Annotated in this window: 53 protein-coding genes (1 of these 53 cut by a window edge); 33 read left to right on the top strand and 20 right to left on the bottom strand. The window is 66.9% G+C overall.

Going from position 1 to position 57671, the window contains the following annotated elements:
• Nucleotides 1–138 precede the first annotated feature (138 nt).
• Nucleotides 139–1554: a cytochrome P450 gene (locus tag SBI67_RS01960; RefSeq protein ID WP_318978946.1), complete on the top strand. Its 1416-nt coding sequence runs from the start codon at nt 139–141 to the stop codon at nt 1552–1554.
• A 5-nt stretch (nt 1555–1559) separates the two neighbouring features.
• Here the strand turns inward: SBI67_RS01960 and SBI67_RS01955 are convergent, their stop codons facing one another.
• A complete protein-coding gene (locus tag SBI67_RS01955) occupies nt 1560–2675 on the bottom strand; it encodes a citrate synthase 2 (RefSeq protein ID WP_318978945.1) in 1116 nt (371 codons plus the stop codon).
• A 70-nt stretch (nt 2676–2745) separates the two neighbouring features.
• Between SBI67_RS01955 and pdxH the strand changes: the two genes are divergently transcribed.
• The 6 genes from pdxH to SBI67_RS01925 all read left to right on the top strand — a co-directional run bounded on the left by pdxH (nt 2746) and on the right by SBI67_RS01925 (nt 8817).
• The gene (pdxH, locus tag SBI67_RS01950) at nt 2746–3429 is read left to right on the top strand and encodes a pyridoxamine 5'-phosphate oxidase (RefSeq protein ID WP_318978944.1); all 684 of its coding nucleotides are present in this window, start codon (nt 2746–2748) and stop codon (nt 3427–3429) included.
• A 16-nt stretch (nt 3430–3445) separates the two neighbouring features.
• Nucleotides 3446–4729 carry an MFS transporter gene (locus SBI67_RS01945; protein ID WP_318978943.1) on the top strand — a complete coding sequence of 428 codons (1284 nt, stop codon included), beginning with the start codon at nt 3446–3448 and terminating at the stop codon, nt 4727–4729.
• 20 nt (nt 4730–4749) lie between these two features.
• Nucleotides 4750–5403, top strand: a complete 654-nt coding sequence (locus SBI67_RS01940; RefSeq protein WP_318978942.1) for a TetR/AcrR family transcriptional regulator — start codon at nt 4750–4752, stop codon at nt 5401–5403.
• Between the two features lie 139 nt (nt 5404–5542).
• The gene (locus SBI67_RS01935) at nt 5543–6847 is read left to right on the top strand and encodes a citrate synthase (protein WP_266048263.1); all 1305 of its coding nucleotides are present in this window, start codon (nt 5543–5545) and stop codon (nt 6845–6847) included.
• Nucleotides 6848–6983: 136 nt separating this feature from the next.
• On the top strand, nt 6984–8411 hold the full coding sequence (locus tag SBI67_RS01930) for a DHA2 family efflux MFS transporter permease subunit (RefSeq protein ID WP_413232400.1): 1428 nt from the start codon (nt 6984–6986) through the stop codon (nt 8409–8411).
• Nucleotides 8401–8817, top strand: a complete 417-nt coding sequence (locus tag SBI67_RS01925) for a MarR family winged helix-turn-helix transcriptional regulator (RefSeq protein WP_318978940.1) — start codon at nt 8401–8403, stop codon at nt 8815–8817. The genes SBI67_RS01930 and SBI67_RS01925 overlap by 11 nt, the downstream gene beginning before the upstream one ends.
• Here the strand turns inward: SBI67_RS01925 and SBI67_RS01920 are convergent.
• Nucleotides 8806–10362, bottom strand: a complete 1557-nt coding sequence (locus SBI67_RS01920) for a phytoene desaturase family protein (RefSeq protein ID WP_318978939.1) — start codon at nt 10360–10362, stop codon at nt 8806–8808. The two genes, SBI67_RS01925 and SBI67_RS01920, sit on opposite strands and share 12 nt — an antisense overlap.
• 8 nt (nt 10363–10370) lie before the next feature.
• Nucleotides 10371–10619 (bottom strand): DUF2630 family protein, encoded by a 249-nt coding sequence (locus tag SBI67_RS01915; protein ID WP_266048266.1) that lies wholly within the window; start codon nt 10617–10619, stop codon nt 10371–10373.
• 32 nt (nt 10620–10651) lie between these two features.
• Here SBI67_RS01915 and SBI67_RS01910 point away from each other — a divergent pair, with 32 nt between their 5' ends.
• A complete protein-coding gene (locus tag SBI67_RS01910) occupies nt 10652–11014 on the top strand; it encodes an FKBP-type peptidyl-prolyl cis-trans isomerase (protein WP_318978938.1) in 363 nt (120 codons plus the stop codon).
• A gap of 168 nt (nt 11015–11182) precedes the next feature.
• The gene (locus SBI67_RS01905) at nt 11183–11749 is read left to right on the top strand and encodes an LppU/SCO3897 family protein (RefSeq protein WP_318978937.1); all 567 of its coding nucleotides are present in this window, start codon (nt 11183–11185) and stop codon (nt 11747–11749) included.
• A gap of 3 nt (nt 11750–11752) precedes the next feature.
• On the opposite strand, the gene SBI67_RS01900 is transcribed toward SBI67_RS01905, so the two are convergent.
• Together SBI67_RS01900 and prrA are read right to left on the bottom strand one after the other, a co-directional pair.
• Complete coding sequence (locus SBI67_RS01900; RefSeq protein ID WP_318978936.1) at nt 11753–13123, bottom strand: sensor histidine kinase; 1371 nt, start codon at nt 13121–13123, stop codon at nt 11753–11755.
• Nucleotides 13124–13155: 32 nt separating this feature from the next.
• Nucleotides 13156–13866, bottom strand: coding sequence for a two-component system response regulator PrrA (gene prrA, locus SBI67_RS01895; protein ID WP_024452022.1), 711 nt, complete (start codon nt 13864–13866; stop codon nt 13156–13158).
• Nucleotides 13867–13945: 79 nt separating this feature from the next.
• Here prrA and SBI67_RS01890 point away from each other — a divergent pair, with 79 nt between their 5' ends.
• The 5 genes from SBI67_RS01890 to SBI67_RS01870 all read left to right on the top strand — a co-directional run bounded on the left by SBI67_RS01890 (nt 13946) and on the right by SBI67_RS01870 (nt 20037).
• On the top strand, nt 13946–14938 hold the full coding sequence (locus SBI67_RS01890) for a phospholipase D-like domain-containing protein (RefSeq protein ID WP_318978935.1): 993 nt from the start codon (nt 13946–13948) through the stop codon (nt 14936–14938).
• Nucleotides 14931–15473 (top strand): chromate transporter, encoded by a 543-nt coding sequence (locus SBI67_RS01885; protein ID WP_318978934.1) that lies wholly within the window; start codon nt 14931–14933, stop codon nt 15471–15473. The genes SBI67_RS01890 and SBI67_RS01885 overlap by 8 nt, the downstream gene beginning before the upstream one ends.
• Nucleotides 15474–15569: 96 nt before the next feature.
• On the top strand, nt 15570–16115 hold the full coding sequence (locus SBI67_RS01880; protein ID WP_318978933.1) for a chromate transporter: 546 nt from the start codon (nt 15570–15572) through the stop codon (nt 16113–16115).
• 209 nt (nt 16116–16324) lie between these two features.
• Complete coding sequence (locus SBI67_RS01875; RefSeq protein WP_318978932.1) at nt 16325–18217, top strand: ABC transporter ATP-binding protein; 1893 nt, start codon at nt 16325–16327, stop codon at nt 18215–18217.
• A complete protein-coding gene (locus tag SBI67_RS01870; RefSeq protein WP_318978931.1) occupies nt 18214–20037 on the top strand; it encodes an ABC transporter ATP-binding protein in 1824 nt (607 codons plus the stop codon). The genes SBI67_RS01875 and SBI67_RS01870 overlap by 4 nt, the downstream gene beginning before the upstream one ends.
• 78 nt (nt 20038–20115) lie before the next feature.
• Here the strand turns inward: SBI67_RS01870 and SBI67_RS01865 are convergent, their stop codons facing one another.
• Nucleotides 20116–20967 carry a CDP-diacylglycerol diphosphatase gene (locus SBI67_RS01865; protein WP_318978930.1) on the bottom strand — a complete coding sequence of 284 codons (852 nt, stop codon included), beginning with the start codon at nt 20965–20967 and terminating at the stop codon, nt 20116–20118.
• Between the two features lie 372 nt (nt 20968–21339).
• Entirely contained in the window at nt 21340–21813 is a 474-nt protein-coding gene (locus SBI67_RS01860) for an LpqN/LpqT family lipoprotein (RefSeq protein WP_318979545.1), read from the bottom strand.
• 1265 nt (nt 21814–23078) lie between these two features.
• Here SBI67_RS01860 and SBI67_RS01855 point away from each other — a divergent pair.
• On the top strand, nt 23079–23354 hold the full coding sequence (locus SBI67_RS01855; protein WP_318978929.1) for a hypothetical protein: 276 nt from the start codon (nt 23079–23081) through the stop codon (nt 23352–23354).
• A 426-nt stretch (nt 23355–23780) separates the two neighbouring features.
• Here the strand turns inward: SBI67_RS01855 and SBI67_RS01850 are convergent, their stop codons facing one another.
• The 5 genes from SBI67_RS01850 to SBI67_RS01830 all read right to left on the bottom strand — a co-directional run bounded on the left by SBI67_RS01850 (nt 23781) and on the right by SBI67_RS01830 (nt 29862).
• Nucleotides 23781–25880 carry a hypothetical protein gene (locus tag SBI67_RS01850; protein WP_318978928.1) on the bottom strand — a complete coding sequence of 700 codons (2100 nt, stop codon included), beginning with the start codon at nt 25878–25880 and terminating at the stop codon, nt 23781–23783.
• A gap of 62 nt (nt 25881–25942) precedes the next feature.
• Entirely contained in the window at nt 25943–27022 is a 1080-nt protein-coding gene (locus SBI67_RS01845; RefSeq protein ID WP_318978927.1) for a hypothetical protein, read from the bottom strand.
• A gap of 155 nt (nt 27023–27177) precedes the next feature.
• Nucleotides 27178–27804: an MspA family porin gene (locus SBI67_RS01840; RefSeq protein ID WP_266049976.1), complete on the bottom strand. Its 627-nt coding sequence runs from the start codon at nt 27802–27804 to the stop codon at nt 27178–27180.
• Nucleotides 27805–28527: 723 nt separating this feature from the next.
• Complete coding sequence (locus tag SBI67_RS01835) at nt 28528–28941, bottom strand: SdpI family protein (RefSeq protein WP_318978926.1); 414 nt, start codon at nt 28939–28941, stop codon at nt 28528–28530.
• Between the two features lie 84 nt (nt 28942–29025).
• Nucleotides 29026–29862, bottom strand: coding sequence for a helix-turn-helix transcriptional regulator (locus SBI67_RS01830; RefSeq protein WP_318978925.1), 837 nt, complete (start codon nt 29860–29862; stop codon nt 29026–29028).
• Between the two features lie 56 nt (nt 29863–29918).
• On the opposite strand from SBI67_RS01830, the gene SBI67_RS01825 reads away from it, so the two are divergent.
• The gene (locus SBI67_RS01825; protein WP_318978924.1) at nt 29919–31589 is read left to right on the top strand and encodes an AMP-binding protein; all 1671 of its coding nucleotides are present in this window, start codon (nt 29919–29921) and stop codon (nt 31587–31589) included.
• Nucleotides 31589–33196: an AMP-binding protein gene (locus SBI67_RS01820; RefSeq protein ID WP_318978923.1), complete on the top strand. Its 1608-nt coding sequence runs from the start codon at nt 31589–31591 to the stop codon at nt 33194–33196. The genes SBI67_RS01825 and SBI67_RS01820 overlap by 1 nt, the downstream gene beginning before the upstream one ends.
• A gap of 45 nt (nt 33197–33241) precedes the next feature.
• On the opposite strand, the gene SBI67_RS01815 is transcribed toward SBI67_RS01820, so the two are convergent.
• The gene (locus SBI67_RS01815) at nt 33242–34438 is read right to left on the bottom strand and encodes an L-talarate/galactarate dehydratase (RefSeq protein ID WP_266049951.1); all 1197 of its coding nucleotides are present in this window, start codon (nt 34436–34438) and stop codon (nt 33242–33244) included.
• A 193-nt stretch (nt 34439–34631) separates the two neighbouring features.
• On the opposite strand from SBI67_RS01815, the gene SBI67_RS01810 reads away from it, so the two are divergent.
• The 6 genes from SBI67_RS01810 (at nt 34632) to SBI67_RS01785 (ending at nt 41113) form a co-directional block, all read left to right on the top strand.
• Entirely contained in the window at nt 34632–36002 is a 1371-nt protein-coding gene (locus tag SBI67_RS01810; protein WP_318978922.1) for an MFS transporter, read from the top strand.
• 133 nt (nt 36003–36135) lie between these two features.
• A complete protein-coding gene (locus SBI67_RS01805; RefSeq protein WP_266049953.1) occupies nt 36136–36540 on the top strand; it encodes a hypothetical protein in 405 nt (134 codons plus the stop codon).
• A gap of 2 nt (nt 36541–36542) precedes the next feature.
• Nucleotides 36543–37421 carry a rhomboid family intramembrane serine protease gene (locus tag SBI67_RS01800; RefSeq protein ID WP_266049954.1) on the top strand — a complete coding sequence of 293 codons (879 nt, stop codon included), beginning with the start codon at nt 36543–36545 and terminating at the stop codon, nt 37419–37421.
• 96 nt (nt 37422–37517) lie between these two features.
• Complete coding sequence (locus SBI67_RS01795) at nt 37518–38378, top strand: type IV toxin-antitoxin system AbiEi family antitoxin (RefSeq protein ID WP_318978921.1); 861 nt, start codon at nt 37518–37520, stop codon at nt 38376–38378.
• A gap of 110 nt (nt 38379–38488) precedes the next feature.
• Nucleotides 38489–39103, top strand: coding sequence for an ATP-binding cassette domain-containing protein (locus SBI67_RS01790; protein WP_318979544.1), 615 nt, complete (start codon nt 38489–38491; stop codon nt 39101–39103).
• Between the two features lie 15 nt (nt 39104–39118).
• The gene (locus SBI67_RS01785; protein WP_318978920.1) at nt 39119–41113 is read left to right on the top strand and encodes a YhgE/Pip family protein; all 1995 of its coding nucleotides are present in this window, start codon (nt 39119–39121) and stop codon (nt 41111–41113) included.
• Here SBI67_RS01785 and SBI67_RS01780 read toward each other — a convergent pair.
• Nucleotides 41100–42569: a carboxyl transferase domain-containing protein gene (locus SBI67_RS01780; protein WP_318978919.1), complete on the bottom strand. Its 1470-nt coding sequence runs from the start codon at nt 42567–42569 to the stop codon at nt 41100–41102. The genes SBI67_RS01785 and SBI67_RS01780 overlap by 14 nt on opposite strands.
• A gap of 121 nt (nt 42570–42690) precedes the next feature.
• Here SBI67_RS01780 and SBI67_RS01775 point away from each other — a divergent pair, with 121 nt between their 5' ends.
• The 8 genes from SBI67_RS01775 (at nt 42691) to SBI67_RS01740 (ending at nt 51001) form a co-directional block, all read left to right on the top strand.
• Nucleotides 42691–43425 carry an enoyl-CoA hydratase gene (locus SBI67_RS01775; protein ID WP_318978918.1) on the top strand — a complete coding sequence of 245 codons (735 nt, stop codon included), beginning with the start codon at nt 42691–42693 and terminating at the stop codon, nt 43423–43425.
• A complete protein-coding gene (locus SBI67_RS01770) occupies nt 43425–44540 on the top strand; it encodes an MBL fold metallo-hydrolase (protein ID WP_318979543.1) in 1116 nt (371 codons plus the stop codon). Before SBI67_RS01775 ends, SBI67_RS01770 begins: the two co-directional genes overlap by 1 nt.
• A gap of 11 nt (nt 44541–44551) precedes the next feature.
• The gene (locus tag SBI67_RS01765; RefSeq protein ID WP_318978917.1) at nt 44552–46117 is read left to right on the top strand and encodes a serine hydrolase; all 1566 of its coding nucleotides are present in this window, start codon (nt 44552–44554) and stop codon (nt 46115–46117) included.
• Nucleotides 46114–48522 (top strand): cation-translocating P-type ATPase, encoded by a 2409-nt coding sequence (locus tag SBI67_RS01760; RefSeq protein ID WP_318978916.1) that lies wholly within the window; start codon nt 46114–46116, stop codon nt 48520–48522. Before SBI67_RS01765 ends, SBI67_RS01760 begins: the two co-directional genes overlap by 4 nt.
• A gap of 9 nt (nt 48523–48531) precedes the next feature.
• The gene (locus tag SBI67_RS01755; RefSeq protein WP_318978915.1) at nt 48532–48717 is read left to right on the top strand and encodes an antitoxin; all 186 of its coding nucleotides are present in this window, start codon (nt 48532–48534) and stop codon (nt 48715–48717) included.
• Nucleotides 48718–49149 (top strand): type II toxin-antitoxin system Rv0910 family toxin, encoded by a 432-nt coding sequence (locus SBI67_RS01750; protein ID WP_318978914.1) that lies wholly within the window; start codon nt 48718–48720, stop codon nt 49147–49149.
• Between the two features lie 138 nt (nt 49150–49287).
• Nucleotides 49288–50187, top strand: a complete 900-nt coding sequence (locus tag SBI67_RS01745) for an endonuclease domain-containing protein (protein ID WP_318978913.1) — start codon at nt 49288–49290, stop codon at nt 50185–50187.
• 55 nt (nt 50188–50242) lie between these two features.
• Nucleotides 50243–51001 carry a VOC family protein gene (locus SBI67_RS01740; protein ID WP_318978912.1) on the top strand — a complete coding sequence of 253 codons (759 nt, stop codon included), beginning with the start codon at nt 50243–50245 and terminating at the stop codon, nt 50999–51001.
• On the opposite strand, the gene SBI67_RS01735 is transcribed toward SBI67_RS01740, so the two are convergent.
• Together SBI67_RS01735 and SBI67_RS01730 are read right to left on the bottom strand one after the other, a co-directional pair.
• A complete protein-coding gene (locus SBI67_RS01735; RefSeq protein WP_318978911.1) occupies nt 50979–52628 on the bottom strand; it encodes an NAD-binding protein in 1650 nt (549 codons plus the stop codon). The two genes, SBI67_RS01740 and SBI67_RS01735, sit on opposite strands and share 23 nt — an antisense overlap.
• Nucleotides 52629–52682: 54 nt before the next feature.
• Nucleotides 52683–53129, bottom strand: coding sequence for a cupin domain-containing protein (locus tag SBI67_RS01730; protein WP_318978910.1), 447 nt, complete (start codon nt 53127–53129; stop codon nt 52683–52685).
• A gap of 42 nt (nt 53130–53171) precedes the next feature.
• On the opposite strand from SBI67_RS01730, the gene SBI67_RS01725 reads away from it, so the two are divergent.
• Nucleotides 53172–53588 (top strand): hypothetical protein, encoded by a 417-nt coding sequence (locus SBI67_RS01725; protein ID WP_318978909.1) that lies wholly within the window; start codon nt 53172–53174, stop codon nt 53586–53588.
• Nucleotides 53585–54166 (top strand): GNAT family N-acetyltransferase, encoded by a 582-nt coding sequence (locus SBI67_RS01720; RefSeq protein WP_318978908.1) that lies wholly within the window; start codon nt 53585–53587, stop codon nt 54164–54166. Before SBI67_RS01725 ends, SBI67_RS01720 begins: the two co-directional genes overlap by 4 nt.
• A gap of 40 nt (nt 54167–54206) precedes the next feature.
• Here the strand turns inward: SBI67_RS01720 and SBI67_RS01715 are convergent, their stop codons facing one another.
• The 4 genes from SBI67_RS01715 to SBI67_RS01700 all read right to left on the bottom strand — a co-directional run.
• Nucleotides 54207–54656, bottom strand: a complete 450-nt coding sequence (locus SBI67_RS01715) for an Hsp20/alpha crystallin family protein (protein ID WP_318978907.1) — start codon at nt 54654–54656, stop codon at nt 54207–54209.
• A gap of 93 nt (nt 54657–54749) precedes the next feature.
• Nucleotides 54750–55634 carry a winged helix-turn-helix transcriptional regulator gene (locus tag SBI67_RS01710; RefSeq protein ID WP_318978906.1) on the bottom strand — a complete coding sequence of 295 codons (885 nt, stop codon included), beginning with the start codon at nt 55632–55634 and terminating at the stop codon, nt 54750–54752.
• The gene (locus tag SBI67_RS01705) at nt 55631–57124 is read right to left on the bottom strand and encodes a carotenoid oxygenase family protein (RefSeq protein ID WP_318978905.1); all 1494 of its coding nucleotides are present in this window, start codon (nt 57122–57124) and stop codon (nt 55631–55633) included. Before SBI67_RS01705 ends, SBI67_RS01710 begins: the two co-directional genes overlap by 4 nt.
• Nucleotides 57124–57671 carry the 3' portion of an acetyl-CoA acetyltransferase gene (locus tag SBI67_RS01700; RefSeq protein ID WP_318978904.1) on the bottom strand. Its footprint extends 646 nt past the window's final position, so the window shows 548 of its 1194 coding nt (coding positions 647–1194); its start codon lies off the right edge, out of view; its stop codon occupies nt 57124–57126. Before SBI67_RS01700 ends, SBI67_RS01705 begins: the two co-directional genes overlap by 1 nt.

The raw sequence follows: 57671 nt of genomic DNA, 5'->3' as shown, positions 1-57671 counted from the left end.
TTTCTCCTCCATGGGACGGCGGGCGGACGACGATACTGACCGGCCGCGGCGGCGAATCTCATCGCGGACGGACACCCGGGCAAAGACAAGTAGTCCACTACGCTAGGGCAGCCCGGCAGCCGGCAACAGGCTGTTTTCATGAGCAACGACACTGTCGAGCAGCTGCCGTTGGCGCCGGTCAATCCGCTGCCCTATCGCGAGCAGCTGCGGGCCCTGCGCAGTTTCCACACCGGCTTCGAGCTGCTCCGCGACGCCGGCGGTCCGGTGACACGACTCAAGCTCGGCCCGCGATGGCTGACCCCCGAGGTCGTGGTCGTCACCTCGCCGCGAGGCGGCCGCGACATGCTCGGCCGCAGTGACCAGTACCTGGAGAAGACGTTCATGCATCGCGAGATGCAGCATGTGCTGGGCGCCAACCTGTTCGACCTGATGCACGACGAGTGGTTGCCGCGCCGGCGCGCGGTGCAGCCGCTGTTCACCAAGAAGCACGTGCAACAGTTCGCCGGCGATATGGCTCAGGCCGCGCAGGACGTGGTGGACGGCTGGGCCGAGGGGGCGCGCGTCGACCTGGACACCGAATGCCGCCGGCTGACCATGCGGGCACTCGGCCGCTCCGTCCTCGGCGTCGACCTAGACCGCCGGGCGGATGCCATCGACGAACCGGTACGCACCGTGCTGACCTACCTCGCCGACCGGGCGACCTCGCCGGTTCGGCTGCCGCGCTGGGTGCCGACCCCGGGACGCAACCGGGCCCGGGCGGCGGCCGCGACGTTGCGTACCCTTGCCGACGACGTGTTGCGCGCCTGCCGCGCGGATCCCGATCTGGACGCACCCCTGGTGCGGGCCCTGATGGCCGCCGAGGACCCCGAGACCGGGGAAGGGCTTACCGACGCCCAGATCCGCGACGAGCTCATCGTCTTCATCGCCGCGGGGCACGACACGACGGCCACCGCACTGACTTACACGTTGTGGCAGCTGGGCCGGTACCCGGAGATGCAGGAGAATGTCCGGGCCGAGGCCGCCGAACTCGGCGACCGGCCGCTCGGGCCCGAGGATCTCGCCCGGCTCGAGTACACCGGTCAGGTGCTGCGCGAGGCGATGCGGTTGTGCCCGCCCGCCCCCGGTATCGGACGGGTGGCGGTGCAGGATCTGGAGGTCGACGGTCACCGGATCAGGAAGGGCACCCTGTTGCTGTTCGGAACCTATGCCGTGCAACGGGATCCGACACTGTGGGAATGGCCGCAGGTCTTCGATCCGCAACGGTTCCGGACGGAGGCGCTCAAGACGATGGACCGGTGGCAGTACCTGCCGTTCGGTGCCGGGCCGCGGTCCTGCGTCGGTGACCACTTCGCCATGCTGGAAGCCACCCTGGCTCTGGCCACCATCGTGCGAAGCGCCGAAATACGTTCCGCCGACGACCATTTCCCCATGACGACACCGTTCACCATGGTGGCCGGTGCGCCGATCTGGGCCCGGGTGTCCTGGCAGCGCAGCCTCGCCACCGGTGGTGGCGGTGTCGGATTGCGCCTGGGGAACCGGGAAATCTGCGGGTAGCGCGGTCAGGCGGGGTGGATACGGTCCCAGCCCGGCACCGATTCCGGTGACCGCGGCTGTGGACCCACATAGATCGCGGCGGGCCGCACCAACTTGCCGAGTCGTTTCTGTTCCAGGATGTGTGCGCACCACCCGGCGGTACGCCCACAGGTGAACATGGCCGGCATCATCCGGCTGGGCACCTGGGCGAAGTCGAGGATGACCGCCGCCCAGAATTCGACGTTGGTCTCGATGGCGCGATCGGGCCGACGCTCACGCAGTTCGGCCAGCGCGGCCTGTTCCAGCGCCGCGGCCACCTCGAACCGCGGTGCCTCCAGTCGTTGTGCGGTGGCCCGCAGCACCCGGGCGCGTGGATCTTCGGCGCGGTACACCCGGTGCCCGAAACCCATCAGCTTCTCGTGCCGATCCAGGATGCCGCGAACCACCGCGCGCGGGTCACCGGTCCGTTCGGCCTCCTCGATCATCGGCAGGACGCGGGCGGGTGCGCCGCCGTGCAGCGGGCCGCTCATCGCGCCGACGGCACCGGACAGCGACGCGGCCACGTCGGCTCCGGTGGAGGCGATGACCCGCGCGGTGAACGTCGAGGCGTTCATGCCGTGTTCGGCGGCGGTCACCCAGTACGCGTCGATGGCCTCGATGTGCCGCGGATCCGGATCACCTTGCCAGCGTGTCATGAATCTGGCTGTGACGGTGGGGCATTCGTCGATATTGCGCTGCGATACCGCGGGCTTGCCGAGACCGCGGGCGGACTGCGCGACGTACGACAGTGCCATCACCGAGGCGCGGGCGAGTTGGTCGCGGGCGGTCTGGTCGTCGATGTCCAACAGCGGGGCATACCCCCAGATCGGGGCGAGCATGGCCAGCCCGGCCTGTACGTCCACCCGCACGTCGCCGGAGTGGATGGGCAGCGGGAACGGTTCGGCCGGGGCGAGGCCGCGCCCGAACTCGCCGTCGACCAGCAGGCCCCACACGTCACCGAAGGTGACCCGCTTGGCCACCAGATCCTCGATGTCGACACCGCGGTAGCGCAGCGCCCCACCGTCCTTGTCCGGTTCGGCGATCTCGGTGGTGAAGGCGACGACACCCTCCAGCCCGGCAACGAAGTTTTCCGGAACGGTCATGCGCGAATTGTCGCACTCGGGCCGGCACCGGCTGCATGCCGGTGAGCGCCGGCTGGCGTAGCGTTACCGCGTGAGCAGCACCGGTGATCAGGACCTGGCCAAGATGCGGGTCGAGTACGGATCCGTCGAGAAGGACGGCAGCCCCGACCTGGACGCCGACTGGCTGGGCCCCGACCCCTCGACCGGCTGGCTGACCCTGCTGCGCAGCTGGATCGCCGACGCCCAGGCGGCCGGGGTGCCCGAGGCCAACGCCATGGTGGTGGCCACCGTCGACGAGCGGGGAAGGCCCGTGACGCGGACGGTGTTGTGCAAGAGCGTGGACGAATCCGGGATCAGTTTCTACACGAATTACGACTCGGCCAAAGGGGAGCAGCTGGCCGCCACGCCGTACGCGTCGGCCACCTTCCCGTGGTACGGGTTGGGCCGGCAGGTGCATGTCCGAGGTCCGGTGACGAAGGTGTCCGCCGAGGCCACGGCCGACTACTGGACCAAGCGGCCGCGCGGTTCGCAGCTGGGGGCCTGGGCGTCGCACCAGTCCCAGCCCATCGCGAGCCGGCGCGCGCTGCTCGATCAGCTCGACGAGGTGACGGCCCGGTTCGCCGCTCAGGAGGCGGTGCCGGTGCCGCCGCACTGGGGCGGTTATCTCATCGCCCCCGAGGTCATCGAGTTCTGGCAGGGCCGGGAGAACCGGGTGCACAACAGGATTCGCGTGTCGCACGCGGCAGCAGTCAGTGTCGAGCGGTTGCAGCCGTGACGCACACGTTTGTGCTGTGAGAAAGCTGTTCGCCGACACCACCCCGCTGAAGACCCCGGACTTTCGGCGGTTGTGGCTGGCCGGCATCGTCACCGTCATCGGCGGGAACCTGACCATCTTCGCGGTCCCCGTCCAGCTCTACGCCCTGACCGAGAGCTCCGCGTACGTGGGGCTGGCCGGCCTGTTCGCCCTCGTCCCGCTGATCGTGTTCGGCCTGTGGGGCGGTGCCTTGGCCGACGCCATGGACCGCCGGCTGCTGCTGATCATCAGTGCGGTCGGGCTGGCGGTGTCCTCGGTGCTGTTGTGGCTGCAGGCCGCGCTCGCCATCAACAACGTCTGGGTGGTGCTGTGCCTGCTGTCGGTGCAGCAGGTGTTCTACGCCATCAACTCGCCCACCCGGGCCGCAGCCATCCCGCGCATGCTGCCGCCCGAGCAGCTGCCCGCCGCCAACTCGCTGAACATGACGGTCATGCAGTTCGGCGCCATCGTCGGCCCGCTGCTGGCCGGAGTGCTGCTGCATTTCGTCGATCTGTCGACGCTGTACCTGATCGACGCCATCACCTGCATCACCCCGATCTGGGCCACGGTGCGGCTGGCGAAGATGCCGCCGACCGGTGCCGACGATGGCTCGTCAAAGTTCGGCTTCCGCGCCGTGCTGGAGGGTTTCCGGTATCTGGCCGGCAACCAGGTGGTGTTGCTGTCGTTCGTCGTCGACCTCATCGCGATGATCTTCGGCATGCCGCGGGCGCTGTTCCCGCAGATGGCCCACGAGAGCTTCGGCGGGCCGGTCGAGGGTGGCACCACCATGGCGCTGCTGTCGGCGGCCATGTCGGTCGGCGCGGTCGCCGGTGGCGTGTTCTCCGGCTGGCTACCCAGGATCCGCCGCCAAGGCCTCACGGTGGTGGTGGCCATCGTGGTGTGGGGTGTGGCGATGCTCGGGTTCGGGCTGGCCGCCGGCGCCGCACACGGTTCGGCCGGGCCGATGCTGTGGCTGGCGCTGGCCTTCCTGGCGCTCGGCGGCGCGGCGGACATGGTGTCGGCGGCGTTCCGGTCGACCATCTTGCAAGAGGCGGCCTCCGACGACCTGCGCGGCCGGTTGCAGGGGGTGTTCACGGTGGTGGTGGCCGGCGGTCCGCGGATCGCTGATGTGGCCCACGGCGCGGCGGCCGCCGCCGTCGGGACGACGGTCGCTGCGGCAGGCGGCGGCCTGTTGGTGGTGATCGGCGTGGTGCTGGCCGCGTTGGCGGGGCCGGCATTCGTGCGTTATCGGGTCCGGGCGTATAGCCAAGATCCGCGGTGACCGAGAGTTACCATCCAGTAATGGCTGATGCCGCGGGGGCTGCCGATCTCGGCCTGCGTGAACGCAAGAAACAACGAACCCGTGCGACGCTGGTCGACGCCGCGCTCGAGCTGTGCCTGCGGCAGGGCTACGAGCACACCACGGTCGAGCAGATCGCCGCGCAGGCCGAGGTGTCGGCGCGCACGTTCAGTCGGTACTTCGCGACGAAGGAGGCCGTCTTCCTCACCCTCATCGAGGATCTTGCCGACGAGGTCGCCCACGAGATCACCCGGTTGCCAGCGCATCTGGGCCCGGTGGAAGCGCTGCGGGCCGCGCATGTGGAGGTGCTCACCCGGGTGGACGGTGAGGCCGTCGGCCGGCTCACCAAAGAGCGCATCGTGTTGATGTTGCGCATCATCAACGGCTCGGACGCCTTGCGGCACGGCGCCTTCGAGTTCCGGCACCCCAGAGTGCTTGCCCTGCTTGCCGATCGCATGGGCGTACCGATCGACGATCGTCGGCTGCGGTTGGGGGTGTCGTTGTTCTCGTCGATCATGGTGGCCGCGTGCGGCGACCTGGTCGCCGACACCGCGGATGCCCGGCTCGGTCCGCTGCTCATGGTGCAGCGGCTCGAGCAGGCCTGTGTCCACGCGGCCCAGTTCGCGGCCGGTCTCGACGTGGTGGCCCACGCCTGATCGTCGTCGCCGGACCGGGTGCGGTGGGTCCGGGCGGTTTGGGTGATCCGGGCAGCCGGTACCCCCCGCAAGCGCGCCGCAACGTTAACGACTACCGTCCAGTAGTGACGCGTAGCCTACGACCACAGAAGGGGTTCCAGTGGCCGAAAACTCCAGCCCTGAACACGTAGCGACCCTTACCTATCCGGGTGGCTCTTTGGACCTGGATATCGTGCCCGCCACCGAGGGGTCCGACGGCATCGCACTCGGGTCGTTGCTGGCCAAGACCGGTTACACCACCTTCGACGGCGGGTTCGTCAACACCGCGTCCACCAAGTCCGCAATCACCTACATCGACGGCGACGCCGGCATCCTGCGCTACCGCGGCTACCCGATCGAGCAGCTGGCCGAAAAGTCGACCTTCATCGAGGTGAGCTACCTGCTCATCTACGGCGAGCTGCCTACCGCCGAACAGCTGGAGAAGTTCACCAATCAGATCCAGCGGCACACGCTGCTGCACGAGGATCTCAAGCGGTTCTTCGACGGCTTCCCCCGCGATGCGCATCCGATGCCAGTGCTGTCGAGCACGGTCAACGCTTTGAGTGCGTACTACCCCGATTCGCTGGATCCGCTGAACAAGAAGCAGGTGGAGTTGTCCACCATCAGGCTGCTGGCCAAGCTGCCGACGATCGCGGCGTACGCGTACAAGAAGTCCGAAGGCCAGCCGTTCCTGTACCCGGACAACTCACTGACGCTGGTGGAGAACTTCCTGCGGATGACGTTCGGTTTCCCGGCCGAACCGTATGAGGTCGATCCCGAGATCGTCCGTGCGCTGGACATGCTGTTGATCCTGCACGCCGACCACGAGCAGAACTGCTCGACCTCGACCGTGCGGCTGGTCGGCTCCTCGCAGGCCAACCTGTTCACCTCCATCTCCGGCGGCATCAACGCGCTGTGGGGCCCGCTGCACGGTGGCGCCAACCAGGCCGTGCTGGAGATGCTGGAGAAGATCCGCACCGGCGACGACGATGTGCAGACCTTCGTCAAGAAGGTCAAGAACAAAGAAGACGGTGTGAAGCTGATGGGCTTCGGGCACCGGGTCTACAAGAACTACGACCCCCGGGCGCGCATTGTCAAGGAGCAGGCCGACAAGATCCTGGGCAAACTCGGCGGCGACGACGAGCTGCTGGATATCGCCAAGCAGCTCGAGGAGATCGCCCTGACCGACGACTTCTTCATCGAGCGCAAGCTCTACCCGAACGTCGACTACTACACCGGCGTCATCTACCGGGCGATGGGCTTCCCGACCCGCATGTTCACCGTGCTCTTCGCCCTCGGCCGGCTGCCCGGCTGGATCGCGCACTGGCGGGAGATGCACTCCGAGCCGGGCAAGATCGGCCGTCCGCGCCAGATCTATACCGGCTACACCGAACGGGACTACGTCGGTATCGACACCCGCGCCTAGCGCATCCCGCGAGCAAACAGAGAACTCCCGCTCTTGCACCGGCAAGGGCGGGAGTTTCTGGCTGTGTGACTGACAGCGTTTGCATAGCTAAAGGTTGTAGTTCCACAATGGTTGTGTGAATGACACCATCAACACGCTGACGCCCCGGCGCAAGGCCGTCGTGCTGGTGTCTTGCTGCCTGAGCCTGCTGATCGTCTCGATGGACGCCACCATCGTCAACGTCGCCATTCCGTCCATCCGTGCCGACCTCGGCGCCAGCCCCGCGCAATTGCAGTGGGTGGTGGACATCTACACCCTGGTGCTGGCCTCGCTGCTGATGCTCTCGGGTGCCATGGGCGACCGGTTCGGCCGCCGTCGGGTGTTCCAGATCGGGCTGACGGTGTTCGCCATCGGCTCCCTGCTGTGCAGCCTGGCCCCCGGTATCGACACCCTGATCGCGGCGCGGCTGTTACAGGGCATAGGCGGCTCCATGCTCAATCCCGTTGCGCTGTCGATCATCTCGCAGGTATTCACCGGCCGGGTGGAACGCGCCAGGGCGCTGGGCTTCTGGGGCGCGGTGGTCGGCATCTCGATGGCGCTCGGGCCGACGGTGGGCGGACTGCTCATCGAATACGTGAGCTGGCGCGCGGTGTTCTGGATCAACCTGCCCATCTGCGCGGCCGCCATCGTGCTCACCGCGATCTTCGTCCCGGAGACGAAATCGGCCACCATGCGCAATGTCGACCCGATCGGTCAGGGTTTGGCCGTGCTGTTCCTGTTCGGGGTGGTCTACACCCTGATCGAGGGCCCGGCGCTGGGCTGGACGCATCCCCGCGTCCTCACCACGGCCGGTATCGCGGTGGTCGCGTTCGCGGCGTTCCTGCGGTTCGAGTCGCGCCGTCACGACCCGTTCATCGACCTGCGTTTCTTCCGCAGCGTCCCGTTCGCCTCGGCGACCGTGATCGCCATCAGCGCCTTCGCCACCTGGGGTGCGTTCCTGTTCATGATGTCGCTGTACCTGCAGGCCGAACGCGGCTACTCGGCCATGCACACCGGGCTGATCTACCTGCCCATCGCCATCGGTGCGTTGTTGTTGTCACCCCTGTCGGGTCGGTTGGTGGGCCGCTACGGCGCGCGGCCGTCGCTGTTGACGGCCGGGGTGCTGATCACCACCGCGTCGTTCATGCTGACCTTCCTGACGGCGACGACGCCGGTGTGGGCGCTGCTGGTGGTGTTCGCGGTGTTCGGTATGGGCTTCTCCATGGTCAACGCCCCGGTCACCAACGCGGCGGTCAGCGGCATGCCGGTGGATCGCGCCGGGGCGGCGTCCTCGGTGACCAGTACCAGCCGGCAGATTGGGGTGAGCATCGGTGTGGCGCTGTGCGGTTCGGTCATCGGAACGTCGCTGCCGTCGCGCGGCCTGGACTTCATGAGCGCGGCCCGGCCGCTGTGGTTCATGTGCGTCGGTCTCGGGGTGGTGATCATCGTCCTGGGTTTCCTGTCCACCGCGCCGCGGGCGCTGGCCTCGGCACAGCGACTGGCGCCGCTGATCGAGGGGCAGAAGGCGCCCGCCCATGTCGGATAACCCGCTTGCCGACGAGGTATGGCAGCGGATGGCCGCCCTCGTGCACGAGAACCGCGGGGACTGGAAGCGCGCGGTGATCGAACGGTCCGGTCTGCCGTTCAGCCGGATCCGGGTGCTGCGCCGGCTCGCTCGTACCCCGATGACGGTCAAGGAACTGGCCGAGGCGGCCACCCTCGACGCGCCCGCGGCGACGGTGGCGGTCAACGACCTGGAGGAGCGCGGGCTGGTGCTGCGCCAGACCAACCCGGCCAACCGGCGCTGCAAGGTCGTGTCGCTCACCGACGAGGGGCAGGCGCTGGCGGCCGCCGTCGAGGCGGTCCAGGACCCCGCCCCCGCCGCGCTTGCCGGCCTCGACGAAGCCGATCTGCTTGCGCTGCAGACGGTTCTGCGCAAACTAGCTCTCTAGGACCGCCATGGCGGCATTGTGCCCGCCGATGCCCGACACCGCGCCGCCGCGTCGTGCCCCCGACCCGCACAACAGAATCCGCGGATGGGCGGTGGCCACCCCCCAGCGCCGGGCGGCAGTGTCCAGTGGCTCGTCGTCCTCGGCGAACGGCCAGCTCAACCCGCCGTGGAAGATATTGCCCGCGGTCATGCCCAGGGTGTGGTCCAGGTCGACGGTGGTCTTGGCCTCGATGCACAGCCGGCCCGCGGCATCCTCCATGACGACATCCTGAATCGGTTCGGCCAGAACAGAATTCAGGGAATCCAAGGCGGCCGAGGTGAGGCGGTCGCGGGCCCGGTCCGGATCGGTTCCGATCGACAGGCTGTGCGGGGTGTGCAGCCCGAACACCGTCAAGGTGTGCGCCCCACTCTCACGCAGGGCCGGGGACAGGATGCTGGGATCGGACAGGGAATGGCAGTAGATCTCACACGGCAACGGATCAGGCACCTGGCCGTCGGCGGCCTTCGCGTGGGCGGTTTCCAGCTGGCTGAGCGTCTCGTTGATATGGAAGGTGCCGCCGAACGCCTGCTCGGGGGTCACCGAGCTGTCCCGCAGGCGCGGCAGGCGGCGCAGCATCAGGTTGACCTTGATCTGTGCCCCCGGCGCTGCGGCCGGGGCCGGCTCGCCCAACAACCCCGCCAGTACGGTCGGGGTCACGCCGGCCAGCACCACGTCGCCGGACACGACGCGCTCGGTGCCGCCTTCCCGATAATGCACCTCGCCATCCGGGGTGACGGCGAAAACCTCTGTCCCGGTGCTGATCTCGGCCCCGAACCCGCTCGCGGCGGCACTCAGGGCGCCGGTGACCGCGCCCATTCCACCGATCGGCACGTCCCAGTCCCCGGTGCCGCCGCCGATCAGGTGGTACAGGAAGCAGACGTTCTGCAATAGGGCCGGGTCGTCGGTGGAGGCGAAGGTGCCGATCAGTGCATCGGTGGCGACGACCCCGCGGACCAGGTCGTTGCGCACGGCCGCGGTGATGGCCCGTCCGATCGGCTCGTCCACGATCTCTCGCCACGCCGTGGCGGCCTCGGTTCCGCCCGTCAGCACCCGTTGCCGGGCCGCCGAGCGGGTTTCCAGCGGGTGCAGCAGCGTCGGCCACAGGGCCCGGGTCAGCATACCGGTGCGGTGGTAGAACTGCGCGAACCCATCGGCGTCCGACGCCGCCCCGATGGCGTCGAAGGTGCTCTGCGGGCCCAGCAGCAGCCCGGTGGATCCACCGGTGCCCGGGTCCGGGGTGTAGGACGAATACCGGCGGCGGGCCAGCCGGATCCGGGCGCCCAGGTCCTCGATGATCCGCCGCGGCAGCAGGCTGACCAGATACGAGTAGCGCGACAGCCGGGCGTCGACGCCGTCGAAGGCGTGCGCGGACACCGCGGCGCCGCCCACGTGGTCGAGCCGCTCCAGCAGCCGCACCCGCCGTCCCGCGCGGGCCAGGTAGGCGGCCGCCACCAGCCCGTTGTGTCCGCCGCCGACGATGACGGCGTCGTAATGGATATGGGCCACGCCCGTGGTCAGCCCAGGTAGCCCTCGACCTCGTCGGCCGGGCGGGCCGCCGCGTCGTCGGGGTTGCCGCCGGTTTCACGCAGGGCGCGGCGTTGCCGCAGCAGGTCCCAGCACTGGTCGAGCTGTACCTCCAGGGCGCGCAGCCGCTGGTGCTCGGTCGATTCGTCGACCTCATGGTGCTGAAGGCGGTCGCGTAGCTCCCGCTCTTCGGCGACGAGGTTGTTGACTTGGGCGAGGATGTCCGCATCGGTGGCCATGAAGCCAGTGTGCCCGACTACGGTGGGCAAGCGTGGCTACAAAACCTGAGATCGAATTTCCGGACGGTCCCGCACCCACGGAACTGGTCATCGAAGACGTGGTCGTCGGTGACGGGGACGAAGCGGTGCCCGGCGGCACCGTCGAGGTGCATTACGTCGGGGTCGAGTACGACACCGGCGAGGAGTTCGACAGCTCGTGGAATCGCGGCGAGTCGATCACCTTCCCACTGCGCGGTCTGATCCAGGGCTGGCAGGACGGCATCCCCGGCATGAAGGTCGGCGGCCGGCGCAAGCTCACCATCCCGCCGGAGCAGGCCTACGGCCCGGCCGGCGGTGGGCACCGGTTGTCCGGTAAGACGTTGATATTTGTCATCGACCTGCTGGGCGCTCGCTGACCTGATCTTCGCCGGCATACATCGTCGTGATCAACGCGACGATGCATGCCGGCCGCCGTGGCGTAGATCACCGCCTGACGACGTTCGGATCGGCAGACCTTCCGCGACTACACCTTGCACACGCCCGGAGCTCGGGCGCGGTGTTCACGCGAGCGAAGGACGAACGTCATGACCGATCTGCAACCCCCTGCCGCACCTGCTGTGCCCAAAACGCGTTGGTGGCGAACCAAGAAGGCCCGGCTGGCCTTGACCATCATCGGTGTGTCGCTGATCCTGCTGGCCAAATTCAGCCTGGCCGAGAAGCGCGAAGTGCAGCAGGCCACCGCCGCCGCGAAGCAGGAGATCACCAGTTTCCTTGTCGGAGACTGTGTTGCGCTCGGTGCCGACGGAAAAGACGTGCACCGCACCGATTGTGGTGTCGACCCCAGCTTCACCGTCGGCGCCGTACTGGACAGTGACCGCGCATGCGCCAACGCCAACTACATCAGCTATGACTGGACGCTGGACCACCGCGCCGTCGGCCGGCTATGCCTCGTCGAGAACCTCACCGCCGGACACTGCTATCACCCCACCGCCGACGGCAAGAATCTCGAGCAAATCGATTGCACCACCACCGATGACAAGGCCTACAAGGTGGTCGACCGATTCGACGCGGCCGCCGCCCAGTGCCCGGCCGACGCCACCACCTACAGCTACCCCCAGCCGGTGCGGACCTACTGCCTGACGGCTCCCTGAGCGTCAGCTCGGCTGCGGCACCGGCCCGGGCAGGCGCAGCAGTAGCCGCGTGCCGCCCAGCGGACTGGCCTCCAGAGACGCCGTGCCGCCGTGCAATTCGGCCTGCTGGGCAACCAGCGCCAAACCCAGCCCCGACCCGGAATGCGATGCCGTCGAGCCGCGCGAGAACCGCTCGAACACCCGGGTGCGCTCCTCCTCGGGAACGCCGACCCCGTCGTCGTCCACGGCGATCTCCACCCCGGCGCGTGAGCTGACCGCCGAGAGCTGCACCCGGGTGGCGTTGCCGTGCTTGACGGCGTTGGCGATCGCGTTGTCCACCGCCAGCCGCAACCCGGCGGGCAGCCCGAGAATCAGCACCGTCGGCGCGGGCACCAGCGACACGTCCAGATCGGGATACACCCGCATGGCGTCGTGCGCGGCCCGATCCAGCAGCTCGGTGATGTCCACGGGTACGTGATCGTCGGAGGTGGTCAGTTCCCCCTGCGCCAGCCGCTCCAGGGCGGTCAGCGTGGCCTCGATCCGGGACTGGGTGCGGATGACGTCGCCGAGCACCTCCTTGCGCTGCTCGTCGGGCATGTCCAGGGTGTCGAGCACCTCGAGGTTGGTGCGCATCGCGGTCAGCGGGGTGCGCAGCTCGTGGGAGGCGACGGCGGCGAAATCACGCGCCGATTCCAGGGCGGCCTTGGTGCGCTCCTGCTCGTCGCCGATGCGGGCCAGCATGCCTTCCACGGCCTCGGCGATCTCGGTGGCCTCCCACACGCCGCGCACCTGGATCGCCTCGGGCTTGGACTGGGCGTTGATGGCCCGGGCCTGCTGGGCCAGCCGCCGGAACGGGGTGATCATGATGGCCGAGATGATCCAGCCCACGATCGCGGTACCGCCGACGACGCCGCCGCCGATCAGCAGGACACGGCGGTGTTGGGCGTCGATCTGGTGCTCGGTCTCGGTGGTCGGCGCGCCGAGGGCCACCGACGCCTGCCCGGCGCTGAAGGTGCGCACCCGGTAGTCGGTGCCGTTGATGGTGGTGGTGGCGAAGCCGTCGGGGAATTCGGGCAGCACGATATCGGACGGCGTGGACACCGTCGTTCCGGCGATCCGCGCGGTACGCACCAGGCCGCCGTTGGCCGTCGGCTCGTCGGCATGATCGTTGAGGGCGCTGCTGAGCAGCGTCGTGACATCGCCGAGGCTGCCGATCGAATCGAGGCGGCGGTCCAGCTGGCTGTACTGCTCGTTGGTGATGCCGATCCACACCCAGGTGCAGATGGTGAGGGCGGTGGCCACCACACCGAACGATGCGGCGAGCACGATGGTCCGCAACGACAGCGCCCGCTTGGGGAGCCCCAGCAGGCGGTAGAGACGGTCGTTCAGGTCCATCTACTGCTGCCTGTTCTTCGCGCGAGCGCTCATCACTGCTGCCTGAGAACGAACCCCACGCCGCGGACCGTATGCAGCAGGCGGGGCGCGCCACCGGCCTCCAGCTTGCGGCGCAGGTACCCGATGAACACGTCGACGACGTTGGTGTCGGCGGCGAAGTCGTACCCCCACACCAGCTCCAACAACTGTGCGCGGGACAGCACGGCGGTCTTGTGCTCGGCGAGCACGGCGAGCAGGTCGAACTCGCGCTTGGTCAGGTCGACGTCGGCGCCGTTGACCCGGGCCCGCCGGCCGGGGATGTCCACCTCGAGTGGGCCGACCGAGATGGTCTCCGACGAGAAGGTCGCGGTCGACCCGCGGCGGCGCAACAACGCCTTGACCCGGGCCACCAGTTCCTGCAGCACGAACGGCTTGACCAGGTAGTCGTCGGCGCCGGCTTCCAGGCCGGCCACCCTGTCGTCCACCGAGCTGCGGGCAGACAGCACGCATACCGGGACGTCGTTGTCCATGGCGCGTAGCGCGGTGACCACACTGACGCCGTCCAGCACGGGCATGTTGATGTCCAGCACGATGGCGTCGGGCCGGGTTTCGGTGGCGCTGCGCAGGGCCTCGGCTCCGTCGACCGCCGTGGCGACCTCGAACCCGGACAACCGCAGGCCGCGCTCCAACGACGCCAGTACGTCGGGATCGTCATCGACGACGAGGACCCGGGGTGAGACTGCTCCACTGGCTCCGCTTTCCATACGGCCATCTTGCCCGATGGACCACCGCGATTGCGGCAGGCACGTCCCGGACACCTTTCGGTGCTAGCATCCGGCATTTATGCTGGCCAATCCGCCGCGCGTGATCGTCCAGCCCGATGACGGCGTGGGTCCGGTCCGTGAATTCCTGGAGTCTGCGCAACAGTCGTTGCTGATCAAGCAATTCACCTTCACCGAAGAATCGCTGTTGCAGGCGGTCATCGCGCGCCACAACGCCGGCGTCGACGTCCGCGTGATGCTCAACGCGGCCCGCTCCGGCGGCGACCGGGCCAACGACGAGTCGTTCGAGCGGTTACAGGCCGCCGGCGTGCAGGTGCAATGGACCAACCCGAAGTTCTATGTCACCCACGAGAAGTCGATCGTGGTCGACGGCCGCGCCGCCCTGGTGGCCACTTTCAACCTGTGCGAGAAGTACTTCACCCTGACCCGGGATTACGGGGTGGTGACCAAGGCGCCCCAGCACGTGGCGCAGATCGTCGACGCGTTCGACGCGGATTGGGAGCATCGCGACGATTGGCATCCCGTCGTGTTCGAAGGTCTGTTGTGGAGCAATTCGAATTCGCGGTACCACATGGCGCAGTTCATCGACAGCGCCCGACACCGGCTCGATGTCCAGCACCCGAAATATGTGGACGCCGTGATCCTCGACCACATCGCCGCCGCGGCCGGACGCGGTGTGAAGGTACGGGTGTTGTGCGGCGGCCGGCACGGCATCAGCGAGTGGGACATCCTGGACACGTTCGCCTCGCTGCGCACCCTGCGCCGCTTCGGGGTGAAGGTACACAAGCAGAAGAACCTGCGGGTGCACGCGAAACTGCTCATCGCCGACGACGCGCAGGCACTGGTCGGCTCGATGAATATCGACCGCAGCGCCTTCGACCTGCGCCGTGAGCTCGGGGTGATCGTCGACGATCCCGATGCCGTGGCCCGGCTGCGGCAGGTATTCGGTGTCGACTGGGAGTTCTCGCATCAGTACGAGCCGCCGGATCCGCTGCGGCCGGAAGACCACGTCGAGGACGATTTCCCGCACGACCCGGACCTCATGCATGAGTGAGGTCTCGTTGCGTGAGTTGGCGCTGACGTTCAACCACATCGCGTTGGCCTCGTTCGGCGGCGGCCTGTCGGCGTGGTCGCGGGAGGTGCTGGTGGTCGAGAAGCAGTGGCTCGGCGAGGCGGAATTCCTGTCGGCGATGACGATGTGCCGGATCCTGCCGGGCGCCAACCAGGTCAACATGGCCGTGTTCGCCGGTACCAAGATGCGCGGCCTGCCCGGGGCCGTCGCGGCCGTCGTCGGCCTGTGCTTCATGCCGCTGGTGATCATCCTGGTGCTGTCGTTCGTCTACTTCCGGTTCAAGGAGGTGCCCGCCGTCAAGGGGGTGCTGCACGGCGCATCGGCCGCGGCGGTGGCGCTGACGCTGACGATGGTGATCAAGACCGGTCAGAAATGCCTGACCGGAGTGGTGCCGGTGCTGCTGTTCGCTGGGGCGTTCGTGCTCAACGGGGTGCTGCGCTGGCCGCTGCTGGAGACGCTGGCGATCCTGGCTCCGCTGAGCCTGCTCTGGGCCTGGCCGCGCAAGGCTCGGGCATGAGCGCGCCGGTTTTCTCGCCGAGACTGAAACAGTGGACGGTTTTCGGCCGAGATCGGTACCTGGCTTCAGTCTCGCAGTCGGGGGCGTGACGCGACCGTGAACACCTACCTGCAGATCGCTGGTCTGTTCGGCATGCTGTCGCTGCTGTCCATCGGTGGCGGCAACGTGGTGCTGCCGGAGATGCACATGCAGGCGGTCAACCACCGGCACTGGCTGACGAACAGCCAATTCGCCGACCTGTTCTCCATTTCGCAGACCGCGCCCGGGCCCAGCATCCTGATCGTTTCGATGGTCGGGTACGGCGCAGGTCTGCACGTCGGGGGTGTACCCGGGGCGATCGTGGGTGGTGTCGTGGCGATGGTGGCCATGGTGCTGCCGGCGGCGTCGTTCGTCTACGTGGTGACGTTGTTCTGGCAGCGCGCCGAGAAGTCCAAGCTGCGCGTCGCGGTCGAGAAGGGCTTCGCGCCGCTGACCGTCGGGCTCATCCTGGCGACGTCGCTGGTGATGAGCCGAGCCGCCGACCACGACTGGCGGGCTTACACCGTCACCGCGGTGTGCACGGTGATCTTCCTGGCAAGCAAGATCAACCCGTTGCTCGTGGTGGCTGGGGCCGGGGTGATCGGGTACTTGGGGTTCATCTGAGGCGGGGAATGCCGCCCCGGGTCGAGCGCAGCGACGGGGAATGCCGCCCCGGGGCGAGCGAAGCGACGGGGAATGACATTGACCTCAATCATTGTTGAGGTCCTAGCGTCAGGTTATTCGGTTGTCCGGCGTGGGAACATCGGAGTTGGGGGTCCCACAGCGACATGGATGTCGGTGCCATGAGTTAGACAGTCTTAGTGGGTGGTGCAATGCAAACGGAGGGTAGCGGTCTGCGTTCGACGCCGGCCATCGCGCCGCCACCTCGGCGTATCCGCTCGTCGTCGGACATCATGCGGCTATTGCCGTACCTGAAGCCCTACCGGATGCGCTGGACGGTCATGGTGGTCGCCGCGTTCGCCAGCCTCGGCGCCACCGTTGCCATCCCGCTGCTCACCAAGGCGGTGATCGACGGGCCGGTACGCCACCAGGATGAGCGCGGCCTGTGGACCATTGGCCTGGCCGCCACCGCACTGCTCGTCAGCGAGGCGGTGCTGTGGTTCATCCGCCGCTGGCTGGTGGCCCGCGCCACCATGGGTGTCGAGGCCGATATCCGTAAGGATCTCTATGCACGGCTGCAGATCCTGCCGATGAACTTCCACGGCCGGTGGCAGTCCGGCCAGTTGCTCTCCCGGGTGATGAACGACCTGAGCACCATTCGACAGTTCCTGTCGTTCGGGCTGCTGTTCCTGATGCTCAACATCGTCCAGATCATCGTGGTGACCGCGCTGCTGCTGAGCATGTACTGGCCGCTCGGCGTCGTGGTGGTGGTGTCCATCGTGCCCATCACGCTCACCGTGCTGCACTTCCAGCGCGAGTTCACCCGGCTGTCGCGGCTGTCGCAGGACCAGTCCGGCAACGTCGCCACCCATGTCGAGGAGGCCGCGCTGGGCCTACGGGTGATCAAGGCGTTCGGCCGCGAGCGGTACGCCTACGGCCGTTTCGACGAGCGGGCGACGAGCCTGTACGGCACCGAGATGAACAAGGTGGCGGTGTCCGCGAAATTCTGGACGCTGCTGGAGGTCATCCCCAACACCACGCTGATCATCGTGCTGGGCTTCGGCGCCTACGCGGCCGGGCACGGCCTGGTCAGCATGGGCACCCTGGTCGCGTTCATCACCATGATGCTGTCGCTGGTGTGGCCCATCGCCTCGCTGGGCTACCTGCTGTCGATGACGCAGGAGGCCATGACCGCGGCCAACCGCGTCACCGAGATCTTCGACGCGCCAAGGGAGGTCACCGACGGCCCGGTCCGGGACACGCCGCGCGGCGGACGGCTGGAGCTGGTCGACGTGGGATTCCGGTTCCCCGACTCCGACACCTGGGCCCTACGGCATGTCAACTTGACCGTGGATCCAGGCGAGACCGTCGCACTGGTCGGGGCCACCGGATCGGGCAAATCGGTGCTGGCCGCGCTGCTGTCCCGGCTGTACGACGTGACCGAGGGTCGAATCATGCTGGACGGCAGGGATATTCGTGACCTCTCTCTACCCGCCCTGCGGCAGGCGGTGGCCACCGCGTTCGAGGACCCGACGCTGTTCTCCATGTCGGTGCGGGAGAATCTGCAGCTGGGCAACCCAGGTGCGAGCGAAGAGCAGCTGGCCGAGGCCGTCAGCGTCGCCTCGGCGGCATTCGTCTACGACCTGCCGTTCGGGCTGGACACCCGCATCGGCGAGCAGGGCATGAGCCTGTCCGGTGGTCAGCGGCAACGGCTTTCGCTGGCCCGCGCCATCCTGGCCGACCCGTCGGTGCTCGTGCTGGATGACACGTTGTCCGCGCTGGATGTGCACACCGAGGCCGTCGTCACCGAGGCGCTGGGCCGGGTGCTGCGCGGGGTCACCGGCATCGTGGTGGCCCACCGCGCCTCGACGGTGCTGCTGGCCGACCGGGTGGCGCTGCTGCAGGACGGCACCATCGCCGCCATCGGCACGCACCGCGAGTTACTGGCGACGGTGGCCGAGTACCGCTACCTACTGGCCGCCGACGACGAACTCGACGACGGCGCCGAGCGGGTCTGCGACTGGGAGGACGACGAGTACCGGGCCCAGTTGGACCGGCTGCGCCTGGAGGATGAGGCGCTGTCGTGGAAGGGGCGGCAGCCATGAGTGTCACCGACTGGCGCGGGCGCAAGGTCGACGACCACGACGGCGATGATCTGCCGATCGACGAGTCCATCTCGCGGCGGCGCGAGGCGCGCCACCTGTTGTTCGAGCTGCTGCGGCCCTACCGCACGATGATCGCGGTCCTGTCGATCATCGTGGTGGTGGAGAACGCGGCCCGGTTGTCGGTGCCGATCCTGGTGCAGCGCGGTATCGACCACGGCATCCCGCCCATCGTCAACGTTGGCTCGGCGCGCGAACTGGTGGTCATCCTCGCGGTGCTGTGCGCGGTGGTCGTGGTCCAGGGCGGCAGCCGGATGGTGTTCCTGCGCCGGTCGGGCCGGATCGGGCAGGACGTGCTGCTGGAGTTGCGGCGCAGGCTGTTCCGGCATTTCCAGCGCCTCGACGTCGCCTTCCACGACCGTTACACCTCCGGCCGTGTGGTCGCTCGGTCGACCAATGACATCGAGGCCATCCAGGACATGCTGGCCACCGGGTTCGACGGCCTGATCACCGCGGTGCTGACGATGTGCGGTACCGCGGTGCTACTCGTCGTGCTGGACTGGCGACTGGGCCTGATGTGCTTGTGCGCCTTCCCTATTCTGGTGGCGCTGGTCATGTGGTTCCGCTCGGAATCCTCGAAGACCTATCTCAAGGTGCGCGAGGCGGCCGCGCTGGTCATCGTGCAGTTCGTCGAGACCATGACCGGGATCAAGGCGGTGCAGGCCTACCGCCGCGAGCCGCGAAACCAGGAGATCTTCGAAGACGTTGCCGACCAGTACAAGTCGATCAACGAGCGGGCCTTCAAACTGCTGGCGATCTTCATGCCCAGCGTGCGGCTGGTCGGCAATCTCGCCACCGGTGTGGTGCTGCTCTATGGCGGGTATCGGGTGCTCGGCGGGCAGATGACGCTGGGCACGCTCACCGCGTTCCTGCTGTATCTGCGCATCTTCTTCGAACCGATGCAGGAGATTTCGCAGTTCTTCAACACCTTCCAGTCGGCGTCGGCGGCACTGGAGAAGATCTCCGGCGTGTTGGCCACCGAGCCGGGCATCCGCGACCCGCAGCACCCGGTTTCACTGCCCGCGGCACGCGGCGAGGTCGTGTTCCGGGACGTGCGTTTCGAATACGTGCCCGACCGGCCGGTCCTGCCTGATCTGTCGCTGCACGTGCCGGCCGGGCAGACCGTCGCGCTGGTCGGCACCACGGGTGCCGGCAAGACCACCATCGCCAAACTGATCGCCCGGTTCTACGATCCGGTGGCCGGGACGGTCAGCTTGGACGGAGTTGATCTGCGCGATATCGAACAGGCCGAGCTGCGCCGGCATGTGGTGATGGTGACGCAGGAGAACTTCATGTTCGAGGGCACCGTCGCCGACAACATCCGCTTCGGCAAGCCCGCGGCCACCGATGCCGAGGTGCGTGCCGCCGCGCAGGCCGTCGGTGCGGACCGGTTCATCGACACCCTGCCCGAGGGGTACGACACCGACGTCGCCAAGCGGGGCGGCCGGCTCTCGGCCGGGCAGCGGCAGTTGATCGCTTTTGCCCGGGCGTTTTTGGCCGATCCGGCGGTGCTGATTCTGGACGAGGCGACGTCCTCGCTGGACGTGCCGAGCGAGCGCCTGGTGCAGCGCGCGTTGGTGACAGTGCTGGCCGACCGGACTGCCGTGGTCATCGCGCACCGGCTCTCCACGGTGCTCAGTGCCGACCGGGTGCTGGTGCTGGAACACGGCCGCATCGTCGAGGACGGGCCGCCGGGCGAATTGATCGATGCGGGTGGGCATTTCGCGGGGTTGCATCAGGCATGGGTGGACTCGCTGGCGTGATACGCCGGCGCGACTGTGGGCCGTGCGCACGCCTTGTCGTGGTTCGGCGTACGTACGGCCCACAGCCGGCGTCCTGGGTTACTTGCCGTTGACCTTCCACAGCAAGGACTCGACATTGTTCATGCCGGCGGGTGACAGGCCGGTCTGGGTATCGCTTTCCAGGACGTCGAAGCCGCCACGCGGATCCTTGGCGATCAGGATCATCACGTGCGACATGGTGGTCTTCTTGGGCTGCACAATGTCGTTGTTCACTTTCGCGAAGAAGTTGTGGTCCAACGAATTGACATGCCAGGCGCGGTAACCGTTGGGTGCACTGTACTTCGCGAGGGACTGGTCGTGCCCGGTGACCGGCACGACGGAGTTCACCCAATCGCTTTCCCGCTCGGCGATCTTGCCGCTGTTGGCGGCGGCGTCGATATCGTGGCGGGCGGGACGGTACAACTCGGTCAGGTGGATGTGCATCTGGTCTTGGCCGCGACTGTCCGCGGAATTGATGGCCAATGCCCAGTCGTCAACCCCCGTCAGCAGCGAGGCTTCGTCGGCGGCGTGCTTGAAGTAGTTCGGCGCATCGCCGAGCAGATTCGGGCATTCGATGCCGGACTCAGCAATGGTGGGGATCACGAGCAGGTCGGTGAACTTGGTTTTCTGGTTCGGGTTTCCGTTGTGTACCGCCCAGCCGCGCGTCGAATCGTTGTTCGGCCACTGGAGGTCGAAGTTGGTGCCCTTGTGCGACGGGCTGTACGTGGCCGGATCGACGTCCCGCCACAGTGGGCTGGCCATCTGCTTGGCCGTGGAGCACGGGCCGAAGGCGCCGGTTGTGGCGTCGGCGTTGGAGGCCGGCGCGAGTCCGAGGGCCAGGGCCGGTACGGCGGCCAGCGAGGCGACGGTGGCGACGCGGAGGGCGAAGCGGTTGCGAGAGGTGTTCGTCATCGTTGTTCTCCGTTGCTTGATCGGTGGTGAAAGCTTGGTGAGAACAACTTCCCGCATCCGGAAGCCCCGGTCTGTCCGCTGGTCGGGCTGCGCGACGGGGGAATCTGGGTTCCCCCGATTGGGGGACGGCGGTGGGTTGGAGAGTAACTGACCGTGTGCGGCCAGGTCGGCTTGATTCGTTCGTCCCCTCTGCGCTGCAACGGATTTGGGCCTTCGGATCGGTGGTCGCGCAGCGCATTCCGACAGATGGAGGTCCAGCACGGATAGTGCTCGCACCAATCAAGAAGGAGCACTACTTGCCTGGTGCCCAATCGACGGGAGTCGGCACTTCTTGGCCGACGTCTACTCGCTGTAGACGGGAACCAAGACCCACTATTGGGTGGAACCGTGACCAGGCAGAATGAGCTGAAAGTTGTTCAGGATGATCTGTTTACCGGCAATGTAAGCCGGATTGTCCGGTTCGGCGGTTTGCACGGTCACGATTGCGGCCCATACTTTCGGCCCAGCCGTTGCTACGGTGATCAGCGCCGTCACCGATTGGCGTAGAAGCGTGTAGGTGATCGTTGTACTCGGGTGCCCGCAGACGGTCCCCGATATTCGGCCGGTCACTGCGATTCCGTTCTGCGCGATGGCGGAGATCTCAGCATCGATGCCTTGCTCGGCATTGCCGACCTTGCCTGTCAGATCCTCGAGGGTCACTACTGCGTTCGGGGTGAAGTCATTGGCTTGCAGTCCCACGTTGGCAGCGAACCCGCGGATGATCTGCGAGTTCATCGACGCCGAGTAGACCCACCCCGATGGGGTGGGAAGGGCCAGCGTGGGTTCGTCGGCCGCTTTGGGTTTCAAGGTAGTGCGCGGGACGTCACTGGCGGTGCATCCCGCCGCGTTGACGACTGCCGATGAGGGCGGTGCCGTCGTCGCAGCGCCCGCCGCGCTTGACGCCGATGGCGAAGGGGCGTGCGAGACGCATCCCACCGCAACCGCGGCAACAAATCCGCCGCATATAGCTCTGAAAATTCCGCCATGACTGTTCATCTGTTACCGCTTTCCATTTCTACGTGCCAGCGTTCATTACATAGCGTGCTTATGGAATCTCTTGGTGTATGCGCCTCATAGACGAACGATGCCCGAGATCATAATCCTCAACGTGTAAAGCGAATTCCTTTTTCAGGCTCGCTTCTCGTTCTTCTTTGCGTCATGCATTTCTTCTAGCGTCGATGGAGGTGGCGCTGCGGGCCCAACGATCCACGTTATCCAAGCAGCAAATCTGATAAGCCGTTCCCACCAACTAGCTGGCTTCTTCTTCGTCTTCGGTTTTAAAGGGATTTCTCGTGGGGCGGAGGCGCCTCGTATCTGATCACCGGTGAGTGGGCGGCGAGAGTGTGGTTCTCTATCTGGTATGTCCATAAGACGCCTCCACAAAAGCTATTGAAGCCCAGCTGTTTTGATATAGATGAATAGACTCTGAGCTCGGCTCCAGGGCAATTTCACGCCGCTCACTACAGAATTTCCTACCGAGATATACCGATACGCTGACAAGGCAGGGGTGCGCAAAATTAGTCGAAGGTTGTCCGCGAAGGAGGTGATAGGAAGGGTTCACGAGGGCGGGGGAACCAACTAAGCACGCGTGGGTGGCTCCTGTTCTCGAAATCCTTCTTTCCGTTTAACGCCTGGAAGGCCATGGCGACGCCACTTTTCGAATCGAGACGAGACAGAGCAAGATTGTTGATTACCCCAGTCATGGTCAGGACGGGGCAAGTATGGAAAATGAGGTGCAGCGGTACTTGGCGATCCTAATGATGCCTATACAAATCACCAAAGCGCTACGCAGAGTGCCAATCTTTAACGTTTGTGAGTGCAGCAGTGAGTAAACGCCAGCAGTAGTCGCTGTCAGTAAAACGGTACAGCTCATTGCCAGGAAGGGAATGCGCGCCAGAGGCGTGTTCGCCCTGGGTCTTAAGGACGTAAGCGCGGCAACTAGGCCAGCGAATCCGACCACCACCGTCACTGCTGTAACCATTAGCCGGCCTCGGTCTCTGTCCACTGAGTGCCGATACCGAATATTTCGTAAGAATCTGCGGTTTTGTCATTTGCTTCCATCGTCGCCATCGTTGTTCGTCTTTCCGTATCTGTTTTTTCGCTTTATTGGCATCTATCCTATGCGCCGTGCGATCCAGTTAGGAAGATTCTTCCGCAAGCGCAACGGGCGTTCCTCGACGCAGCCCATGAGATTCCGTCCGTTATATATCGGGTTCTCGATTATTGTTGCGGCTCGCCTTGAGCCAATTGACGAAATGGCGGCGGAGCCAGTAATTGAACGCGCCGATTATCAACGAGCCGGTAATCACGCCGACAGAAGCGACGACTACCTCAGTGGAAAATCCTAGCCTAGGGGAAACAAGTAGAATCAGACTCGTAACCGAGAGTAGGAAGAATGCTGAAGCCAGTAGATATCGTCTCGACGTCAACGTGACCCACATCATGAGCATGGATATCACGAGTAGTATGCCAAAGAGTGGGGTCATCGCTGGACTGGCTTCGGAATCGTTACCCAAAGATATCCTGTGCGGGTGAGAATTACTACAGCTACACACACGCTGGTGTAGCGGGTCATTCCGTCCGGGAACGCAAACCATGCCGCAATTGTCGCAACGGTCAATGCCAAGGCGCATATGGCTAACGCCATAGGTCGCCGTTGGCCATTCCTGATCTTAGTTTGGTAAACGATCAATACTGCCACGGCCGTTAGCAGGATGATTGCAATCGATATGGTGCCGTAAATGCCGGCATTCGCCATCTGTTTCCCCATCTGGTCAGAACCAATCGTAAGCTTTCTCGGCGAGGAAGCCGCCGACCCCGGCGAGCAGTGGAACTGCCACGGGGGCTAATGGTCCGGTCAAGCCACCCAAGAAGCCTCCGACCAGTGATCCGCCGATCGACAGAGCGGCCTTCGCAGCGGATTCTCCGACGGGCGCGCCATTCGCCACATTGATACCGGCTGAGGCAATGTCAAGCACCGGACCGATATAAGGTGTTGCCTTACCGACCTTTGAAAGGACCTTTGTTGCATCTTCAGCAATTGTGAGCCCCTCCTTCTCGGCTTGCTTGACTGCCCACTCGTTTGCTTTTACGACGCCCTCAGTGGCATCGTTGGCTGCCTGCCCGCCCTTAAATGCCAAGTCTTTGGCTGTCGCCGCTGAGTTCCCCTCGCCATTATTCTGGGTGGACTGTTGCATAGGTTTTGTGCTCTGTTGAGTGGCCTGTTGCGTCGCTTGCGCGCCTTGTTGCGCCGCTTGTTGTCCTGCCTGCTGTGATCCGCGGCGGGTGGCGGCTGCGGCTAGGTCGGTCGGGTCGACGGGAGTGTTTGGCTCCTTCTGTGGCGTGGTGGGTTTCTGGTTCTGCGGCTGCTGTTGAACTTGTTGGCTGGAGTGCTCGTTGGTTGGATTCTCTGGTTGCTGTTGGCTCGGTTGTCCTTGTTCAGGGGGTTGGCTCGGCTGGCCGGGTTGCGGCTGACCTTCGGGCGGCTGCGCGGGTTGTTGTGGTGTTAGTGCCTGCTGGCCCGGGGCTTGCTCGGGCCCAGCAGGGGGCTGTTGCGGCGGGGCGGACGGTGCCTGCTGAGGCACGGAAGCTTGATTCGGGGCATGATAATTCGGCGGCTGGGTGCTGTTGGCCGGGGCGTCCTGCTGGGGTGCCGGTGCCGCCTGTTGCGGTGCCGGGCTCTGCAGGGGGGCGTCGTAGTTGGGTGGCTGGACGCCGTTAGCGGGCGGGCCGGGTTGACCTTGCGAGGGGTATTGGGGGTAGCCGCCTTGCGCCGGGCCGCCTTGGCCGGTGGCAGGGTTGTAGATGGATATGCCGTTTGCCTGGTCGGGACCGGGATATCCGGAGTTGGCACCGCCCTGGTATTGCCCTGGCGGATCGGGCATTTGGGGTGGCTGGAACTGCGATGGGTCCGGCCCGGACGAGCCCGATCCGCTGCCACCACCGCAGTCCGGTGGGCAATCGGCGCGGGCTCGGGGCATTGCGCCGGGCCCCGTGTAGGAATCGGGAACCGCCAGGCCGAATGCGGTGGCCGAGAACCACAAGAGCGCAACAACTCCGGCTCCGGCGTACATCTGGCCCATTGGCGTGGTACCACTGCCGGGGGTGTGTGGGCGGTGCGCCCAGGCCCACCATCCGGACAGGGCTCCCCACCACCAGGTGTTCGCCAGCAATCCGAGGATCAGGATCGCCGTGATCGCGGCGAGCGCTGCCTTCGGGTCACCGCCGAGTAGCCAATCCGACACGCGGGGCACGACGTAGCCGGACAGCGCCACCAGGGCAGCGGCACCGGCCAGCAGCATCAACCCCAACCCCGGACGCGAAGACCACCATGATGCCCACCGATCTCCGCCACGGCGGGCGCTAGTAGTCAGACCTAGGGCCGATGCCAGCGTGGTGGCGCCACCGAACAACAATGCTCCGGCAGTGGCGATGATCCCAACCTGCACCAGCGCCGAGAGCAGCGTCCAGCCGGCGGCATTGCCGGTGGAATGCGCCCACCAGAGGGCCGCGTGTCCGCGCAGCACCCACCAGATTCCCGCGGCGCCAACAACCATTCCTGCCGTCCCACGCACCAGTGCCGGAACTCCGGACATCGCCATGGTCGCGGCTGCGGTGATCGGAGCGACTGCGCGCTGGATGAGGGTGATGCCTTTACCCAGGGCGGTGAACGCGGCGAGCAGCAGCGCCACCGCCCCCACTGATAGATTGCCTCCCGGAGTGAGGACGTGCAGACCCCACACCCCAGCGACAAGCAGTGCGGCCCCGGTAATCCCGGCAGCGAAACCGGCCAGCGGTGGCGCGGGAACCGCGGACGACGGCTCGGTGAGCGGTTCGCCACGATCGTGGCCATGGTCGATGATGTTATTGCTCATGCTCTAGTCCTTCGTGCAGGCAGGAGAACCCGGGCAAGTTGCAGTGCCGGCGTACGTAGTGGTCATTCGGGTCCGCCGACCATGTTCGCTTTAGCCCATGCCACTTCGTCCGAGGCAGTTCGGATGCACCCGTCGTACTCCGGCCCTGCGGATCCGAAGGTCACGACGCATTGTGCGGACATGTTGGCCAGCAGTCGGGCGTTGCAGGAGTCGACACTCGTCTGCGCGGGAGTGCTTGCTAGACAAAGCTGTTGCGTTTGGCATGACGCAAGGAAATTCGCGGCCCGGCCATCGGCGGCGGCGTACTGGTCGGGGCCGCCTTGGCAGGTTCCGGAGTGCCGCTGCGCGTACAGCGTCGAGTCAACACCGTCAGGTCGGTGGGCTCCGGTCGGGTCGGCGACATAGTTGGCCGGCCTTGGCAGGATGTCGACGGAGGTGCGAGTCCCCGGTGGCAGGCCGGCCCAGTCCGGGGCCGGGGCGCCCGTAGTCGGGATATCCGAGGCCCGGTACGACAGCGTGATGGTGACCGGGAACGCGAATACGTTGGCAGGCCCGAGATCGATTGTCAGGTTGGATTGCCCAGGCGGGAAACCCGGCCCCAATGTCGGGGTGACTGACAGCAGTGCCTGATTGGCGTCGGTGGCGGTCGGGATGCTGAATGTGCCGATCACCCGGGCCGGATCCCCAGGGGCCGGATCGGTTTCGACCAGCACGGCATTGGTGCCTTGGCGCAGATGCGTTGCAGCGGGAAGTTTGATCCCGATCGGGTAGGTGCTACCTGAGAACACGGTCTTACGGGTGATCACCATGTCGGCCCCACCTCCGGCGAACGGGATCACCTGGTAGTCCACGTCGTTGGAGCCGTACACGGCGCCGCCATCAGGGGTCCAGGCAGCTGGCCCGAGACTGAGCTCGCCGGGTAGGTGGATCGCGATCTGCCGGTTTGGGTGTGCAGTCGGGGCGAAGATGCCGTCTTTGGCCCACATCGGTGCTGTCACAGCACCACGTTCCGCTTGGGCGGCCAGTGGACGTTCCATGCCGGCGGTCTCCCCCTGCGGGGTGCTCGAAGAGATCCGCGCCCCGCCAATCGGATTGATCCGTGCCGGGTCTTCAGGCATGGGCCGCTGGACCGGCAGTGGCACAGTAGGACGGTAAGGGTCGGTCGAGGCCGGGTCCGCGCCGGCGGTGCCGACGACACCGCCGGCGTTGCCCATCACCAGCAGTATCGCTGCGGTGACCACAGCGCGCCGACAGAAGGGCCGTCGCTGGTGTCCTGAACGCAATGCGGTTGCCACGATCACAAGTCCTTAGGTTCGCCGTAGAGGGTCTGGGTGTCGTTGCCGTTATCGGTGCGAACCCGGATCGTGGTGTAGGACTGGATCTTCACCTGGCCGCCGCATCCGTCGGCTTCGATGTTCTGATCGCGCAGATTGGACACCGCATGCATGCTGCGCAGGCTGATCCGATCCAATGGAACCTGCGCCAGGCCACCAGGTTTGAGCAACACTCGGATATGGCCACCCAGATGTTCCTGCACACCCAGCGTGGCACCGGCCGACGCGCCGCCGAACCCACCGCCTCCACCGCCGCCACCGCCGGCACCGCCCTGCCCTTGCCCGAACCCACCGCCGTACACCTGGCCGTTGATTTGTTGGTACGGATCAATCCCGGCATCCACACCGACCTCCACCCCCGGGGAGGAATCCGTCCGACAGCCCACGAAATACCCCGATTCGAGCTGCGCGTCCTGAATAACTGCGCCACCAGCACCGCCAATGCGGGCCTCCGAGCGCAATGTCACCCGTGCCTGCCACGAATTGGATGCACCCGCCAGATTGTCGATGTGATCGATCACCTCGTTGGTGGTGTTCACATCCACCACCCAGCCGTCATCGGTAACGAACTGCGTCCACCGATCCGGCATCACCTGCGGATCAGCCCCCGCGCCTGGTGCGGCGATCAGGCATGACGCTGCGAGAACAGCGAATGCCAAAGACCCGCTACCAAAGGGACCAGAAGACCCCAGACCGCTACCCATCAAGTTAACCTTCCCGCGTAACCAGTTAAGCCAGTCCGATTGCCTTACAGCGGTATCCGACTAACCCGCGAACGTCCCGCGATGTGCGTAGGCGCAAGCACGCAGAACGTCGCGGCAGCTAAGAGATGCGATGTGGCCACCTCCAACGACACCCGCTCTAACGTCCGCGCCGGGCACAGTCACGGTGTAGTCGGGAACCGGTTCGTCAACCGAACGTCAGCTAGCTGTGATCCGTCCCACAGCAAAGAATGGTGGTTCCCAGTTCGACTGCGTCCATAGATCGTGATCCCCCCAGCGAAGTGCAAAGCCCCCCGGCCTTGTCTGGCTCCTTCGCGATACGTGGCAAACAATCGCATATACCTGACTGATACGTCAACCCGGAAGGCGGCCCAGCGACGGCTCAGGTGGCCTAACTGCCCTGATGTGCCGAGGCGGTAGCGTCACGAGATGCTGGCAAGAAGCCTCGGGTACTTCACCATGTGGCTGATCGCGCTACGTCGATGACGTGACCGGAGGGCGAAGTGGCATCATGTCCTCGAATTGTGGTTGTAAAACGATGCGCAGCAAGGAATTTCAGACTTCGCCGGCCGCAACTCGGTTGCCAAGAATTCAGGAGCTTCGTGACGCCTCGCCCTCGGTATCGTTGTCGACGGCTTTGGCTGCACGGCTAGCGAGCGCCGCCGTACACATAGCGACCACGAAAAACACTGCGAATGCGGCCACTGCGATCACTATGACTGCACCGATCGACCACGCGCGCAGTATCGCCAATACCAGCGCCGCGTCGGCCACTGCAGCCCACAGCACATACAGCGGTGTCAATCGGGTTGCGGCCCGGTGGGCCGCAACCCAGGCCTGGTCGCTCCGCATCGTCGACGGGCTACGGATCCCAGCCCACTGGTTACGTGCCAGCGCACCCGTTGAGGCGCGAGACGCAACTGCGGCCATCACGACTACAAGGACAACGAAAGTGACAATGAACATGCCTGCGACGATCGCTGCCATCGAACGTTGGGCATCCATGCTTTCCCCCCGTGGCAGATTCTACGTGGGGCCGGCGAGTAGCTTGTCGACCGAGGCCGCCTTGCGTGCGGTCGCCGGCCGCGCTCAGGGAATCAACCGCCCCCGCCGAGCCCGCGACACCGCCTCATGCCGGGTCTTCGTGCCGAGTTTCGCTGCGGCACTGCGCAGATAGCTCTTGACGGTCTCCGGCTTCAACGAAAGGCGCTCCGCCGCTTCGGCATTGGTGCACCCTAAAGCGACCTGGGCGAGCACGTCGATCTCGCGCTGGGTGAGTGGCGCCGCGATCGGTGCGCCGCCGGACAGGGCCGCGCCCAGCTGGTCGGCCAGCACCCGTAGCTGCCCTTGTATGGAAGCGGGTGCCGACACCGCCAGCCGGCGTAGGTCGGCATGCACCTCTCGGATCTGCTCGGGGTTGGCCACCCGATCACCGGAGGGTAGGTGCGCCTCACGCAGCCGCATCCGGCGGTCCACCTCGTCGCGCACCCGTAGCTCGTAGGACAGTCGCTGGGCCGAGCCCACCATCAGGTCCATGGCCCGGCCACCGATCGGGGCGGCCGCCCGGTAGGCGCCGTACAGCATGGCCCGGGCCCGGCCGTCCACCAGCACCGGTACGGCCAGCACCGAGCGGATACCCTCACTGAGCACCGGCGCGTCGTAGTCGTGGGTGATGTGCATGTCGTTGCGATAGTCGGCGACCGCCATCGGCCGGCCCGCCACCATGCTGGCCCCACCGAGCCCGGATCGGGACCGCACCACCAGACCCCGCAGGCCGGACGTCCGGGTGCCGACGAACTCCGTGAGCAGCAGCGCATCGTCGTGCACCTCGCCGCCGAACAGCACCGGAACACCGGCCTCGGCGGCCACCCTTCGCAGCTCGGCGCGCACCGCATCGGTATCGCGGGGCCTCAACAGCGATTGCACAGATTCCCCTCTTTCGGGGGTAGCGGACCGACAACTGTGACGTAGATCCTATCTGCATGACGACCAACACCGACTTGTACCGCGAGGCGCGCGACCATCTGGTCGACGTCATCGCCGACTACGACAAGGCCGTCGCGACCTTCCAATGGCCTCAGATCACCGGGTCGTTCAACTGGGCCATCGACTGGTTCGACGTCATTTCCACGGGCAACGACCGCACCGCGCTGTGGATCGTCGAGCAGGACGGTACCGAGCGCAAGGTCAGCTTCGCCGAGATGGCGGCAGCCTCCGACCGCGTCGCCACCTGGCTCAAGGGCCTGGGCGTGGGCAAGGGGGACCGCGTCATCCTGATGCTCGGCAACCAGGTCGAGCTGTGGGAGGCGATGCTGGCCGTCGCCAAGCTCGGCGCCGTCATCATGCCGACTACCGGCGCGCTGGGCCCGGAGGATCTGGCCGATCGGATCGGTCGCGGGGGCGCGGGGTTCGTCATCGCCAACGCCGCCGACGCTCCGAAGTTCGAGCAGGTGCCCGGCGACTACGTCCGCATCGCCGTCGGGGACGCCGAGGGCTGGCATCGCTACCAGGACGCCTACGCCACGACGCCCGAACGACATCAGACCGTCACCACGGTCGACGACCCGCTGCTGGTCTACTTCACCTCGGGCACCACCAGCAAGCCCAAACTGGTCGAGCACTCGCAGATCTCCTACCCGGTCGGGCATATGTCGACGATGGCGTGGATCGGGTCGCGCCCGGGCGATGTGCACCTGGCGATCAGTTCACCGGGCTGGGCCAAGCACGCCTGGAGCTGTTTCTTCGCGCCGTGGATCGCCGAGGCGACCATCTTCGTCTACAACTACAGCCGATTCGACGCTCCCGCCCTGCTGACCCAGCTGCACCGCGCCGGCGTCAACACCTTCTGCGCCCCGCCCACGGTGTGGCGGATGCTCATCCAGGCCGACCTCGGATCGAAACCCGAAGGGCTGCGCGAGATCCTGGGCGCCGGTGAACCGCTCAATCCCGAGGTCATCGACACCGTGCACCGCGCCTGGGGGTTGACCATCCGGGACGGGTTCGGGCAAACGGAGACCACCCTGCAGGTTGGCAACACTCCCGGCCAGCCCGTCAAACCAGGCTCGATGGGCCGGCCGATGCCCGGCGTGCCGGTAGTGCTCGTCGACCCGCTGACCGGCGAGCTCGCCGACGAGGGCGAGATCTGCCTCGACCTCAGCCAACAGCCGCTGAACCTGATGACCGGTTATCTCGATGACCGGCAACGCAATGCGGCAGTGATGCACGGTGGCTACTATCACACCGGCGATGTCGCCAGCCGCGACGCCGACGGGTACATCACCTATATCGGCCGCACCGACGACGTGTTCAAGTCCAGTGATTACAAGGTGTCCCCGTTCGAGCTGGAAAGCGTGCTCATCGAGCACCCCGCCGTCGTCGAGGCCGCCGTCGTCCCGCAACCGCACGAGACCCGGTTGGCCATCCCGAAAGCCTATGTGGCACTGGCCGACGGCTGGGCCGCCGACGCCGAAACTGCCCGCGCCATCATGGAACACGCCCGCGATCACCTGGCGCCGTACCTCAAGGTGCGCCGGGTCGAGTTCTTCGAACTGCCCAAGACCATCTCCGGCAAGATCCGGCGCGTCGAGCTGCGCCGGCGCGAAGAATCCGGGCAACCCATCGAGAGCGAATTCCGTTACGAGGATCTGCTCTGATGCACAGTTACGACGCCGGCCCCACCGATACACCCATCCTCGAAGAGACCATCGGTGCGAACTTCGAGCGCACCGCCGCCGAGTATCCGGATGTCGAGGCGCTGGTCGACTGCGCTCAAGGCGCCCGGTGGACCTACCGCGAACTCAACGACGAGATCGACGTGGTGGCAAGGGGTTTGCTCGGCCGTGGCATCGGTAAGGGCGACCGGGTGGGTATCTGGTCACCGAACCGGTCCGAGTGGACCATCGTGCAGTACGCCACCGCCAAGATCGGCGCCATCCTGGTCAACATCAACCCGGCCTACCGCACCCATGAACTGGGCTATGTGCTCAACCAGTCTGGGGTGCGGATGTTGATCTCGGCCACCGACTTCAAGACCTCCGACTATGTCGCCATGGTGGAAGCGGTCCGTCCGGAGGCGCCCGCGCTGACCGACGTCATCTTCCTGGGTACCGCCGACTGGGATGCGCTGCGCGCCGCCGCGGTGGCGCCGGAGGAACTCGCGGCGCGGCGGCAAACGCTGTCCAACACCGACCCGATCAACATCCAGTACACCTCGGGCACAACGGGTTTCCCCAAAGGGGCGACGCTCTCGCATCGCAACCTGCTGAACAACGGGTTCTTCGTCACCGAGGGCATCAACCTGCGTCCGGGGGATCGGCTATGCATCCCGGTGCCGTTCTATCACTGCTTCGGCATGGTGATGGGCAACCTCGGCTGCACCACCCACGCGGTCACCATGGTGATCCCCGCTCCCGGTTTCGACGCCGAGCTGACGCTGAAAGCCATTGAACAGGAACGCTGCACCGGCGTGTACGGGGTGCCGACGATGTTCATCGCGATGCAGAACCACCCGTCGTTCCCGCAGACCGACCTCTCCACGTTGCGGACCGGCATCATGGCCGGCTCAATCTGCCCCATCGAGGTGATGAAGCGCTGCATCAACGAGATGAACATGGCCGAGGTGGCCATCTGCTACGGGATGACCGAGACCTCCCCGGTGTCGTGCCAGACGCTGCACGACGACGACTTGGACCGGCGCACCGCCACGATCGGCCGCGCCCACCCGCACGTCGAGGTGAAGATCGTCGACCCGGCGACCGGTGACATCGTCGAACGCGGACAACCGGGGGAGTTCTGCACCCGCGGGTATTCGGTGATGCTGGGGTACTGGGACGACCACGAAAAGACCCATGAGGCAATCGATCCCGACGGATGGATGCACACCGGTGATCTGGCCATCATGCGCGCGGACGGGTACTGCACCGTCGTCGGCCGGATCAAGGACATGGTGATCCGCGGCGGCGAGAACGTCTACCCGCGCGAGATCGAGGAGTTCCTCTACACCCATCCCGATATCGAGGACGCCCAGGTGATCGGTGTCCCCGACGCCAAGTACGGCGAAGAGATCTGTGCCTGGATCAAGATGAAGCCCGGCGCGAAACCGTTGGACGTCAACGCGATTCGTTCCTTCGCCGAAGGCAGGCTGGCGCACTACAAGATCCCGCGGTACGTGCACCTGGTCGACGAGTTCCCGATGACCGTCACCGGCAAGATCCGCAAGGTGCAGATGCGCGAGGAGAGCGTGCGGATCCTCGGGCTGTGACTTCGGCGCGTGTACCCGTGCTCACCGCGGGTACGCGCGCCGAGATCACGTGAAGTCGGCGGTGCCGACGGTCCAGGCGCGCGCCTGCTCGCTGAGGGTGAAGCCCAGCCCGGGGCGATCCGAGAGGTGCATGCGGCCGTCGCTGATCTCCAACTGCTCGTTGAACAGCGGGTCCAGCCAGTCGAAGTGCTCCACCCACACGCCGTGTGGGTAGGTGGCCGCCAGGTGTAGGTGGATCTCCATCGCGAAATGCGGTGCCAGTTGCAGGAATTTCTGCTCGGCCAGCGTGGCCAGCTTGAGGAACTGGGTGATACCGCCGATGCGCGGGGCATCGGGCTGGATGATGTCCACCGAGTCGGCGTCGATCAGGCGCTGGTGCTCGCCGACACTGGCCAGCATCTCGCCGGTGGCGATCGAGGTGTCCAAGGCGCGGGCCAGGTGGGCGTGCCCCTCGGCGTCGTAGGCATCCAGCGGTTCTTCGATCCACACCAGATTGAACTTCTCCAGGATGCGGCCCATCCGCATGGCGGTGGGCCGGTCCCATTGCTGGTTGGCGTCGACCATCAGCGGCACGTCGTCGCCCAGGTGTTCGCGCACCTTTTCCAGCCGGGCGATATCGGTGCGCCAATCCGGCTGTCCCACCTTGATTTTGATGCCGCCGATGCCGGTTGCCAGCGCCGCCGCCGCATTTTCCAGCACTTGTTCGATCGGGGTGTGCAGGAACCCGCCCGAGGTGTTGTAGGTCGGCACCGAATCGCGGTGGCTGCCGATCAGCTTGGCGATCGGCAGGTTGGCGCGCTTGGCCTTGAGATCCCACAGCGCGATGTCGAACGCCGCGATGGCCTGGGTGGCCACGCCGCTGCGGCCGACGGACGCGCCGGCCCACACCAGCTTGGTCCAGATCTTGGCGATGTCATTGGGGTCCTCACCGATCAGGACCGGGGCGACCTCTTGGGCGTGGGCGAACTGCGCGGGCCCACCGGCACGCTTGGAGTAGCTGAACCCGATCCCGGAGTGACCGTCGGCGGTGTGGATCTCGGCGAACAGGAAGGCGACCTCGGTCATCGGTTTCTGCCGCCCGGTCAGCACCTTGGCGTCGCTGATCGGTGTCTTGAGCGGCAGGGTGACCGACGACAGTGTCACCCGGTCGATGCGGTCCTGGGTGGCCGCGCCCGCTGCCAGCGCTTTGATCGCCGCGTCGGGCGCGCTGAGGGCACTGCTGATGGGGGCGGTGGTGGTCATGCACTCCACGGTAGGGACTCCGCTTCGATCCAGTCCAACACCGATTGTGGAATTATTGATGCAGTCCGCGCATCGCGTTTTTGATGCCGAAAGCGCATCGCTGCATACCGAATCGGGCTTGGACGGGCATGTATCCGGGTGTTTAGAGTCGGCGAGGGTCACCGTTGTGACCTGAGACACCCGAGGAGTCCTGATGCACCCCACCGCCGCAGTGCCGGTCGGCAGCCCAGCCCATGTCCCGGCGCCGAAAGCCGGTCGCGTGCGCTACGTCATCCTGGCGATGCTGTTCGCGGTCACCGTCATCAACTACGCCGATCGCTCCACCATCTCGATGGCCGGCGACGCCATCCAGGACGCCCTGGGCATCGACGCGGTGACGCTGGGCTACATCTTCTCCGCGTTCGGCTGGTCGTATCTGGTCGCCCAGATCCCGGCCGGGTGGCTGCTGGATCGCTACGGCTCCAAGAAGGTCTACTGCGGCGCGATCCTGTCGTGGTCCGTCTTCACGGTCTGTCAGGGATTCGTCGGGAACTTCTCGATGGGGACCGCCGTCGGCCTGCTCTTCATCCTGCGATTGCTGGTCGGTCTCGCCGAAGGACCGTCGTTCCCGGGTAATTCGCGCATCGTCGCCGCCTGGTTCCCGGCCAAAGAGCGCGCCACGTCGGTGGCGATCTTCCAGTCCGCGCAGTACTTCGCCGCGGCGGCCTTCTCCCCGCTGATGGGCTGGCTGGTGGTCGCGGCCGGATGGCAGCACGTCTTCACCATCGTCGGCGGTATCGGTGTGGTGTTCGGCCTGCTGTGGATGGTGGTCATCTATGCCCCCCGCAACCACCCCCGCGTCAGCCAGGCCGAGTTGGACTACATCCGCGACGGCGGCGCCCTGGTCGACATGGACGCCGGCGCCGCCGCGCCGGCACAAGCCAAGGGCGCCAACCAACTTCACTATGTCAAGGCGTTGCTCAAGAACCGGATGATGCTCGGCGTCTACTTCGGTCAGTACTTCCTCAACACCATCACCTGGTTCTTCCTGACCTGGTTCCCGGTGTATCTGGTGCAGGAGCGGCACATGTCGATCCTCAAGGCCGGCTTCGTCGCCGCGCTGCCTGCCGTCTGTGGCTTCATCGGCGGCATCTTGGGTGGGGTGCTCTCCGACGGCCTGATGCGGCACGGCTGGTCGCAGACCAAGGCGCGCAAGCTGCCGATCGTGGTCGGGCTGCTGATGGCGACGTCGATCATCGCCTGCAACTACGTCGACGCGTCCTGGCTCGTCGTGTTACTCATGGCGGTGTCGTTCTTCGGCAAGGCTTTCGGCGCCCAGGGGTGGGTCATCGTTGCCGACACGACGCCCAAGGAGATCGCCGGTCTGTCCGGTGGGGTGTTCAACACCTTCGGCAGCCTGGCCGCCATCACCACACCCATCGTGATCGGTTATCTGGTCAAGACGCAGGGGTCGTTCGAGCTGGCCCTGGTCTACGTCGGACTCAGCGCGGTGCTGTCCATCGTGTGTTATCTGGTGATCGTCGGGCCGATCAAGCGTCTGGACATCGCCGACCTGGAGCGCTGACCCGCGCCGAGTTCGACGAATTGGCCGGGTCCACTCGCACTTTTGCGCCCGTTTGATCAATTGGGCGGAACATCGCAACCCCGCGCTGAACGTTCCCGCTGCGCCGACGTCGCATTGCTGCGAGAGTTGACAGATGTCTCGCCGGGCCGTCGCCTCAGCCGTCTTCGGACGGCGGCTGTGTGCGGCGGTTGCCGCCGGCTCGGCGGCCCTGCACGCCACGATGATCGGTCACGCCGCCGGCCTGGTGCCGGCGGTGCTCATCATCGCGATGGCCACCGCGTGCCTGTTCTGCGCCTATGAACTGTGGCGTGGATGCGGGCCGCGGACCTGGCTGGTGGTGGCGGTGATGAACCTGGCGATGATCGCCGTGCACTGGTCCATGCCCGCCCACCACCACGGCACACCGATCGTGGGACCGGCCGAGCCGATGCCGGCGTTGATGGGGCTGGCCACCGCGGTGTCGCTGACCGAGGCGGTGATCGCCACCGCGGTGCTCTACGCGCTCACCAGGCGACGGCACGCATCGGCCATCATGTAGGCATGACCGTCCCCCCGCAGCAGGTGCCGCCGCAGGCGCCGGTCTGCTACCGGCACCCGAACCGGCCGTCCTATATCCAATGCACGCGCTGCGGGCGCTACATCTGCCCGGACTGCATGCGGGACGCGGCGGTGGGGCACCAGTGTGTGGAGTGCGTGAACGCGGGCGCGGCCACCGTGCGGCAGGCCGAGGGTCGTTTCGGTGGCCGGCCGGCCGGGGACACCCCGTACGTCACGTACACGTTGATCGCGATCAACGTGCTGATGTTCGTCCTGCAGGTGGCCGCCCCCGATATCGAGAGCCGCCTGACGCTGTGGCCGCCGGCCGTTGCCAGCGGCGAGTACTACCGCCTGGTCACGTCGGCCTTCCTGCACTATGGCCTCGCGCACATCCTGTTCAACATGTGGGCGCTGTACGTCATCGGCCCGCCGCTGGAACGGCTGCTCGGCCAGGCCCGGTACGCGACGCTGTACGGGCTGTCCGCGCTGGGCGGTTCGGTGCTGGTATTCCTGATCGCACCGTTGAACACCGCCACCGCGGGCGCGTCGGGGGCGGTGTTCGGATTGTTCGGGGCGACGTTCGTGGTGGCGCGCAAACTGCGCCTGGACGTCAAATGGGTGGTCGGGTTGATCGTCTTGAACCTGGCGTTCACCTTCGTCGGCCCGCTGATGGGATCGGGTGCCATCAGCTGGCAGGGCCACCTCGGCGGCCTGCTGACCGGCGGCGTGGTGTCAGCCGGGCTGGTGTATGCGCCACGCGCCCAACGGAATCTGATCCAGACCTCGCTGGCTGTCGGGTTGCTGGCACTGTTCGCGGTGTTGATCTGGTGGCGCAGCATGACTCTGCTGAGCATGTTCGGTGGCTATCTGCACGGCGGTTAGTACGGCGCCATCCACAATTGCCGGTTCATCCACAGATCGCCAGTGGGCACGTGGGCGACGCGGCGTGCCGTCGTCAACCCGCGCGACCATCCAGCCATGGACGATGCTGTGCTGGGGCCAGAAGCGCTGGCCGCCGGTCGACTCACCCGCAGTCAGCTGCGCTGGCGGTACACGACTGCCCACCCCCGGGTCTATCTCCGCAAGGGCGCTCCGCCGGATCTGTTCACGAACACCGTTGCCGCCTGGTTGTGGAGTGATCGCCGCGCGGTGATCGCGGGTCGTGCTGCCGCCGCGCTGCATGGCGCGCACTGGGTGGACCCGACAACGCCCATCGAACTGATCACCGAGCATCGCCGGCCTCGACCGGGAATCATCGTGCGCGAGGAACGCCTTGCTCCGGGCGAGATCTGCACCATGGGTGATCTGCGGGTGACCACCCCTGCTCGCACCGCCCTGGACCTCGCGCGTTTTCTGCCTCGCGACGAGGCGGTGCAACATCTGGACGCCTTGGCGCGCGCGACGCGCATGGACGCCGCGCACGTCCTCGGGCTGGCGGCTCGTTATCCGGGATTGCGTGGAATTCGGCAAGCTCGAACGGCATTGGCCCTGATGGACGCCGGAGCCCAGTCGCCGAGGGAAACCGCGCTGCGCCTGCTACTCGTCGACGAGGGCTTCCCGCGGCCGGTCACCCAGATAGCGGTGAGCGACGGCTTCAACACCGCCTATCTCGATATGGGTTGGGAGGAACCCAGGATCGGACTGGAGTACGACGGCCGACAACACCACACCGACAGGCGACAGTGGGTCCAAGACATCGGCCGCAACGAGTTGATCGCGGCGCAGGGCTGGATCAACGTGCACGTCGTGGCCGAACACGGCCGACGATTCATCGTGCGTCGAGTGCGCGAAGCGTTCGCGCGACGCGGGGTGCCACCGTTTTCTGCGCCAGGGTCATGAATCGCGCGCATCAGCAACCCTGACGTGGAAAACGGCGCCGTCGGCCGCGGGTGTGTTGAGATGGCTCAGTGGCAGAAGCAGCTTCGGCAGTCACCGCCCGCGGTATCACGATGCGAGGGCCTTGGGGCCCGGTCTACGGCCCGATCGACCTGGACGTCGAGGCCGGCGGGGTCAGCGTGCTGGTCTATCCGACCGGCACCGGCCGCACCGCGCTGTTGATGACGCTGGCCGGCCGGATGAAACCCGTGCAAGGGCAGGTCACGGTGTTCGGGCACAGCACGGCCAGCGAGATCTTCGCGGTATCGGCGCTGGCATGCATCGACGAACTGGACCGGGTTGCCGAGTCGGTGACGGTACGTGACCTGGTCACCGAGCAGATGCGCTGGGACGCGTCCTGGTATCGCTTCATCGGCCAGGCCGGGCCCGACGACCTGGCGCGGTTGTGTGCCCCGGTGTTCGGTGATGTGCCGCTGCCCGAGCTGACCGCCTATTTCGACGAGCTGTCCGAACTCGAGCAGACCCTGATGCGGATCGCCTTGGCCAATACCGGGACGCCGCCGCTGCTGGTGGTCGGCAACCTCGATCACATCACCGACGACGGGAACCGCGACATCGTGCTGCAGCGGCTCATCGCGCTGGGGGAGAACCAAACCGTCGTCACCGCAACCGTCAACGGCGTCGCCGACGAACGCGTCCGCGCCCAACTCAATGTGGGGAGTGAGTAAGCCGTGCTTGCCGGAATGTCTCTTGGCACCGACCTGAAGCGGTTCTCGCGCGGCGCGTTGCCGCGCATTGCGCTGGTGACCGTCATCCTGATGCCGCTGCTGTACGGGGCGATGTACCTGTGGGCCTTCTGGAATCCGTTCAACGAGGTGAACAAGATTCCGGTGGCATTGGTCAACGAGGACACCGGCGCCGTGGTGGACGGTAAACCGGTCCGCGCCGGCGCGGAAGTGGCCGACGCCCTGGTCGATTCGGGACAGCTGCAGCTGCATCGGGTGTCGGCCGCCGAGGCCGCCGCCGGGGTGTCCAGTGGCAAGTACTACTTCTCGGTGACGCTGCCCCAGGACTTCAGCGCCGATATCGCCTCCCCGTCGGGTGGTTCGCCCGAGCAGGCCCAGATCCGATTCACGTTCAACGACGCGAACAATTACCTTGGCTCGATCATCGGGCAGAACGCCGCCCGTGAGGTGATCAACCAGGTGAACGCGAGCATCGGGCAGCGCACCCTGGGCACGGTGCTCACCGGGTTGACCGACGCCGGCGCCGGGCTGGTCAAGGCGGCCGACGGGGCCGGCCAGCTGGCCACCGGTACCGCGGCCGCCGACGACGGTGCGCACAAACTGGCCGACGGTGCCGGCGCGCTGACCGCGGGGTTGGTGACCGCCCGGGACGGCTCGGCGCAGCTGGCCGCGGGTACCCGGCAACTGGCCAGTTCGGTCGACACCGCCACCGGTCCGCTGATCACCATGCTGGACCGGGTCGACGATCTGAAGCTGGATCCCGACGAGGTCGGCTTCCTGGCATCCCGGCTGTCGGGGGCGGTGCGCTCGACCACCGACCGCATCGCCGCGCTGAACATCGACCAGGCCCAGGCCGCGGCGATCGTCGACCAGACCGTCGGCATGCTGCAGGCCAATCCCGACCCGACCGTGCGCGATGCCGGTGACGTGCTGGCCGGCGCGCAGCGGCTGCTGCGGGCCAAGGGTATCGATCCCAGCACCGACGACGGTCTGAACAAGTTGCGTGACAGCGCAACCCGACTGGAGAACGAGCTGGGCGACCCGAACAGCAAACTGCGGGTCTTCCTCACCCGGGCGCTCAACGGCGGGTTGCGCGCCGATGTGGTGAAACTGCGCGACGGGGTACACCAACTGGACAACGGGGCCCGCAAACTGAACACCGGGCTGGTGCAGCTGGCCAACGGTGGCAACCAATTGTCCACCGGGGCAACGCAGCTGGCCGCCGGCACCAGCAAGCTGCGGGACGGCAGCCAGGAGCTGGCGACCAAACTGAAAGAAGGGTCCACCCAGGTACCGTCCTGGACGCCCGAGCAGCGCACCCAGGTGGCCAAGACCCTGGCCGCGCCGGTGACGCTGAACATCGAGACCCACAACGCCGCGGCGACTTTCGGCACCGGATTCGCGCCGTTCTTCTTGCCGCTGGCGCTGTTCATCGGTGCATTGATCATCTGGATGCTGCTCAAGCCCATGCAGTCCCGGCCCATCGTCAACGGCCTGGGTGCGTTGCGGGTGGTGCTGGCGTCGTACTGGCCGGCCCTGCTCATCACGGTGTGCCAGGTGGCGGTGATGTACCTGGTGGTGCACTTCGGCGTCGGATTGAACGCCCGCTACCCGATCGCGACGGTGGGTTTCCTGCTGCTGATCGTGGCCACCTTCCTGGCGCTGATCCAGGCCTTCAACGCGTTGTTCGGCGTGTCGGTCGGGCGGGTGGTCACGCTGGCTTTCCTGATGCTGCAACTGGTTTCGGCCGGCGGCATCTATCCGGTGGAGACGACGGCCAAACCGTTCCAGATACTGCACCCCGTCGACCCGATGACCTACGCCGTCAACGGCCTGCGTCAGCTCATCGCAGGCGGGATCGACTCACGGTTGTGGATCGCGATCGCGGTGCTGTCCGGGGTGCTGGTGGCGTCGCTGGCGGCCAGCTCGTTTGCGGCCCGAAGAGACCGGCAGTACACGATGGAGCGGCTGAAACCGCCTATCGAGGTGTGAGCCCGATCTGCCGATAGCGGTGCAGTCGCAGGCCGAGCCGTTCGGCCTCGGGCATGGTGCGCAACCGGTGCAGTTCGCCGGCGATCGTCGCCGACAACCTGGCGGTGAAGGCCAGCGGCTCGTCGGCCGCGTCGTTGCGTTCGTCGACGATGACGTCCACGATCCCGTTGCGTAGCAGGTCGGCCGATCGAATACCTTGTGCCGCAGATAGTTCCGGGGCATGGCTGGTGTCGCGGAAGACGATGGCGCTGGCCCCTTCCGGCGGCAACGGCGCCAGCCAGCCGTGCTGGGCGGCCAGCACCCGGTCGGCGGGCACCATGGCCAGCGCCGGGCCACCGCTGCCCTGACCCAGCAGCACCGACACCGTCGGGGTGTCCAGCGTCACCAATTCGGCCAGGCAGCGGGCGATCTCACCGGCCAGCCCGCCCTGTTCGGCCTCTGCCGACAGTGCCGGGCCGCTGGTGTCGATGATCGAGACCAACGGCAGCCGCAGCCCCACCGCCAGCGCCATCCCGCGACGGGCCTCCCGCAGCGCAGCCGGACCCAGCGTCCCCATCCGCTGCTGACCGAGGACCACGGCCGGCTGGCCGCCGAACCGGGTCAGTGCCAGCAGCATCTGCCCGGACTCACTCCCGGTGCCCGACAGCGGGACCGGGTTGGTGCTGCCGTGCCGCAGCACGAACTCGGCGTTGGGGCGGTCGGGGCGCCGCGATGCCGTCACCGACTCCCATGCCGGGATATCGGGGATCGGCTGCAATTCGGGCGCCTCGGGGGCCGGCCCGGGCGGATCGCACAGCACCGACAGCGTCCGGTCGAGCACCGCGCGCAGGGCCTGCACCGGGACCACCCCGTCGATCACGCCGTGTCGGAACAGGTTCTCCGCGGTCTGCACGCCCTCGGGGAACGGCTCACCGTAGAGATGCTCGTACACCCGGGGGCCCAGGAATCCGATCAGGGCGCCCGGCTCGGCGGCGGTGACATGCCCGAGCGAACCCCAGGACGCGAAGACGCCGCCGGTGGTGGGGTGGCGCAGATAGACGATGTACGGCAGATGCGCGCGCTTGTGCAGTTCGACGGCCGCGGCGATCTTCACCATCTGCAGGAAGGCCACCGTGCCCTCCTGCATCCGGGTGCCGCCGGAGCTGGGGGAGGCCAGCAGCGGCAGCCGCTCGGCGGTGGCCCGTTGGATCGCCGCGGTGATGCGCTCGGCGGCGGCCACCCCGATGGACCCGGCCAGGAAGTCGAACTCGCAGGCCAGCACGGCCACCCGGCGGCCCCGCACGGTGCCCTCGCCGGTGATCACCGACTCGTCCAGCCCGGACTTGGTGCGGGCGTCGTCGAGTTCCTGGCGGTAGGCCGGCGAGGTGGGCACCTGCAGCGGTGGGGCGTCCCAGCTGCGGAACGATCCCCGGTCGAGGACGGCATCACGGACTGCGAGGGCGGGGCTGCGGCTCACAGGATGAGGGTAATGGGCCGCGGCCGTGCGGTTTCATCCCCGACCCGCCGATCAGGGCGGATGACAGCGCACAAACCCGGCCCCGAAGAGCTCCCGGCCGAACCTATATAGGCTGGCGACCATGATCGGTGTGACGCGGGACGGCAAGGTCCTGACCCTGGAAATGCAGCGCGCCGAGCGGCGCAACGCCCTCAACGGCGCACTCGTCGACGCGCTGCGCGAAGAGATCGAGAAAGCCGGCGCGCTGGATGTCCGGGCCATCGTGCTCACCGGGCAGGGCACTGTCTTCAGCGCCGGGGCCGACCTGTCCGACGCCGAGGGAGTGGCCAAGGACCTGCCCGACAAGGCGCTGGCGCTGAACCTCGCGATCGACGCCAGCCCGGTGCCGATCATCGCCGCACTCAACGGCCCGGCGATCGGCGCCGGCGTCATCCTCGCGATGATCTGCGATCTGCGGGTGGCCGCTCCCGGTGCCTACTTCCAATTCCCGATCGCCAAATATGGTTTGGCGCTGGATAACTGGAGCATCCGCCGGCTCGTCTCGCTGGTCGGGCACGGCCGGGCCCGTGGCATGCTGATCGCCGCCGAGCGCCTCGATCTGGAGACCGCCCTGATGACCGGGATGGTCAACCGGACCGGCACCCTGGCCGACGCGCAGGAATGGGCGGCCGAGATCGCCGGCTACGCCCCGCTGTCCATCGCCCACTCCAAGCGGGTGCTCAACGACGACGGCGCCTACGACAACGTGCGCGGTGACCACACCCGGATGTTCAACAGGGCCTGGGCCAGCCCCGACGTGATCGAAGCCCAGGTCGCCCGCTTCGAGAAGCGACCGCCCAACTTCCTGGGTGCGTGATGATCACCGAAGCGGCCCGGGTGGTCGGCGGCACCGCAGCGCTGGTCGCCGGCGGATGGGTGCTGCGCGCGCTGCGCGGGGCACCCGAGTCGCTGGGCGCCGCTGATATCGGTTCCGCGGCGAAGGCGTCCCCGAACTACCGTGGCGGCACGTTCGTCAACCGCGAACCGGCCTCCGAGGTGCAGTTGACGCGCCAGGAACAGTGGGTGCTCGTCCGGGACCTGCTGTCCGGGGGGCAACGCCAGCGCCCGGCCGGCGAGATCCCGCTGATCCGGCCCACCTCGACCGCCCCGGCCACCGACCTGGCGGCCACCTGGTACGGCCACTCCTCGGTGGTCATCGAGGTCGACGGTTACCGGGTGCTGGCCGATCCGGTGTGGAGTGAGCGCTGCTCGCCGTCGCGCGCGGTCGGGCCGCAGCGGCTGCACCCCGTGCCTGCGGAGCTGGACGCGCTGCCGGCCATCGACGCGGTGATCATCAGCCACGACCACTACGACCATCTGGACATCGACACCATCAAGGGCCTGGCCCGGTCGCAGCGGGCCAAGTTCTACGTCCCTCTGGGGATCGGCGCGCACCTGCGCATCTGGGGGATCCCGCCGGAGCGGATCGTCGAGCTGGACTGGGATGAAAGTGCCACGGTGGGTGACCTGACGCTGGTGTGCACCCCGGCCCGGCACTTCTCGGGCCGGTTCCTGACCCGCAATAGCACGCTGTGGTCGTCGTGGGCGGTGATCGGGCCGCGGCACCGGGCCTTCTTCGGCGGGGACACCGGCTACACCAACGGCTTCGCCGCGATCGGCAGCGACTACGGCCCGTTCGACCTGACACTGATGCCGATCGGCGCCTACCACCCCGGCTGGCCCGATATCCACATGAACCCCGAAGATGCCGTCCGCGCGCACCGCGACGTCACCGACACCGGCCTTTTCGTGCCCATCCACTGGGCCACCTTCCGGCTGGCGCCGCATCCGTGGTCCGAGCCCGTCGAGCGGCTGCTGACCGCCGCGTCGGCCGAAGGGGTGACGGTGGCGGCGCCGAAACCGGGGCAGCGGGTGGACGCCGCCGCGACGGGGCGGCCGATAGACACGTGGTGGCGGGCGTTGAGCGGCTAGCGTGCTTGCCTGTGAGACGGATACTGCTGGGCGTCGCGCTGGTCGCGGTGTTGGCCGGCTGCGCGGCACCGCGTCCCGCTGATACCCCGAAACCGGCGCCGCCCGGGCTGCCGCCGCCGCTGGTGCCGGCAATGCCCTTGCCCGACAATGCCGTCGAGAACGCCGTCGGCCGACTGGACGGCATCGCCGAGGAGCTGATGCGCACGTCGGGTATCCCCGGTCTCGCGGTCGCAGTTGTGCACGGCGGAAAAACCGTGTACGCCAAGGGCTTCGGTGTGAAAGACAATCGTGGCGGTGACGATGCGGCCAACAAGGTGGGGCCGGACACCGTCTTCCAGTTGGCCTCGGTGTCCAAACCGCTGAGCGCGACCGTGGTGGCCGGTCAGGTGGGCGAGCGCACCATCGGCTGGGACACCCCCGTCGTCGAGCAGCTGCCGTGGTTCGCGTTGTCGGATCCCGCGGTGACCCGCATGGTGACCGTCGGCGACCTGTTCTCGCACCGCTCCGGGTTGCCCGACCACGCCGGCGACCTGCTCGAGGATCTGGGCTACGACCGCCGAGCGGTGCTGGAGAAGCTGCGCCAACTTCCACTGGACCCGTTCCGGATCTCCTACGCCTACACCAACTTCGGTCTGACAGCCGGGGCCGAGGCGGTGGCCGCGGCGGCGGGACGGCCGTGGGATCAACTGGGGCAGGACACGTTGTTCGGCCCGCTCGGCATGACCTCCACCAGTTTCCGGTTCGCCGATTACCAAGCCCGCAAAGACCGCGCCGTCGGGCATATCCGGGTCGACGGCGGGTATCGACCGGAGTTCGTCCGCGATGCCGATCAACAGGCCCCGGCCGGTGGCGCCAGCTCGACGGTCAACGATATGACGCACTGGCTGGCCATGGTGCTGGCGAACGGTAGTTACGGTGGCCGGTCGATCGTCGACCCGAAGGCGCTGCTGCCCGCCCTCAGCCCGCAGGTGGTGTCCAATCCGCCCGCAGAACCCGCGATGCGTACGGGCTCTTACGGTTTCGGGTTCAACGTCGGGACGACCTCGGGCGCGCGGGTGGAACTCAGCCATTCCGGTGCATTCGAGCTCGGTGCGGGGTCGAACATCCTGCTGCTGCCGTCGGCGGATGTGGGGATCGTCGCCCTGACCAACGCCACCCCGTCGGGTGTCGCCGAGGCGCTCACCGCCGAATTCGCCGACCTGGTCCAGTTCGGTGACGTGCGGGAGGACTGGTACGGGTTGTACCACCAGGCCCTCACGGGGCTGTCCGACCCGGTCGGGTCACTGGTGGGCAAGCAGCCGCCTGCACATCCGGCCCCCGCCCAGCCCTTGTCGCGGTACGTCGGCAGCTACCGCAACGACTACTGGGGCCCGGCCGTCGTGGCGGAGCGCGACGGCCGGCTCACCCTGACACTGGGGCCGCGCGGGGATAGCGTCGACCTGAGGCACTGGGACGGCAACACGTTCACCTTCGCGATGATCACCGAGAATTCCCCGCCCGGCAGCATTTCCAAGGCCACCTTCGACGGGCCGAAGCTCACGCTGGAGTACTACGACGAGGCGGTATTCACCAAATGACGACAGTCATCAGCGGCCTCTCCGATGCCGAGGTCGCCCAGCGAGTCGCCGACGGGCACACCAACGACGTGCCCAGCCGCGCCGCGCGCAGCGTGTCGGAGATCGTGCGGGCCAACGTATTCACCCGCATCAACGCCATCCTCGGCGTGCTGTTCGCCATCGTGCTGGCCACCGGCTCGGTGATCAACGGGCTGTTCGGCCTGCTGATCGTCGCGAACTCGGCCATCGGCATCATCCAGGAACTGCGCGCCAAGCAGACCCTGGATCGACTGGCCATCGTCGGGCAGACGAAACCGTTGGTGCGCAGGCAATCCGGGACCAAGGAACTCGCCCCCAACGAGGTCGTCCTCGACGACATCATCGAACTCGGGCCCGGGGACCAGATCATCGTCGACGGCGAGGTTCTGGAGGGGACCAACCTCGAGGTGGACGAATCACTGCTCACCGGCGAGGCCGACCCGATCCACAAAGATCGCGGCGATCACGTCATGTCGGGCAGTTTCGTGGTGGCCGGCAGCGGGGCATACCGGGCCACCAAGGTGGGGCGGGAAGCCTATGCGGCCAAACTGGCCGAAGAGGCCAGCAAGTTCACCCTGGTCAAATCCGAATTGCGCAGCGGGATCAACAAGATCCTGCAGTTCATCACCTACCTGCTGTGGCCGGCCGGCGCGCTGATTATCTACACCCAGCTGTTCACCACCGGTGTCGGTTGGCGAGAATCGGTGCTGCGCATGGTCGGGGCGTTGGTGCCGATGGTCCCGGAGGGGCTGGTGCTGATGACGTCGATCGCATTCGCCGTCGGCGTGGTGCGACTCGGCCGCCGGCAGTGCCTGGTGCAGGAGCTGCCTGCCATCGAGGGCCTGGCCCGGGTGGACGTCGTGTGCGCCGACAAGACCGGCACGCTGACCGAGAACGGGATGCGGGTCAGCGATCTCAAGTCTTTGAACGCCGGCGGGCAAGAGCGCAGCGACCGAGGGATTGGCACAGAGGATGTGGCCACGGTGCTGGCCCAGTTGGCCTCCGACGACGCCCGCCCCAACGCCAGCATGGCCGCCATCGCCGAGGCCTACAAGATGCCGCCCGGCTGGACCCAGACCGCGTCGGCGCCGTTCAAATCCGCCACCAAATGGAGCGGGGCCTCCTACGGCGAACACGGCAACTGGGTCATCGGGGCCCCCGATGTGCTGCTCGACCCGGCGTCCGCCGAAGCCGAAGAGGCCGAACGGATCGGGGCCCAAGGCCTGCGGGTACTGCTGCTCGGCTCCTCGGACCGCTCCGTCGACGCGGCAGATGCCCCCGGCGCCGTCACCCCCGTCGCGTTGGTCGTGCTGGAACAGCGGGTCCGGCCCGACGCCCGTGACACGCTGGATTACTTTGCCTCACAGAAAGTCTCGGTGAAGGTGATCTCCGGCGACAACGCGGTGTCGGTCGGCGCGGTGGCCGGCACGCTGGGCCTGCACGGCGAGACCCTCGATGCCCGCCGGCTGCCCCAGGAACCGGAGCAACTGGCCGACGCCCTGGACGAATACACCACCTTCGGCCGGGTCCGCCCCGACCAGAAACGCGCCATGGTGCACGCGTTGCAATCCCGTGGGCACACGGTCGCGATGACCGGCGACGGCGTCAACGACGTACTCGCACTCAAGGATGCCGATATCGGCGTGGCCATGGGATCGGGCAGTTCGGCCTCCCGCGCGGTGGCGCAGATCGTATTGCTGGACAACAAGTTCGCCACCCTGCCCTATGTCGTCGGCGAGGGCAGGCGGGTGATCGGCAATATCGAACGGGTCTCCAACCTGTTCCTGACCAAGACGGTGTACTCGGTACTGCTGGCGGCGTTGGTGGGGCTGGGCGGCCTGTCGGCCAAGATCTTCGGCTCCGATCCGCTGCTGTACCCGTTCCAGCCGATCCACGTCACCATCGCCGCCTGGTTCACCATCGGCATCCCGGCGTTCATCCTGTCGCTGGCGCCCAACAACGAGCGGGCCCATTCCGGGTTCGTCCGCCGGGTGATGACCTCGGCGCTGCCCAACGGCGTCGTCGTCGGGGTGGCCACCTTCGTCTGCTACCTGCTGGCCTATCAGGGCCGCAACGCCACGCCCGTCGAGCAGACCCAAGCCTCCACTGCCGCGCTGATCACCCTGCTGGTGGGTGCGGTGTGGGTGCTGGCCGTGGTGGCCCGCCCCTATCAGTGGTGGCGGGTGGCCCTGGTGGCGGTGTCCGCGCTGGCGTACGTGATCATCTTCGCGCTGCCGCTGGCCCAGGAGAAGTTCATGCTCGATCCCAGCAATGCCGCGCTGACGTCGATGGCGTTGGGTATCGGTGTGGTCGCGGCCACGGTGGTCGAGGTGTTGTGGTGGATTCAGGGCCGACTGTCCGGTGAGCCCCGCAAACTGTGGCGATAAGGTGAGCCCATGAGTTTTCTGGACAAGGCGAAGAACCTGATCGCCGAGAACGCCGACAAGGTGGACGCCGCGATCGACAAGGTCGGCGACATCGTGGACGAGAAGACCGGCGACAAGTACCAGGGCATCGTGGACAAGGCGCAGGAAGCGGCCAAGAACGCGGCGCGCAACATCGACCCCAACACCTCGGCGTAGATGGCCAAGCTATCGGTCTCCATCGACGTCCCGCTGGCCCCGGAGAACGCGTGGGAAGCCGCGTCGGATCTATCCCGCTTCAAGGAATGGCTGAGCATCCACCGGGTGTGGCGTTCGCCGCTGCCCGACACCTTGGACAAGGGCACCCGGATCGACTCGATCGTCGAGGTCAAGGGCATGGCCAACCGGGTGAACTGGACGATCGTGAACTACAGGCCGCCGGAGTCGATGACCCTCAACGGGGACGGCAAGGGCGGGGTGAAGGTCAAGCTGATCGCCAAGGTGAAGCCGGTCTCCGACGGGTCGACGGTACAGCTGGACATCCACCTGGGCGGGCCGGCGTTGTTCGGTCCGATCGGCATGGTGGTGGCCGCCTCCCTGCGCTCCGACATCGAGGAGTCGCTGCAGAAGTTCAAGGTGCTGTTCTCCTAGCTCTGGCCCGCGTTTGTGCGGTTTCATCCGCGACGCGCCGCGTCGAGCGGATGACACCGCACATTCGCGGCACCTGCCCTGTGGATAACTGACGCGAGCAGGCCGAGATCCGTCGTAGGTCGCTGCGATGGTCGGGCCATGCAAGCGATCGACTGGCCGTTTCGAGCCGCCGAAGCGCTGGACGCCGGCGCCCTGACCTTCCGCGAACTCCGCCGGTTCTACGAGGCCGTCTACCCCGGGGTGTGGGTGCCGCGCGGTATCGAACTGTCGGCTCCGCAGCGTGCTCGCGCGGCCTGGCTGTGGTCCGGCCGCGACGGCGTCGTCGCCGGGTTGTCGGCCTCGGCGATGCTGGGAGCCAAGTGGGTCGAGACCGGCGAACCCGCGCAGCTGTTGCACGGCAACCGCCGACCACCACCGTCGATCACGGTGCACACCGAGCGCATTCAGGCCGACGAGTTGACCTGCGGCCCCATGGTGATGACGACGCCCGCCCGGACGGCCTTCGATCTAGCCCGATGGGCGAGCGATGTGGCCGAGGCGGTGCAGCGTGTCGATGCGTTGATGGCGGCGACCAACGTCAAGGTCGTCGACATCGAAGAGGTGGCGCGGCGCTACGCCGGGGCACGCGGGTGCAAACAGTTGCGTAGGGTGCTGCCGCTCGTCGACGGCGGCGCCGAGTCGCCCTACGAATCCCTAACCCGACTGATGTTGGTACAAGCGGGTTTTCCCGTTCCCGATACCCAGATCGAGGTGCGCGACGCGTTCGGCTACGCCGTCGCACGCCTGGACATGGGCTGGCCTGAGTACTTCGTCGCGGTCGAATACGACGGTGCGCAGCACTGGACCGACGCCCGGCAGCGGACCTGGGACATCGACCGCGCCGCCATGCTCGAAGACCTCGGGTGGACCGTCATCCGGGTGAGTGCCGGGCTGCTCCGGGATCGGCGATTCCTGCCGCGCGTCGCGACGGCACTGCGCAGCCGTGGATGCACCGTGAATGTGCGAACTCATCCGGCCCGCCCGGCGCGTCGCGGATGAAACCGCACAAACCCGCCCGCGATGAGTTTCGCGCGCCCGGCCGGTCAACACCGGCATGACTACTCCACTCGGCGCACCCTGTTGGATCGACCTGGCCACCTCTGATCTCGAGGCTGCCCAACGCTTCTACGGCACCGTCTTCGGCTGGACGTTCGAAGGCTCCGGTCCTGAATACGGCGGCTATGTCACTGCCTTCGTCGACGGCAAGCCCGTTGCAGGGCTGATGTCCAATGATCCGCAGTGGGGCGTGCCGGATCGCTGGAACACCTACCTGCACACCGCCGATGTGGACGCCACCCTGGCCAAGGTCAGCGCCGCCGGCGGGAACACCTGCGGCGGCGCCATGGACATCCCGGCCAAGGGCCGGATGGCGATGGTGTCGGATCCCAGTGGCGGGGTGGTGGGTCTGTGGCAGCCCACCGGTCACCTGGGCACCGAGGTTACCGGCGTGGCCGGGGCGCCGGTGTGGCATCAGCTGACGACGCTGGACTTCGCCAGGGTGCTCGACTTCTACGTGCACGTGTTCGGCTGGCAGACCGAGGTCACCGGGGACACCGACGAATTCCGGTACAGCACCGCCGTATTCGACGGGCAGCAGCTGCTCGGCGTGATGGACGGCACCGCGTTCATGGCGGCCGGCGAGCCGTCGAACTGGTTCTTCTTCCTCGGTGCCGAGGATGTGGACAAGACCCAGCAGCTGATCGTCGACAACGGCGGCGCCGTGGTGCGCGCGGCCGAGGACACCCCGTACGGCCGGCTGGCCGCGGTCACCGACCCGACCGGGGCGGGCTTCAACCTGTCGTCGCTGTCCTAGCCTGGCCCTTGCCCAAGGTGGCCAGCAGTTCCCGGTACGGGCCCACCAGGTACGCGGTGTCGCCCGCACTGAGCTGGGTGTCGCGACGCGGATGCAGCCGGGTCGCGACACCGGGCCGGGTGATCGCGATGACACGGGTGTGGGTGGACAGGTCGGCCATCCGCACCCCGTCCAGTTCACTACCGGTCTCCACCCGGACCCCGCCGACCATGAACGAATGCTGTCCGGCCGAGAAGGTGCCCAACACCTGCAGGCCGAGCGCGGCGCCGATGAACCACGGCGCCGCCAGTTCCACCGTGGACCGCACATTCTCGAACCCGAACCGCTGCGCGACCGCCGCGCCCAGCACCCGGTCGTACACCCGCAGCACCACGGTCGTGTCCGGGGCGTGCTCGCGCAGCACGATCCCGGTTTCGATGTTCACCATGTCGTTGGCGGTCAGCACGGCCACCGCGCGCGCGTGCCCGACCCGGGCCGACTCCAGCGTTTCGCGGACGGTGGCGTCGCCGAAGACGATCGGCACGTCGAGGGCGCGGGCGGTGGCCAGGAAACGGTTGTCCTCGTCGCGTTCGATGACGGCGACGTCGTAACCGGCCTGGACCAGGTCCTCGACCACCCGGATGCCGAAGGAGCCCAGGCCCACGACGATGACGTGGTTGTGCAGGTGCCGCGCCCGCCGCAGCCCCGCGGATTGGGCGAGGCGGCGCGACAGCAGCACGTCGGCGACGAACGCCACCAGGATCGCGGTGGTGGTGACACCGGCGAACATCAGCCCGATACCCCACAGGCGCAGCCATGCGGGCTGCTCCATGAAGCTGAAATCGCCGTAGCCGACGGTGGCGATGGTCTCGGTGCTGAAGTACAGGGCGTCGATCCAGCTCATCCCCGGCGGCCGCTGGTAGGCGTAGCGCAGCAGCACCGTCGACCCGACCAGCAGGGTCAGTGACACCGCCAGCGCGCGGTAGAACATCGGGTTGATGTCGTCGCGGAGCACCCGCACGGCGTCGGTCAACCGCCCCCACGGCCGACGCACCTTGTTGTTTCCCAACGGTTTCGACACAGCGATACCCTGGGCGGCCAGTTCGTCGGCGGTGCCGATCATGGCGGTCCAGTCGCCTTCGTGCACCGTGACGTCCCGGCCCGGGCAGGCGGTCACCGAGGCGTCGCGGTGGATCACCGCGACCGGGGCCAGATCACCGTAGATCTCGCGCAGGGTTCCCGAGCGTGGCACCTCGGTCCCGGAGACGACGAAGTCGATGCCGGCGACCGCGATGGTGTGCGTGGTGCGCGACAAGCAGGCCTCGACCACCGACGGGGCGGCCAGGTCGGCGACGTCGAGGATGGCGCCGGGTCCGTTGCCGTACGCCACGGCCTCCCGCAGCACCCCGTTGGCCAGCCGCGCCACCACCCGTACCCGCGGACTGAGTTGCCGTGCCAGCAGTGCGATTTCGAGGTTGACGGCGTCGTCCTCGCCGACGCAGACGACCGCGGTGGCCGACGGCACGTCGGCGGTGTCCAAGGTGCGCGGATCCTGCACGGGCACGACGGTCGCGCCGGCGCCACGCAGCTCACCGGCGATGCGCTCGGCCAGCGCATCGGCGCCGCACACGATGATGTGCCCCTGCACCCCGGCTCACCTCCGTCGCTTCGCTCGGCCATGTGCTCGGCCGTGGGGGAAACGTTAGATGCTGGGCGCCGCCAGTGCGAAGTCAGCGAAATCGAAGCCCGGCACCACCACGCAGCTGACCAAGGTCGGCTCGTCATCGCGGGACCGGGCCCGCTGCCAGAACCCCGGCGGGACGATCAGCTGAGGTTGTTCGCCGGCGGCGATATCGGCGCCCAGGAGCAACTCGGACGCCCCGTCCTGGGTCGGCCCGACCTCCAGGATCAGCGGGCTGCCGCGGTGATACAGCCACAATTCGGCACTGCGCACCGTGTGCCAGGCCGACTGCTGACCCGGCATCAGCAGGAACAGGATCGCCGTCCCGGCGTTGCGCGGCCCGGTGTAGTCCGGTGGCAGGGCCGACTGCGGGATGGTCAGCGAACTGCGCCAGGTCTCGGCGTACCAACCGCCCTCGGGATGCGGGGCCAAGTCCAGCTGACGAGCCCAGTCGGGCAGATCGGTCATGGCAACCCAGACTACGGTCACCGACCCGATAACCTGAGCTGTATGGCACGTCTGCGTCCCGGCTGGCTGGTGGCTCTGTGTGCCTTGGTCGTGGTGGTCAGCGCATGGCTGCCGTGGCTCACCACCCACGGTGGGCGGGCCAGCGCAATCGGCGGGAAAGCCGGCAGTATCGATCTGCCGCCGCCCGGTTTCGGCGTCGGGCAGCTGATCGTGCTGCTGGCCGCGACGTTGATCGTGGCGGCCGCGATGGCGGCCCGGCGGCTGTCGCCCCGGCTGGCTTCTGCTGCCGCGCTGTCTCTTTCGTTGGTCATCGCGGCGTTGATCGGCTGGTATTTCCGGTTGTACGTGCACGCCCCGATCGCCGCCGGGTACGGGCTGTTCGTGGCCGCCATCGCGGTGGCCGCCGCGGCCGTGTTGTCGGTGCTGGCCATGGTGGTGGCGTGGGGCGACGCCGGATGAGCTTCGTAACGCCAGTGGTGCTCACCGGAGCGCGCTGGGTGACGCTGGAACCGCTGACCATCGACCACGTCGACGAGATCGCCGACGCCGCGGCCGACGGCGACCCCGGTGGCCTGTGGTTCACTAGCGCGCCGTCGCGGGAGACGGCCGCCGACTGGGTGCGCGCCAGATTATCCGATCGCGATCTGTTCCCGTTCGTCGTGCGCAGCCTGGACCACACCGTGGTCGGCTCGTCGAGCTATCTGCACATCGACGGGCCCAACCGGCGCCTGGAGATCGGCCACACCTGGTACCGCGCATCGGTGCGCCGCACCGGGGTGAACACCGAAGCCAAGCTGTTGTTGCTGGGCCACGCATTCGACGAGTTGAACTGTGTGGCAGTGGAATTCCGCACGCACTTCTTCAACTCCGCCAGCCGGGCTGCCATCGAGCGGCTGGGGGCCAAGCAGGACGGCATCTTGCGCAGTCACCAACTACAGCCCGACGGCTCGCGGCGCGACACCGTCGTCTATTCGATTCTGGATATCGAATGGCCTGCGGTGCGCAACAACCTGCGGTCCCGGCTGGACCGCGGGTGAGCAACCGGGGTGGCGTTGCCGCCACCCCGGCGATCGTTGCTCAGCCGGCTTCGACGGTGGTCGGCTCGATCGACTTCTGGCCGCCGCCGTGCGCGATGTCGATCTTGCGCGGCTTGGCCCGCTCGGCCAACGGGATTGTCACGGTGAGCACACCGTTCTCATAGGTCGCCGAAATGGCGGACGTATCAATACCTTCGCCCAGGGACAGCTGCCTGCGGTAGTTGCCGAAGAACCTCTCGTTGGCGAACCACTGGACGGCATCCTCCGAGCGGGCGGTACGGTGCGCCGAGATGGTCAGCGTGCCGTTGTCCACGTTGACATCCACCGAGCCCGGGTCGACTCCTGGCAGATCGGCGGTCAGCACGTAGTGGTCGTCGATCTTGCACAGGTCCATGGGCATGAACCTCGGCGTGCGGGTTGATCCGGTCTGGCTGGTGAGTAGACCCCGGGTCAAGGCATCAAGGTCGTTGAACGGATCGAAACGCAGCACAGCAATCCACCTCCTCAGTCGCTAAGAGCCCGCCACCCTGGCGGGCAGCCAATCACTGTGCACCTCCGTTTTAGCACTCACGTGCCCAGAGTGCTAGTCCCTCGGGGGAGAGATTTCTGGGGCGCCGCGCGCGAGTTGGCTGACCCGCAACGCCTCCCCGCACCGATCGCAGGCCAGCACCGGATGGAAGGCGCCACCGCAGCCGTCGTGCGTCAGCTCGACCGCTGTGCCCTCCGGGCCGGTGAACCAGCGCTGCGCCCACTCCAGCGCGGTGACCAGGATTGGCAGTACCGCCCGGCCCTTCTCGGTGAGCCGGTAGCGGCCGTCGTGGATGTCGAGCACCCCGTTGGCCACCAGGATCTGTAGTCGGTCGGCCAGCGAACCCGGCGGGGCGCCGAGCTGGTCGGCGAAATCGGTGAACCTGCTGGTGCCGACGAATGCGGCGACCATGACCGCGAACGACCACCGGTTGCCGAGGATCGTCATGGTCTGCGGGAACAGGCCCGCCCCGTCGCTTCGATGCCGGCGCCGGGTGCTGGCTGCCGGCATCGACCGCGCCCACGATCCACTCGGACCCCACTGCGCGACAAGGCTTTTCTCGGTGGTTGCGCAGCCGCAGCCGCTGCAGGTGAGCATCGGTGTGCACTCATCGCCGCATATCGCGTGCCGCAGCATCGGTAAGGCGTGCTCGGGCACCCACGCGCGTTCCCACGCCCAGATCGATACCAGCACCGGCCACAATGACCGGCTTCGCGCGGTCGGCAGATACCGGCGCCCGTCCCGGACGAGCAGCCCGTCGGCAGCCATGCTGCGTAGCCGCGCGGTCAACACCGCATTCGAGATCGGCAGACCCGCGGCGAAGTCGGTGAAGCGCTGGGCACCCAACAGCGACTGCTGGACGATCAGCAGGGTCCATTCGTCACCGAGCAGCCCGAGCATCGTGGCAACGGCGTTGGGCTGCGGACCGGGTTCGGTCATTCCCGCCAGCGTCGGAGCTGCGCCCCCGGCGCCCACGTGGAATGCGTACCGCTGGAAACACGTTCGGGCAGCTGCAGTTTGCATACCGGGCCGTCGCTGACGCGGGCGGCGTCGAACACCAGACAGTACGACGCGTCCTCGTTCATGTCGGTGGTGATGGTGATCAGGTAACCGTCATCCTCGGCCGTGCCGTCAACGCGGGGTGCCATCGCGGTCTCACTGCCGTACACCCCGTCGGCGAAGGCATAACGCTGCTCGGCTCCGGTGTGCAGATCGTGGCGGACCAGCCCGTCGAACAGGAACCAGCCCGGCTTGCCGGTCGCGGCATAGGTGTAGCGGTAGTCGCGGCCCGTGTATCCGGGGTTGATCATGCCGAATTCGGTAAGGCTGTCGGATAATTGCTCTTCGCGCGTCTGCCCGGTGACCAGGTTGAACCGCCAGCGGTGCAGCCGGGTTTGCATGCCGTCCAAGGAGAGGTACCGGAAGAACCGCTGCCAGCGCATGTCCATCCCGTCGGCGCTGCCGGCGTCGGTGGGTTCGGGGGTGCCCTGGAAGAATCCGTCGAGCACGATTTCGTCACCGTCTTCGAAGGCATTGGTGAAGTGCAGGACGTAGGTGGTTTCCGCTTCGAACCAGCGGATGGGGCCGCCGCGCCGTGGCAGGATGGCGAACCGCGACGGCAGGTCCCGGTGCAGGCGGGGAATGTGTGCGTTGTGTTTGAGCATCTCGGCATCCCAGAACAACGGAAAGTCGTTGAGGATCACGAAGTTCTCGGTGAACGCCATATCATGCGGTAGCCGGGGCCCTGGCAGTTCGACGTTGACGTAGTGCACCAGGGAGTTGTGCTGGTCGACGACGCCGTAGTGCATGAACGGCGTCTGCTTGCCGTAGTTGAAGAACAGTAACTCGCCGGTCGCGTCATCGACCTTGGGGTGGGCCGACACGCCCATATCCGACGGAAATCCGCCGGAGAAGTCCTCCTTGCCGAGCGCCGCACCGGTGTAGGGATCGATCCGGTACAGATCGCCGCACTGATAGAAGCTGGTCAACGCGACCCCGCGGTGCACGGTGACATCGGTCGACGACGCGTCTTTCATCAACGTGCGGGCACCCCAACCGTGGTCCCGCCGGGCCAGCTCGACCGGTTCGGCGATCCCCGGCCACAGCGGCCCGCCCTCGGCGTTCTCCGCGAGGAACCCGTCGGTTCGGACGAATCGGTTGCGGTAGAACGCTTTTCCGTCGCGGAACCCGACGATATGCAGCATCCCGTCCCCGTCGAACGGATGGTAGACCTTGAACGCGGGGTGCAGTGGATTCTCCGTGTTGCGCAGGTAGATCCCGTCCAGATCGGACGGGATCTCACCCTCGACGGCGCGCAGATCCTCGGCGTCCCACTCGGTGGTCTGCGGCCGCCACGCTCCGGTGCGGTACGGGTGGGTGTCGTCTTCGGGCAGGGTGGACAGGTACTTGGCGAACACTTCTACCGACATCACAACCCCTGGGAGACGACGAAACTGACGGTGGTGGCGGTGCTTCCGCCGAAGTTCAGGGTGCCGAACGTGGTGGCGCCGTCGACCTGGTAGTCACCGGCGGTACCGCTGACCTGTTTGGCGGCGTCGAGCAACATCCGGACGCCGGTGGCGCCGACGGGATGGCCGCCGCCGATCAGGCCGCCGCTCGGGTTGATGGGCAGTGTGCCGCCGATCGCGATCTCGCCGTTCTCGATGGCTTTCCATGATTCACCGGGGCCGGTGAGCCCGATATGGTCGATCGCCAGGTACTCGCTGGGCGTGAAACAGTCGTGCACCTCGAACCCGTCGACGTCGTCGAGGGTGACCCGGGCCCGGCCGAACGCGTCGAGCACTGCTTGTCGAACATGCGGAAGCACATACGGATCCGCGGCGGACCGGTCCAGTTTCTGCTGCAGTCCGAGCCCGACGGTGCGGTGCCCCCAGCCGTCGATGCGCGCGAGCGGTCGGGCGTCGGGATGGTCGCGCAGGTAGCTATCGGTGATAAGCACGACGCCGGCGCCGCCGT

It is taken from the genome of Mycolicibacterium chengduense, from assembly GCF_033741155.1.
Lineage (GTDB): Bacteria > Actinomycetota > Actinomycetes > Mycobacteriales > Mycobacteriaceae > Mycobacterium.
Note: the sequence above shows the minus strand (reverse complement) of the source record. Positions and strands in the feature narration are given on the sequence as shown.

Coding starts and splice junctions, on each gene's coding strand:
- SBI67_RS01795 (WP_318978921.1), top strand. CDS start 37,518: ATGGACGATGCTGTGCTGGGGCCAGAAGCGCTGGCCGCCGGTCGACTC.
- SBI67_RS01885 (WP_318978934.1), top strand. CDS start 14,931: ATGAGTGAGGTCTCGTTGCGTGAGTTGGCGCTGACGTTCAACCACATC.
- prrA (WP_024452022.1), bottom strand. CDS start 13,866: ATGGAAAGCGGAGCCAGTGGAGCAGTCTCACCCCGGGTCCTCGTCGTC.
- SBI67_RS01905 (WP_318978937.1), top strand. CDS start 11,183: ATGACCGATCTGCAACCCCCTGCCGCACCTGCTGTGCCCAAAACGCGT.
- SBI67_RS01810 (WP_318978922.1), top strand. CDS start 34,632: ATGCACCCCACCGCCGCAGTGCCGGTCGGCAGCCCAGCCCATGTCCCG.
- SBI67_RS01775 (WP_318978918.1), top strand. CDS start 42,691: ATGATCGGTGTGACGCGGGACGGCAAGGTCCTGACCCTGGAAATGCAG.
- SBI67_RS01940 (WP_318978942.1), top strand. CDS start 4,750: ATGGCTGATGCCGCGGGGGCTGCCGATCTCGGCCTGCGTGAACGCAAG.
- SBI67_RS01850 (WP_318978928.1), bottom strand. CDS start 25,880: ATGAGCAATAACATCATCGACCATGGCCACGATCGTGGCGAACCGCTC.
- SBI67_RS01840 (WP_266049976.1), bottom strand. CDS start 27,804: ATGCCGGATCGGTGGACGCAGTTCGTTACCGATGACGGCTGGGTGGTG.
- SBI67_RS01805 (WP_266049953.1), top strand. CDS start 36,136: ATGTCTCGCCGGGCCGTCGCCTCAGCCGTCTTCGGACGGCGGCTGTGT.
- SBI67_RS01955 (WP_318978945.1), bottom strand. CDS start 2,675: ATGACCGTTCCGGAAAACTTCGTTGCCGGGCTGGAGGGTGTCGTCGCC.
- SBI67_RS01925 (WP_318978940.1), top strand. CDS start 8,401: ATGTCGGATAACCCGCTTGCCGACGAGGTATGGCAGCGGATGGCCGCC.
- SBI67_RS01705 (WP_318978905.1), bottom strand. CDS start 57,124: ATGTCGGTAGAAGTGTTCGCCAAGTACCTGTCCACCCTGCCCGAAGAC.
- SBI67_RS01825 (WP_318978924.1), top strand. CDS start 29,919: ATGACGACCAACACCGACTTGTACCGCGAGGCGCGCGACCATCTGGTC.
- SBI67_RS01820 (WP_318978923.1), top strand. CDS start 31,589: ATGCACAGTTACGACGCCGGCCCCACCGATACACCCATCCTCGAAGAG.
- SBI67_RS01960 (WP_318978946.1), top strand. CDS start 139: ATGAGCAACGACACTGTCGAGCAGCTGCCGTTGGCGCCGGTCAATCCG.
- SBI67_RS01730 (WP_318978910.1), bottom strand. CDS start 53,129: ATGACCGATCTGCCCGACTGGGCTCGTCAGCTGGACTTGGCCCCGCAT.
- SBI67_RS01770 (WP_318979543.1), top strand. CDS start 43,425: ATGATCACCGAAGCGGCCCGGGTGGTCGGCGGCACCGCAGCGCTGGTC.
- SBI67_RS01865 (WP_318978930.1), bottom strand. CDS start 20,967: ATGACGAACACCTCTCGCAACCGCTTCGCCCTCCGCGTCGCCACCGTC.
- SBI67_RS01890 (WP_318978935.1), top strand. CDS start 13,946: ATGCTGGCCAATCCGCCGCGCGTGATCGTCCAGCCCGATGACGGCGTG.
- SBI67_RS01875 (WP_318978932.1), top strand. CDS start 16,325: ATGCAAACGGAGGGTAGCGGTCTGCGTTCGACGCCGGCCATCGCGCCG.
- SBI67_RS01915 (WP_266048266.1), bottom strand. CDS start 10,619: ATGGCCACCGATGCGGACATCCTCGCCCAAGTCAACAACCTCGTCGCC.
- SBI67_RS01870 (WP_318978931.1), top strand. CDS start 18,214: ATGAGTGTCACCGACTGGCGCGGGCGCAAGGTCGACGACCACGACGGC.
- SBI67_RS01740 (WP_318978912.1), top strand. CDS start 50,243: ATGACTACTCCACTCGGCGCACCCTGTTGGATCGACCTGGCCACCTCT.
- SBI67_RS01710 (WP_318978906.1), bottom strand. CDS start 55,634: ATGACCGAACCCGGTCCGCAGCCCAACGCCGTTGCCACGATGCTCGGG.
- SBI67_RS01900 (WP_318978936.1), bottom strand. CDS start 13,123: ATGGACCTGAACGACCGTCTCTACCGCCTGCTGGGGCTCCCCAAGCGG.
- SBI67_RS01800 (WP_266049954.1), top strand. CDS start 36,543: ATGACCGTCCCCCCGCAGCAGGTGCCGCCGCAGGCGCCGGTCTGCTAC.
- SBI67_RS01815 (WP_266049951.1), bottom strand. CDS start 34,438: ATGACCACCACCGCCCCCATCAGCAGTGCCCTCAGCGCGCCCGACGCG.
- SBI67_RS01790 (WP_318979544.1), top strand. CDS start 38,489: ATGCGAGGGCCTTGGGGCCCGGTCTACGGCCCGATCGACCTGGACGTC.
- SBI67_RS01835 (WP_318978926.1), bottom strand. CDS start 28,941: ATGGATGCCCAACGTTCGATGGCAGCGATCGTCGCAGGCATGTTCATT.
- SBI67_RS01725 (WP_318978909.1), top strand. CDS start 53,172: ATGGCACGTCTGCGTCCCGGCTGGCTGGTGGCTCTGTGTGCCTTGGTC.
- SBI67_RS01720 (WP_318978908.1), top strand. CDS start 53,585: ATGAGCTTCGTAACGCCAGTGGTGCTCACCGGAGCGCGCTGGGTGACG.
- SBI67_RS01785 (WP_318978920.1), top strand. CDS start 39,119: ATGTCTCTTGGCACCGACCTGAAGCGGTTCTCGCGCGGCGCGTTGCCG.
- SBI67_RS01750 (WP_318978914.1), top strand. CDS start 48,718: ATGGCCAAGCTATCGGTCTCCATCGACGTCCCGCTGGCCCCGGAGAAC.
- SBI67_RS01760 (WP_318978916.1), top strand. CDS start 46,114: ATGACGACAGTCATCAGCGGCCTCTCCGATGCCGAGGTCGCCCAGCGA.
- SBI67_RS01745 (WP_318978913.1), top strand. CDS start 49,288: ATGCAAGCGATCGACTGGCCGTTTCGAGCCGCCGAAGCGCTGGACGCC.
- SBI67_RS01755 (WP_318978915.1), top strand. CDS start 48,532: ATGAGTTTTCTGGACAAGGCGAAGAACCTGATCGCCGAGAACGCCGAC.